A 57,671-nucleotide genomic window follows, 5' to 3' on the forward strand; every position below is an offset into this window, starting at 1 on the left:
AGCTAGTGGAGTAGGCTCAGATTCTATACCAAAGCGATAAGTGAGCTGGAGACCTATAGTCTGCGCGTCCATATCAACTGTGTTCCATGCAGTTTCATTCACATCTGAAAATCTACGGTATTTAGCTGAGATAGCTAATGCATCAGTGATGTTATAACCAAGACCAATACCGAAGTATGCAGCAGTATCTGTTGCACTAACGTATTTCCCCTGACCCATTTCATGGGCTAAATGATACTGATAAGCACCAATTTCACCTGTAGCAAACCACTTATCATCTAAAGGAAGCGTACCGACTAAGCCTAAAGTGAATCCATCAACATCAATTGCTTCACTACCATCAGTGTTACCACCCCATAGATGAGTATCGTCATCGGTACCTAGATCTTGCCAGCCAGCCTCAATCGCAAAATATTTGTTTAGCTGATAACCAACCAAGGCATTCCATGCAAGGTCGCTGTCGTCTTGCAGATGACTTGTAGCATCTACAGACTGATAGTTGTTTTGACCGAGACCAGCACCTAGGTACCAAGAATTGTCTACATCTGCAGCGCTAGCACCGAAAGAGAAAGCTGCAATAACGAGTGTACCGATCAAAGTTTTATTAAAATTTTGCATTAAAAATCATACTCCATATATTTTTTATCGTATTTAAATCGTATGCGTTACTCGGTTGTAATAGTTAATAAATGACATTAACGATTAACGACAATCCCAAGTAATCCAGCACCGATTTATGAGCGGTATTGTAGAGTAGATGCCGAACCACAGCAAAAGCGCAACCAATTGATATAAAAGGGCTTTATGTTTATTCATAAAGATTTATAATTTTATATATGACAGTTGAAGTGCGAGGTACGGTAAAAAGGGAGAAACCAAGGGAACGAGGAAGCTAGGAAGCCAGGCCAAGGGGTCATGCAACGAGTAGGCTTGGAGTTTTAGCCGAACACTCTTGGATAAAAACTCTTGTCTTTGCACTACAGAAGAATATCGAAGAGTGACCACCTTCAGAAAGGAGTCTTGCTAACTTTAGGGGTTATGCCTAGGAGAGAGTTAATCTTGAAAGGGAGGGCAAGAGTGAGCGTTTTCTGCACGCATGATAAGTTCAATATTATCGAAAAGTTGAGATATCCACTGAAAGAAAGGAAATTTAATAAAAAGGAAGTCAATTTCGACCGCCGAATACTTATCTCTCAATTTATAATATTCTGGTATCCAAAATTCAACATTGTTAAGTACTTCACATGTCCAAATCTCAATGTCTGAATAAAGTTCAAAATAATCATTGATCATCTTCACTTGTAATAGATCTTGCTCACTAATATTCATGTTACGCACCTAGAATTAGGTTAGGACAAATTAGGCAGATGCTTGAGATTTTAAGTGATGGCATTACTGGAGTAATGACTCTGCTTGCTAATTAACAGGAACTTGTTCTGTAACAAACACGAGGCTAATTATGTGTTACAGATAACCTCAAGCATCTGCCTTTAATATAACAGTGACTTAGTCGGTTAATGTTTCGAGCCTGTTTCAGGCATCTTATTCTACAACAAACATTTATGCTTAGGCTTTAGATAGGGATACTAGTTTTTCTTGATCAAGCCAATCACAAACAATAGTAGAGCAGCTCCTACAGTCGCCGCAACAATAGAACCTAATATTCCTCCCATGGATATACCGAGGAGACCAAATATAAATCCACCAAGTATGCCACCTATCACTCCGAGTATGATATTAACGACTAAGCCGAAGCCCTTACCTTTCATTAGCGTTCCGGCTAACCATCCCGCTACGGCACCTACGACTAAATAGAGAAGTAATCCCTCTATACTCATACATTCTCCTACATTTGTTTGAATTTTAAATTCCAGGTCGATAATTTCAGATCAATAATTTTAGCGAATGCTTAGGGAAGGAACATAACTTCCATTTCATGTTTACATACTAACCCACTGAATGAGCAATAATCTTCCTGTTTAACTATGTATGAAGGACCTAATTTCATTCATAGCCTCCCTAAGCACTCAAACACATTATTCATCAAGTCACTGAAGTTCATGTTTCACAAAGTTTTCAATTTCGCTTCTAAAGCATGCAGATAACTCGATATACCTCACAGATAAAACCTTGTGGATACAATATACCGAAATTCTGAATGCACTATTCCTTCGTAACGACTTTGTTAAAACCTTATTAACGTCATATATCAAAACTCCAATAATCTAACAAACAATAAGAAGGGATTAGATGAACAAACTAAATCGGATAAAGGTCAGTTATTTATCAGGATTGATAGCGCTCAACCTGGGAATATCCGTGAATGTTAATGCCGTAGAAAATTCACAGGCAGAAGCCAATGCTGACATAGAAGTGATTGCTGTTACCGGGATCAGAGGGAGTCTGATCAAGTCCAAAGATATCAAGAAAGAGTCAGACACTGTTGTCGACGCGATCACCTCAGAAGATATCGGTAAGTTCCCCGATCAAAATGTCGCCGAGTCTCTGCAGAGGATCACCGGCGTATCCATCGACAGATCCGGTGGCGAAGGCCAGTCGATCACGGTCAGAGGGCTCGGGCCAGAGTTTAATACCACCTTGATAAACAAGAGAACCATGGCCACAACCAGTGGTGGACGTTCTTTTAGTTTCGATATCTTAGCCTCTGAACTCATCAGCGGCGCCGAAGTATATAAGACTCAGTCGGCTAACCTACAGGAAGGGGCTATCGGTGCAACGGTCAATATCACCACCTTCAAACCCTTAGCCATTCCCGGTTTTCAAGCCACGGGCAGTATTAAGGCCGTGTATGACAAGATGAGCGGCACCACCAGCCCACAATTCTCAGGGCTCATCAGTAATACTTTCGATGATGAGAAGTTCGGTGTACTGTTATCCTTGGCTCATAGCCAAAGAGACAGCCGCTACGATGAAGCCAATACCGCCTATTATGAACGAACAGATCTAACGCTAAACGATGGACGCACGTTCGATGATGTCTATATGCCACAAAATTATGATCAGATAGCGCAAACTGAGTCCCGTGAGCGCACAGGAGGTAATCTGGTATTTCAATACGTGCCTCTGGACAATCTGACCTTCACGCTCGATGCCCTCTATTCAAAGTATGAGGTCGACTACAGGCAAGATATTCTCGCCCATTGGTTCGAAGAGAATAAGCTCACCGATGTCACTTTGGATAACAACCGCACAGTGGTACAACTGTCCATGGGCAATGGCAGTCACAGTGATTTCATGGTGCGTCAATCGCAAACAGAGAACCAATTGACCGCCTTTGGTTTTAATGCGGACTGGGACTTAAATGACACTGTCAGCTTAGCCGCCGATATTTCGTACTCCCAGGCCTCTTCAGATCCATTAGGCGGCATGACAGATACCGTCGCCGCGCGCCCTGGGGATTACAGCTATGACAGAAGCTCTGGTGCCCTACTGCCGACGATGACCTTCAATGCCAACAACTCATCCAATGGCTTAACCGCAGGTTGGGGAGGTAGAGACGGTACAAAAATAGATGATGAAGTTTTAGAGGTTAAATTAGATGGTGAATGGATCGTCGATAACGGTGCATTAGCAACCATTAACTTCGGCGTGCTCTACTCAGACAGAACCTTCGGCAGCACAGACTATAGTACAAAGTCGCCAGTACCTGTCATATGGGGTGATAACAGCTCTCCTATTTATTTAGATCCAAACCTGTTCAGTAATTTCGATGCCGATGGTTTCTTATCCGGTAGCGACGGCGCTTCCGCTCAAAACTGGCTCACATTTAACTCTGAGGCCTGGTTCGACTACGTCACATCCGATAAAGTGATGGCACAGCTCGACGACCCGGCTGCAAGCCGTGCTTTACTGGCCCAATATGGTACACAGATGCATGCTTCACCGACAGCCTATGAAGTCAATGAGACGCTCGACGCTTTATACGCTGATTTCCATTTCGATGGCGACCTCTATGACATGCCATGGAAAGTCGTCGCCGGCTTACGTTACGTAGAAACAACCAGTAAATCTAAGGGAAATCAGATCGCCTTACTGGATCTGGTGCCAGCACCTAATGAGGACGGAGTCGTACGTGTCGTAGAATCTGAAGATTACTTACCGATAGAAGCCAGCAATAATTATGATAACTGGCTACCTAGCTTAAATGCCAATATTGAAGTTATCGAAGATGTTATCGCACGCGTGGCGTATTCCAAAAGCATCACCCGCCCAGAACTCGATGAGATGTCACCCCTGTCTAGCTATAGCGGTGGACATCAGAATAGCTTAAAGGGCGAAGGGGCTAACCCCATGTTAATGCCATTCACCAGTAATAACTTTGATCTGTCTCTGGAATGGTATTATCAGGAAGGAAGCTACGCTTCTGTAGCCGCCTTTAGAAAAGATATTTCCGGCTATTTGGAAACCGAAGAAGTACAGGAAATAGTGAGTGTTCCCAGTGGTGATTACGACTATAAAGTGACGCGCCCAGTAAACCAGAATGATGCTCAGATAACGGGTTACGAGTTTGCCATACAGCACATGTTTACCAGCCTGCCAGAGCCGCTCGATGGATTAGGTGTTATTGCTAACATGACTATAGTCGATAGCGATTCGAGTTCTTCGACCTCAGGAGGTCTACTGCCTTTGGTTGGCCTTGGTGACTCACAGAACTTGATCTTATTCTATGAGAAAGACGCAGCCCAGTTCCGTATCGCCTACAATAATCGCTCGAGATTTATGCAGTCTAAGCCTTTGTCATGGCGCGGTGCTCATTATGTAGAAGATTATGCCCAGGTTGATATCAGCGGTAGCTATGATTTCAACGAAAACTTAACCCTGTTTATAGAAGGGATCAATATTACCAATGAGTTAACCGTGAAGACGGCTGAATACTCGAATCAGGTGTTAGAAGTCACAGAAACCGGCCCTAGATATTCATTAGGCATTAGAGGAGTATTCTAGCGCCTAGTAGGCTATACACTTAGTGAGTGGCTTATTGATCCTGATGACTAAAAAGAGTCAATAAGGAAATGCAACAGGAAGCTTAGGCTTCTGTTGCATTTTCATCTATTTATCTTCCTCCCCCATATTAAGCCCCTTTGATCCTTCTTATGCTTTATACAAGCGCTTATGCATCTCTTATTCAGAACACAGACTTCAAAATCTTCGGCTAAACTCTTTACGACCTAAATCCTCAATAGCTAAACCAGCTGAAACTACGTTAGTTTTTTAAAGAGAAATTCATCGTACAAAGGAATGTACAGAGATGATTGCAGGCGTTTTGACCGGTAGTGTTGATTAGGTAACGATGAAATCTGCTGAATACGCAAGATAAATATTAGAGAACAGCCACGACTCGGAATCTAGTCGCTAGAGATAGGAGGGCTAGCTGTTTAGCTGCTAGTAAATAAAGAGGCTAAGCCTCCTTATTTCATGACGACCTTCTTATTTTTTAACTGTCCAAGCAACTGCTTGAAAAGGATGATAGTCTCTTTTTCCAGCTGATTGATTGTCGCTATGGGATCGTAAAAGTCAGGATGGGTTAAATACCAAAACTCGCCAATCTGGGAAAAAACGTAACGACCAGGCTCGAAACTCAGGACACAGGTATTCACACAATATTGTTCATTGATAAGAAAGCAATATTGGCAATGTTTCATAGTATTATCACTCATAATCATGACTTAACAGAGAAATAATTTCTCTCTCTTCGAGATCTAATGCTGAGCTCAATGCACGCAGCTCCATTCGTACCTCTATATTATGACGAATAGCACGTAGCTTTATATCAGCTTTACCTTTTGGCTTTGGCTTGGTTTTTTCTTTAGCTCCTGATTCGATAGAACCAGCATGCTCTTTACTAAAATTAAGCGGGATTACCCTAGAACTCACACTTGTCATGCATCCGCCTCTGCTGACTCACTGAAAACTTTTGCTTCATCTAAACTCTTAAAATGCTCAAGAATCTTTTTACGCCCCTTAGATTGGATGATCTTGCTCTCACATACCTCGAGCATCCATAACCAACGATTGACACTAGACTGAGTGCACTTATGGTCTATTGGATGAGAGTTAGCAAATAAAAATGGCATAATTGGCTCTTTAATTATTGGAAAATGATAAAAAATGTGTAAAAAAAAGCTCTTAACAATATTGAAAAGAGCGACAGTTTTACAAGCATCTTGAAAAGTCCATAAAGACTCGGACAGATTATCGCCGATAAGCTCAATTACTTTGTTTCATTAAGGTTACACACCTCCCTTTGCCTCATTCCTCTCTTCAGCACAATTCACTTAATCGCTTCACTTGGCATACTTAGAAAAAGCGGTGGAAACCTTCCACTAATACCTACATGGCAATGACCTACCTATATAATTTTCAATGGACTAATATCAATACCGAGAAGGTTTAAAGTTATAGCATAGGAATTCACGTTTTGATTAAAAGTCTCTTTCGCATCACTTTATGCTTGTTAAACAGTTTTATATTAATGGCAGGCTTAAATAGTATGGCTACCAGTGAGTTACAATGAACTTGGTTTAATACAAGAGGAGATGCAAAACTTTAACAAGAGTGATATCGAGTTTTTACGCAGCCACTCATTCGTCCCCTCTTTTCCTCTTGCAACAATTGGGATCAGAAACTACGCCTCTTTTGAACTTGAAGGCGATGGTGTCACTCAAGCCAGCTTCGAACTGGAGCAGCTCTATCTATCTGCAGGCTTACCTATATTAATGGACGAAAAAGACGCAATCGCTATAGATGGATATGTATCTCATAATAATTTTTCCTCGAAAGATGCTAAATACTCATCCTTTCATGTTAACTCTGTGGGAATACCGCTAGCCTGGCTGAGACAAGTAAACCCAAGCTGGCAAGCAGCAGCTTTTGTTATGCCTATGGCCAATAAAAGCTCACTAGATAATTCAAATTGGAGCTGGCAAACTCTCGGCGGCGTATTTGGTCGATATGTTCAAAGCGAAACCTTGTGGTGGGCATTTGGCTTTTACATCGATGTGGGTGGCAGTGAAAACACCTACTTACCCTACGTTGGTGCCTCATGGGAAATCAATGAACATTGGAGCATCAATGCCATGTTACCTTGGCCCTCCATCCTCTATGCCCCTGACGATAATTGGTTATTCACCTTGGGCTCCTCACCCTAAGGAACCTCTTGGGAAGTTGATAACCAATCAGGCGAAGCTAAAATCAATTTTGATGCATGGGATTTTGGTCTGACACTTGAGCGTAGAATAATCAGTAATCTGTGGATATCACTCAACGGCGGTCTGGGAGGGATACGAGGCCTCAGAGTAACAGGAAGTCAAATACACGGCATAGGCACTCAGGTATCATCCAGTGGATACATAGGCTTAAATTTGAATTTTAGACCAACACTTTAAGTCAGCGCTATAGATGCTGACTAATATACTGCCGATTATACCTTCGACGTTTTTTGAAAGCTGTCTTACCTAGTGAATACACGACGACTGTGCCACCAAATCAACCTCCATCCCTTCAAGCATAAGTGATACTCGCTTAAATCCAAGGTAGCTCTTATATAAGAGCACTATTTCCTTAGCCGGATATTTTTTCTTCAGCAGAAAGTAATCCGGTACCCAGAGTTGTATCATTCTCAACTCTTCGAGCGACAAATAACTTAGCTCGATAAAAGGTAAAAAGACTTCATTTACCAGCCTGATTTTTACAAAATCAACATGCTCGATACTCAAGGAACACCTCTATAAGATTAAACTAATCAGGCTAATAATCAGGCTAATAATCAGGCTAATCTTTAGCCGTCAGATTTACATTGTGAACCCACACCATGTGTATCCTTAACGTATCAAGCGAGCAGTCAGGCGCTATCGAGACAAGTGGGAAAACTCCATATGCTCAATTATCGATTTCTTCCAAGTAGCCTCAAGTTCATGGTTCCCAAAAGATAATTACCACATAAATTAATATAATACTTATAAATTCTCGACTTTTATTCCACTTAAGCATTTGTATCTTAAGTGTTTCACGCTGACCTTTTTCCAACGATAAAATTCACATCTATTTACTGTATTCACACCAATTTCTCATCCAAGATAACTCCAGTAGCAAGAACACAATCACTTAAGGAGTAAACATTATGAAAGCAAAATCGATACTAATAGTTGAAGATGACTTGTTTACCTCACGCCTTATTAGCAGCTTCTTTGAGCGTAAAGGTTTCATCACCTATCAAGCCTACGACTCTGGCGCCGCATTCATGTATGCGGCAGATAAAAATCTGGATATGATCATTTTAGATGTAACTCTACCCACAGATTCTGGTGTCTCTATTGTCCAAAAACTCAAGAGCATTAGTCCATGCCCTGTCATTTTTTATTCATCGGTTACCACCGAAGAGATGGAAATTAAAGCGCTAGAGACGGGAGGAGATGACTATATCAATAAGCAGCGTGGTCTGAATGTACTTTATGCTCGAATTAATCGCCTGTTATCCAAAGTTGCTATAGAAAATGAAATCACGAGCACAAGCACAACGGTATCAATCAATAACATCTTACTCAATGCAGAGCTCAGCCAATGTAATATTGCTGGAAAAACAATCGAGCTGCAGAAGAAAGAAAGTAAAGTGCTTAACTTTCTAATGCTACATAAGAACAGTCTAGTCAATAGAGATGAAATCTCATACCTCCTCAATGGATACGCTTATGACGGTTGGAGTAGAAGTATTGATTTAATCATCTGTCGGCTTCGCAAAAAGCTAAAAGCGGCAAACATCCCAGAAGGCGCAATCAAGAGCTTACGTGGCAAAGGCTATAGCCTCATAGAACATGAGTTTATTGCGGCCTAGTGTTTTGTTATTTGAATTTGAAGGAGCACTCCAGTGAGTGCCCCTCATGACTTTACAAGCTACTGTCACATAGTTAATATTATGAGTTACTCATACAGCCCTTTTTTGATAACAAAGAAATTGCTCATATCTATCCGCCATGTATTACCGTCACCATCATCAGGTGTTTTCACTCGACCCGACGTAGCCACTAATTCAAATAGTTTGGTATATGAACCATCCTCATTCTGCTGCACTTCTACGAATATAGGACGACTCTCACTGGTATATGGATCTACATTTGGATCCAAGGGACCTGTACCAGAATCAAGCTCTGTAGGTATACCATTACCATCAACCATAGCACCACCTGAGTTGATTAGCATGTTTCCGTTTATAGGGTCTTTAAAAACGTTACCGACGTATGACGAGTAGAAAATACCACCGAGTTCTTTACCCCACTCAGCCTCTTTTTTAATGGTCATTTTCGATAAGTCGATAGTGTACTCTACGTAACGCCCCCAATTATCAGCGGCTACTAGCTGTAAATCAGGATCGTATGAACGATAATTACCATCATCAAACATGGCGACTTTAACAATACCTTTCACACTACTTGGTAGAGGAGTAACTCCATGTTGACCCCAAGTCCAAAACTCTTTATCCGCCTTATCAATATCAGCAGCATCTTCTAGATTATAAAGAGCCTTACCATCTGAATCTACAGGAGTTAACAAGTATTGCTCTAACTCTGCAGACCACTCATGATGAGAGCCCGCTATAAAACTAATAGCCGCATCAGCATTGTCTTGTGGAGTAATACCAACAAAAACATTTTGATTACGTAACGAAGCGATGATAAGGTCCTGAGTAGCATCATTATAGGCTGCATTTAAATGAGCCCAGTCATTACGATTATCACCATCACCATTAATAATGGTAGGCGCACGATTAATATCCAATAGTTTTGAAAAGTCATAATAGTTAACTTCAGTACCAGTAGCTCGGTCTATAATGGAAACACCATCTTCACGAGTTAATTCAGCACCATCATTATAGTCTGACTTCTCAGATGGCAGTAATAGTTGCGAACTATCTCCATCAACGAGAATGGTCGTATGGTGTGCTTCATATTGCATATTAGTTACACTATAAACGCGACCCATGATATCCCACTCGTAGATTGTTTTGTTAGTAGCTGGACTACTAACTGTAACATTATCAACAACGGTTGAACCATTGGATACATAACGACCATCGCCAACTAGGTTAAAATTAAATGATGGGATGACGTCATTGGTTAATGCCCAACGCACATCTCCATTATTATCTAGACCGTAGTGCCCACGACCATAATAGCTCGTCATGTATATGCCATCACTACGCTTGCTGAAGTCTGGATCAGAATGTTTAACATCAAAGATCGGCGTACCAGAAATCACATACTCACCATCAACCATTTCGGCGTCAGTTGGTGGTAACGGCTCTGTTTTCAGATCAAAAGTAAAAGTTTGCGTTGTATCTGCATCTGTCACTCCTACGATAATAGTATTTAATGTATCTGGTTCAAGACCTGAAACTGGTACTAGATTAGCACCATCAACAGTAGTATAAATATAACTTAACGTAATTGGAGCTCCTAAATTTTTAGAAGTTACTGATATTTCGATAGAATTGATTAACCCATCATTCCAAAATCCATAGTATGCGCTTAACGGTGCTGTGCCATATGGATTTAATGTGGTAATTGCTGTTTGACCTGGTTGGTTAATTCGAGCTAACTCACCTAGTAACCCATTATATATTTCAGTATGCGATGTAACAACGGCGTTGTTATCATCTATGCCTTGATCAGGTAAAACACGCGGTTCACCGTTATAAGCTAATGTCACTGTTGTTGATAACGTTGTGACTGTAAATATAGCGGCCATGCTTATTGATTTTAATATACTCATTTATACATCCTTAATGATAAGAATAAACAAAAACAAATTTTATGGACAAACCCCCTTCTCTCAACATACCTAATAGAAATCATTAAATACTTTAATGAAACACATTGTTTTACAGCATTAAACCAGAACCTGAAATAACCAGAGTGTTTCAGCAATGTATCCTTACAGTGTGAAATCACAGTACAAAACAATGCAGCCGATAACATCTACTACTTTAAAGAAACAATGGAGAGTAACTAAAAGGTTAAAAAGTGTTTCATTTAACAAGAATAAGTTATTAGCAACAACAAGGCAGTAGTATTTATGAGGTCTAATTTAATTATAAAAACATTATTTTTATATTTACTTTTCGTAACAAACTCTCAAGCCGTTGAGCTTAAATATACATTCGGCTCTATAAAAACGGGTTATGCCAACTGGGATATTGGCGCTGTAGATACGGACCGTGGTGACTTATGGAAACTAGTTGGTGATTTCGGTGCAGTGTTTGATAAAGGAGAGTTATATTCATTCTATGAATATAACAAGTTCGATCATGACGTAGACAACCGAAATGTATCATTTATGGCGAGTGGTCATTATCGTTTAAATGATTCTGATTTCACCATATTTGGCAAAGCATACGCCAATTTAGACAATAAATGGGGAGATGAACTAAATACCATGATAGGAATGGGGTATTTAGGCTTTCAAAGCAAACAATTCTTCTTCAAACCTTTCATTAGCATACATGAATTATCATCTGATTATCAATCGACGGTAACCGGAAGTTCAGCGAATGGTTTCAATGGTTATGTACTTGGTTGGACCTCTGCATTCTTCTTTAAAGTATCGGAATACAACTTCACCCTTTCGAATTGGAATGAATTTGAAATAGACCGCAATGAAGCTTATTCGGAACAACAGTACGGAAATATTGGAATCAATGGTGGCTTAACCCTTAACTGGAAAATGAATAAGTCGATGAGCCTAGGACTTACCTATCGTTACTTCCAAAACAAGCTCAGTTATGAAGGTTACGGCGACCAAATGATTTTCCTATTTGGCTATCACTTCTAAACTCGATAAAAAAGAGAGAAAAATGAAATTTAAAAAATCATTAATTACAACTTTAATCGGTATGTCACTACTTGGGGGAAATATAGCCCTTGCTGAGGAGCAGACAAACGAAGATCAACCCAACTTAGTTATCTTTTATGTAGATGATTTAGGCTATGGTGACTTAGGCAGTTATGGGCACCCAATATTAAAAACGCCAAATATCGATAAATTAGCTGAAGCAGGGATTAAATATACTCAATATTACTCACCGGCTCCTCTGTGCTCGCCTTCCAGGGCGGGCATGCTCACAGGCCGAACCCCATACAGAACAGGAATTCGATCTTGGATCCCCCATGGCAAAAACATACACCTTGGTGAAAATGAAATCACTATCGCAAATATATTGCAAGATAAGGGGTACGACACTGCGATCATGGGAAAGGTGCACCTCAATGGTGGCATAGAAATGAAAGATCACCCTCAAGTCGATGATATGGGCTTTGAGTATAGTTTTATCATTCCTGGTGCCTTCGCCGATAATCAAAAAGTAAAAAATGCTAAGCCCCAAAATGGTTTCAGAAACGGTAAATTGTATCCCGATAACTTTTGGCGTAATGGTAAAGCTGTAGGTGCAACATCTAAGTTCAGTGCCGAACTTGTCACCGATGAGGTAGTTAATTACTTGGATGAACAGAATGGGGAACAGCCCTTCTTCCTGTACATTCCCTATTCTGAAGTACATACCCCAATAGCCTCTCCGGACAGAATTTTGAATATGTATTCAGACTATCGTTCTGATTTTGCACAGAAGAATCCAGACGCTTTCTATTTTGATTGGAAAAATCTCCCCTATCGAGGACAAGGTGAATATTATGCCAATGTCACTTTTATGGATGAGCAGTTAGGCAGGGTTGTCGATAAAATTAAGCAGATGGGTGAGGAAGATAACACCATCATTATTTTTACCAGTGATAATGGCCCAGTAACCCGAGAGGCTAGAAAGCCTTGGGAACTCAATATGGCTGGAGAGACAGGAGGATTCCGCGGCCGAAAAGATAACCTGCTTGAGGGTGGGATACGTGTACCTGCTATATTCAAATACAAATCCATAAAGTCTGGTCAGGTGTCCGATGAGCCAGTATATGGATTAGATATTCTACCTACACTTGCTCAATTAATGCATTTTGATCTTCCCTCTGATAGAACACTCGATGGCCAGTCTATTGTCCCTACATTCTCAGGTAAAACGATAGAAAGAACGAAGCCAATGATTTGGACTATTGACATGCCTTTTCAAGATGATGCAGTTAATGAATGGGCTATACGCGTCGGCGATTGGAAATTGATCTTAGACCGAGACGAGCAACCAAAATATTTATTTAACCTAAAAGTTGATAAATACGAAGTGTGGAACCAAATCGGTAAACAAGATGAAATACAGAAATCATTGATGGAAAAGTTCAAGCTATATAAGAAAGATATCGAAACAGACTCCATAATGAAAAAAAGACAAGGTTAAAAATAAAAACACCTCCTAATTATTTAGGCGGTGTTTTTATTTGAGATATTAATATGAATGATTTCCTGCCAATAAGTTGTCATGTAATGGCAAAACCATCAGGATCAATCTGCAACCTGGATTGTACCTATTGTTTTTATTTGGAAAAAGAACATCTATACCCAAATAGAAAGCTGAATTGGAAGATGAACTTAGCCACTGTTGAAGCGTTCATTAAGCAGCAGATCGACGCTCAACATGGAGCAGAGGTTGTGATCGCTTGGCAAGGCGGTGAGCCCACGCTACTAGGATTAGACTTTTTTAAAGCGGCGATGCTGTTTGTAGATAAACATGCCAGAGAAAAGACTGTAAGCCATACCATGCAAACTAACGGAATACTCTTAGACAATGCCTGGTGTTCATTCTTCAAAAAAAATGACTTTCTGATCGGAATATCTATAGATGGGCCCGAAGAGATGCATGATAAATACCGTCTCACTCGTTCAGGAAAACCGACTCATGCAAGAGTGCTAGAAGCCATATTATTATTGCAAGAACACCAAGTTGAATTTAACACCTTAACGGTTGTGAGTGATTTCAACGTTAAATCCCCATTGAAGCTTTACCATTACTTAAAATCGATTGGCAGCAATAATATTCAATTTATCCCCCTGGTCGAACGCATATCAAATCAAGCAGATGAAAATGGTTTGTACCTTATCAGCCCCCAGTCTAACCTAGCATCGACAGTGACGTCTTGGTCTGTCAAACCACAGGAGTTTGGCAAATTTCTCGCGGAGATATTCACCGAATGGATCAAGCATGATATCGGTACTGTCTATATACAAACTTTTGAACAAGCGTTCGCTGCATGGGCAAAAATGCCTGCTATCATTTGTGTTTTTGCACCGCGCTGTGGAAGTAATTTTGCGTTAGAAGCAAATGGCGATCTCTACGCTTGCGATCACTATGTCTACCCTGAATACAAATTAGGTAATATTCATGAGACTAGCATTAAAGCAATGAATGAATCTTCCTCTAACCTTGCATTTGGCAAGAGTAAATCCTCATCACTGACTAAAAAATGCCAGCAATGTGAATTTAAATTTGCCTGCTATGGAGGTTGTCCTAAGCATAGATTTACCATCAATGAAAATGGCGAGCCTGGCCATAATTATCTATGCGGTGCATACGAAATGTTCTTCAAATCCAGTAACAAAAACCTGAAGCTAATGTCGAACCTATGGGAAAGAGGCCACTCACCTATGTTAATAAAAGAAATACTAAAATAGTAGAGTCCTAAACAGGGAAAATAGAGCTGAATAAACGATTCATCAAGCTAAGATGATCAAAGATTAACTTTTATAGCTCGCGCATAAACTTTATTTTGGTCAAACATATAACTTCGACCTTTGAAGGCCCAATCATGAAGGCTAAAAAATGAAACAAGTCCTGATCCCGATATTTATTGCACTTGCAGTAAGTGGCTGTGACGCCAATAAATTAGATTTAAGTAACCTCAATCCAGAACAGCAGGAACAATTAGGGCAAATAGCCAGCGACTACCTAGTCCAGCACCCTGAGTTTCTACTAAAAGCCTCTGAGAAGCTAAACCAACAAAAACAAGCAGCAATAGATAAACAGTCTGTTGAAGCCGCTAAAGTGATGGCGAAACAATTGACTCAAGATGTTAAAACCCCCTTTATTGGTCCTAAAGATGCACAAGTCAGTGTGATTGAATTCTTTGATTATCAATGTGTATTTTGCTCAAAGATTGCCCCCGAAGTGAAACAACTTGTTGAAGACAATGCCGATGTGAAATTTGTTTTTAAAGAAACCCCTATATTTTCCAGGCGCTGGGAGTCATCGGGGTATGCTGCACAAATGGGGCAATGGATCTTTGAGCAAAAAGGAAGTAAAGCCTACGCCATCTTCCATGACAATCTTTTTGCTACCGGAAAAAATGAAGGCAAGTTAACCCAGAAGGATATTAACACTCAAGCTGAAAAGGCTGGGGTGGTGGTTGCTGACTTTAGGCTAAACGAGCAAGGCACTGACAGTATCAAGGCTAACTTCCAACTGTTTTCGCGCCTTGGCTTTCAAGGAACGCCAGCCCTGATTGTGATGCCATCGGTCAATCCAACGATAGAAAATATCAAGATCATCAAAGGCTTTGACCCTGAAGGGCTAAAAGCGGCCATTGAAGAGGTAAAAAACAAGATTTCTTAATCCTTGCTAAGCCTGCTAGTGGTCACTAGCAGGCTATAATTCTTTGTATATGTATTCACTCAAAGCATAAAAATCACCATTGAAGTCTGGCTGGTAAGTAACATCCTATTTATACACTTTTGGGTATCCAGCCCAATATTCCCCACACCGATAAACACCAGTAATCATGTACCAACTTATTTCCTATTGTGCTGTTATCATAGATTTATTTAGACACTGCCGACGTCAATCCTTCTCAAATAAACACATCATTAGCTCTTTAAAAATACAGAAAAACATTCACTTCCTCTAATAAATAAAAACTGTTACCTTTAAATAATTAACACCTGAAAAACAACAAACTAACAAGATGAATTTTACAGGTTGTTTTTCGTTCTTATATAGACAGTTAACCTGATACAAGATGTCGATAGTAAAATTAAATTTATCGTTCAAAAAACAACATGGAATCAATGACGTTAGGTAAGCGACGTCGAGTAGATGACAGGGAACCTCATGAGTATTCAAACACACTCCAAGCACATCAATAGGCAACAACTCGGTCATATCATGCTATTCACTTCAATAGCTTGTTCTTCCTTAGCTCACGCCGAAGAGGGTGGCAGCGGCCACTATATGCCAGGGTCGATGGCCTCTTCTATTGATGGAGTACCGGCAACCGAGACGGTTATTGCTCGTATCAACTACCTCACCTATTCTGGCAGCTTCGATAAAGATGTTGTAGTGCCTATTGCAGGGCTTGCCGCTACCGAAGTGGACGTAGAGTCTCAGGCTCTTGGCCTTACCTTACTCTGGCGCCCACCGGTGGAGTTTGCCAAAGGTTGGAGCTACGCCATGAGTACCACCATCCCCTATGTAACCATAGATGTGACTGCCAGTGTCAGTGACGTAAGCAAGAGCATTGGCGCTAGAAAGTCTAGTAGCGTCTCCGGCATTGGCGATATCATACTGATGCCACTCATGCTCAACTACACCATAACCCCAGAGCTAAACACTAACTTTCGCATCAGCGCCTACGCACCTACAGGGAATTACGAAGTCGGCAGGCTGGCCAATACAGGTAAAAACTTCTGGAGTTTTGAGCCCACGGCATCACTGATTTATTTAAGCCCGAAGACAGGCAGAGAATTTTCTACTTACGGCGGTATCACTTTTAACCAGACCAACAGCGCCACAGATTATAAGTCTGGCAATCAGGCACATATCGAGTCCACCTTCATTCAACATTTGCCCATGTTTGGCGGTGTGGCAGGATTCGGCGCAACTGCCTTTTGGTATCAACAGATCTCAGGTGATAGTGGTAGCGGGGCTAAGTATGGTGACTTTAAGGCCCGTAGCATAGGTGGTGGCCCGACTCTTTTCTATTCGGCAAAAACGGGCAATACCGATATTGTCGCCGAACTCAAATGGCTACACGAGTTCGACACCAACAGACGCGCCAAGGGCGATACCATTTTCTTCAAGATCTTAGCTAAGTTCTGATTAAGATTAAGTTGGTTTAGCCTCACTTAACCCATTTTGTTAAGCCGAATAAGCTAGATAATGGGCAGGAATTGTGAATATGGATATTAAGAAATATGCGGGTAAGGCCATATCCGCCCTTTGTACTCTGATGGTGCTTGCACAGGCACCAGCTCAGGCCGAGCAATCCTTAGAGCAGGCGGCAGACGATCCCACCGCCAGCTTGATGTCGCTGCAGCTATCCGACTGGTATACACAGAGTTACCATAATATAGATAATGAAAGCGCCAACAACTTTGTGCTGCGCTCTGCCATGCCTTTTAAAATAGGCGAACAATCCCACATCATGCGCATTACCGCCCCTATCATCACCTCAAGTCCATTTCAAGACTCTGGCTTGTCGGACATCACCTTGTTCGATCTGGCCACTTTCGATAAAGACTGGGGACGCTGGGCGGTAGGTGCCGTCGCCCTACTGCCTACTGGCGGAGAGCATAGAGGTGCAGAAAAATGGGGCATCGGCCCGGCCATAGGTTTTGTGGTTCACGAGAGTCATCTCTTATGGGGACTATTCAATCAAAATATCTTCACTATCGCAGGAGAAGATAACCGCGAAGATATTAACGTCAGTATCCTGCAACCTCTGCTCAGCCTGTCTATAGGTAAAGGCTGGTCTATGGGGGTATCCGAGATGACAGCCACTTATGACTGGGAACAAGGCGAGTGGAGCAACTTACCACTGGGATTCAAAGTCGCCAAGCTGCATAAGTTCGGCAAGCTGCCGGTGCAGTTTAGTGCTCAATACGAGTATAATTTTGCCGACAGTGCCTTGAGCACCCCTGAGGCTACTGTCCGCTTGACGGCCAAACTGATATTTCCATCAATCTTGTAATTGTCGCTTCGCCGACAGTGATTTGCCAAAAAATGGAGCAGTCTTGAACGATTTATTAAATAAGACTTGAACCTATAAGTGCAAAGTTTGAACCATTTAAAAGTAACACCAGTTAACGGAATACATAATTAACAGGGAGAGATACATGAAGATGCAAGCTAGAATATTGCTGCCCATGATGGCGCTAACCTGCTTCTCGATACCGACTATGGTGTCGGCAGAAGCCGTATCGGCACTGAGCGACGCCAAGAAATTTAAGCAAAACATGGAGGCCGCAGTACCTCGCCCCGAGCAGCAGAAACAAGCCGACGAGAAACTTGCCGCCCTGAAGCTGAAAACCGGCAAGCGACCCAATGTATTAATCCTAATGGTGGATGATTTAGGCTATGGCGATGTCGGCGCCTTCGGTGGCGGAGTGGCCATAGGCGCCGCGACACCCAATATCGATGCGCTGGCTCAAGGAGGACTCAAGCTCACCTCCACCTATTCGCAAACCACTTGTACCCCGACACGCTCGGCGATGATCACCGGACGACTCCCGGTCAGAACTGGCCTCTATCGCCCTATTTTAGCTGGAGATAAGCTCACCGCTAACCCTTGGGACGATGAAGTCACCTCGGCCAAGCTGATGAGTGATGCAGGTTATGAAACCATATTGACCGGTAAATGGCATGTGGGGGAAGCTGTGGGCATGCGCCCGCAAGATGTAGGTTTCGATGAGTTCTATGGCTATTACCGGGCCCAGAAGGAATACGTTCAGGCCTACGACAAACGTCGCTACCCGGATCTGGTGCTGGATAAAGCGAAATTTGCTAAGTATCAATCCATTGAGCAGAGTCAGGGCCTGGTCCATGGCTTCAAGAATGGAAAAACCGAAGATCTGACTCCCATCAGGAGCATAGACGATATGGCCAACGCCGACCGTCTGCTCAAGGAGTTCACCGTCAATAAGATTAAAGCCCTGGCGAAGGGAGATAAACCTTTCTATCTGCAGCACTCCTTTATGAAGACCCACGCGGACAATCATCCCCCTAAGGCGTTCGAAGGTGCCAGCGCCAGCAAGTATGCCTTCAAGGATGCCGTGGTGGAGGTCGATGCCTATGTGGGTGAAATCGTCGAGGCCCTGCGTGAATCGGGTCAACTTGAGAACACCTTAATCTTCTTCACCTCGGATAATGGACCACAGAGCGATAGCTGGCCCGATGCGGGTTACACTCCGTTTCGCGGCGGCAAGGGCACGGGGTGGGAAGGCGCGGTGCGTATTCCCGGCATTGCCTACTGGAAGGACATGATCACACCCGGCCAAGTCAGCGATGGCCTGTTCGACCTGATGGATATCTTCAACACTTCGGTCGCCCTGGCCGGTGTTTCGGATAAAATCCCCAGCGACAAATATATCGATGGCATAGATCAGACCGCATTCTTATTAGCCAATAACGGTAAATCAATGCGTGACAAGGTGTTTATCTGGAGCCAGAAAGACTTTCTCGCCATGCGCATGAACGAGTACAAGATCCACTTCAAGGTGATCACCACAGACTCCCAGTTCCTCAATATCGATATGGCGACCATCAAGGATATCGGTCTCGCTCCCTGGTTATTTAACCTGTATATCGACCCCAAGGAGCAATACCCAGTAGGACACAGACGCAATGCCTGGCTGGGCTCCATGGGCGCCGAGTCTAAGGCTCACGCCGCAACCTTTAAGAAGTACCCACCGAAGGACGTTGGCTTATAACTTGATGGCTTTTAACTCGTGAAACGATAATTTGAGGATCGAATATGAAATACCTAACACTTATCTTAATATCACTTTCTTTGCTACTCACTGGCTGCGCCAGCACTGAAGAGTCGCAAACTAAGGCAGCTCAATATGTGTTCCCGGATCTCGAAGAGGTTAACTCCATAGATAACTTCAGGATGGATGGCTGGAGCAGCGTGGATAACCGCTCTGTGATTGTCGACAATAGGCCCAGAGAGTCATATCTACTTATCTTAGATGGACCCAATAATGATTTAAAGTTTGCCCAGGCACTCTTGATCACTTCAACTATGGGTAAGGTCGAGGCTGGATTCGATTCAGTGTCTACCGCAGCTGAGCCTAGAATCAAGTTTCGCATCAAGCATATCTACCGCCTGAAAGATAAAGCCCAGAAAGAAGAGATAAAACTGCGGATCAGTAACTTTAAACATTAATTTCTATTTGTCTAAAAACTAAAGGAATAGCCAGATGAACAAGTCTATTTTAATGCCGACACTCTTGGGCATGACTATCGCCGCGACCTTGAGTGCCTGCTCGCCTCAGAAGAGTGAAGAAACACAGAGCGCCGCCGCGCAATCAACCCAGACCGTTAGCACTACGGCTGTTAATCAAGAGTCCAAACAAGAGACAAGCGGCGCAGATCAGTCTGTGGCCGTCAATCCCACTAAGGATGTGTATTTCGGTGAGACCCATATGCACACAGCTTTCTCACTGGATGCCTATCTCGGTGGCACACGCTTAACCCATGAAGACGCCTACCGCTATGCTCAGGGCGAAACTGTTAACCTGATGGGCCGAGACCTTAAACGTCATCGCCCGCTGGACTTCATCGCAGTGACCGATCACGCCGAATATATCGGTGAAATGTATACTAACCTGACTGAGGGCGCCGAAGGCCACGATCAAGAGCTACTCAAAGAGCTACGCGGCATGACAGATATCAAGGACCGTGAAGCCTGGTTTATGAAATATGTGATCTCCAGTAACCGCGGTGCGAACCCCGCTCACCCGCCATTCTTCACCGGTCCAGAATCGGTAAAGAGTGCCTGGAAAATCATGCAGGAGACGGCGGACAGATATAACAAACCCGGTAAATTTACCGCCCTTAAAGCCTTCGAGTGGAGCGGCGCGCCTCAAGGAGGCAACCTGCACAGAAACGTGATATTCCGTGGTGCTCAGGTACCCGACGCTCCCATCAGCTATATCGATACTAACCGCGAAGATGGATTATGGCAGTGGATGGCCCAGCAAGAAGCCAAGGGCATGCAGCTGCTGGCCATTCCTCATAACTCAAACGCCAGTAAGGGCATGATGTTCCCCAGTGTCGATGCCGAGGGCAAACCTATCGATCTCGAATATGCCCAGACCCGCCAGCACTTCGAACCTTTGATGGAGATGATGCAGGTTAAAGGTAACTCAGAGGTTCACAGACAGTTCTGGCCAGAGGATGAATTTGCCGACTTTGAGAATGCCGATTCGATTCAGAAATCCAGTGGCCGAACCTTTCATAAGAAGGACTTCGTCCGCGAAGGCTTAAAAATGGGACTCGCCTATGAACAATCTCTCGGTGTTAACCCGTTTAAATACGGCACCATAGGCGGCACTGATAACCATAATGGTCTGCCCTCCGCCGTGGCTGAAGACAGCTTTATCGGTGCCCATGGCGCCGATGATGGCAGCGTAGAATCGCGCCGAACTGGCGCAGTGGTCGGTTGGATCGATGGCAAAGATCTCAGTATAGGCACCTTAGCTGGCGTCTGGGCTACCCAAAATACCCGCAGCGGCTTATGGGATGCCATGAAGAGTCGTGAAACATATTCCACTACTGGGCCACGCATCAAGGTACGTTTCTTCGGCGGCGTAGAACTTCCAGCAAAACCTAAGAATGGTCAAGAGCTGGTCCAGCAAGGCTATGATTTAGGCGTCCCTATGGGCAGTGACTTGCCTTCGATTGGCGCAGCCCCGACCTTTACCGTCCATGCGATGAAAGATCCCGACGGCGCGAACCTTGACCGAGTGCAGATAATTAAAGGTTGGGTCGATGTTAAGGGGAAAACCCATGAGAAAATTATCGATGTGGTCTGGTCCGATAAACGTAAAAAGGGTGAAGATGGCAAGCTTGCGCCAGTTGGCAATACCGTCGATCTGACAACAGCCAAGTACACCAATACCATAGGAGCCACGGCCCTTATCGGCAGTTGGACCGACACTGAGTTTGACCCAGAGCAGCATGCTTTTTATTACACTCGGGTCTTAGAAATACCAACGCCACGTTGGACCACCTATGATGCGGTGAGAAGTAAGCAGCCTCTGCTAGACGACGTGCAAGCCAGCATTCAGGAACGCGCCTGGACATCGCCCATCTGGTACAAGCCAGCGGGATAAGTTAACCCTCTAGCAGTTGAATATGGGCCTGACGCTGGTTAAATTAGCTTAGGCGCTAGGCCCATAAACCATTTCATGTTAAATCTTGCCCCGACACTAGGTTTTAAAGGTGTACTATGCCACTCGTATTTAGACAATTTATTCGCGACCCCTTCGCTCATTTCATCTTGATTGGCGCCGCACTATTCGGCCTCTACGCCTTAGTTAATGATGAGGAGCTAGCGCCCAACCGCATCATCATCTCAGAAGCGGATATACAACGCACCGCCAACCAATGGCAGCAAAAATGGCATCGCCCCCCTTCCGAGTCTGAGTTACTCAAGGTCATTGAGCGACAAATTCGCGAGGAGATCTATTACCGTGAGGCACTGGCCTTAGGTCTCGGCCAGGAAGACCCTATCATACGCAGGCGTTTGGCCGAGAAGATGGAGTTTATCGCCAACGATCTTCTGGTGCCCTCGGATCCATCGGATGAAGAGCTCGCCGCTTATCTCGCCGCGAACCCGGACAAGTTTGTATCTCCAGTTCGCCTGAGCTTCTCCCACATTTTTTACAGTGCAGATAATGTAAACAGTGCGAGTCAATCAAACCAAGAGACGCTACTCACCCACCTCAATCAGTCAGCTGAGCCAAAAGCATACTCAGGATTAGGCGACAGTTTCAATGGCAAGCAGCACTATGAGCAGATTGCAGATTATCAAATAGCCAGAATCTTCGGTCGTCGCTTCGAGGAGCAGCTTATCGCCTTGCCTGTTGGCCAATGGCTGGGCCCCATAGAGTCAGGCTATGGCCAACACTTAGTCAGAATCGATGACCGTATCGATGCCAAGCTTCCCCCACTAACGGACATTCACGACAAGGTCTTACCCTATTGGCTAGCCCAGCAGCAGGAAAGAAGTAATGACTCACTCTATGCCAAGCTAAAAGAAAATTACCAGATAGTGATTATGATGAAACCGTCTCAAATACTTGAGGCAAGTCTCACCAGCGAGTCTCAAGGTTTAGATGGATCACCAGAGACGGTGCAATAGGAATGAGTATGAAGAATATTAACTTATTGATCCTATTGCTTAGAGCGAGTCGATTAAATAGATTAAGTCACTGGACCAAGCCGTGCTTGATGACTCTGCTTTTAGTATTTCCTCTGCTCATGCAACACTCATTAGTTCGCGCCGACGAGATAAGGCCTGCCTACCTGGAGTTGACCGAGCTGGATAATACCTCCTTCAAGATCACCTGGAAGCTGCCCAGAAAAGAGACGCAAGTGCTTAAGCTAAGCCCTGAATTTCCTAATAATTGTACTAAGCTAGCGCCCATACACAGGGTTCAAACGCCGTCGGCCGACATCAGACACTGGTCGATACAATGCAGTGGTGGCCTCGCGGGTCAAACCGTCTCGGTTGCCGAACTGGCCAACACCACCACAGATATCCTAATCCGGGTACAACACTTAAATGGCTCGACCCAGATGGCCAGACTGACTCCGACTAAAACCAGCTTCGTCATAGAATCTGCCCTGGAATCATCAGATACTGAGGTCATCAAGGTCTATACCTTACTCGGCATCGAGCATATTCTGCTTGGCTTCGATCACTTGTTGTTCGTATTCGCCCTGTTGCTTATCATCAAAGACAGGCGCAGGCTGATAGGCGCGATCACCGCCTTCACCTTGGCCCACAGCATCACTTTAGCATTAGCCTCATTAGGCATAGCCAGCATCGCCTTACCGCCGGTCGAAGCCGTTATTGCATTGAGTATCTTGTTTTTAGCCGTGGAGATCATTCATGGTCTGAAGGGAAAAATAGGCATAGCCGAGCGTGCTCCCTGGATGGTGGCATTTATCTTCGGCTTGCTACATGGTTTTGGCTTCGCCGGCGCATTGGCAGAAATAGGCCTGCCGCAAAATGCCATCCCCCTCGCCCTGCTGTTTTTCAATGTCGGGGTCGAATTGGGACAATTGGCCTTCGTAGCAGCGGTACTGATTGCCGGCAGGATATGCCTTGTGTGGGTAAACAAGGGATGGGTTAGCGCTCACTCTCGCTCCCAAGCCTTGACCTTGATGGCCTATAGCATCGGCGGCCTGTCAGCTTTCTGGGTCATAGAGAGAACGGTCAGCTTCTGGGCCTAATGCTTAGTTTTCAGTGACGCCTATTCGCTAACTTGGTCGTATTGATTGCCTGAGTTTGTCGTCTATTTTTGTCACCTTTTATTGTAAATAAAGGGCTCAATATGAGCCCTTTATTCATCTCCAAGCATCAAGCACAGCTTGTACCTGAGGCTGGGCGCCATGCTTGCTTATCCAGTCGCTCAGATATGCCTTAGCATCTTGCCGCTTATTGAGTTTATCTAAACCTAACGCGTAGGTACTGGCATAGCGCCCATTAGTGGGGTCCAGTTCACAGGCTGTTAATAACCCATTCAGCGCCGCGGCATAATTCCCATCACGCACATACCAGAGCCCCATAGCGTAGTTGGTTGCCGCCGAGTCGGGTAGCCATGTTAATGTCTGCTTTAACATGGCCAGGCTCTGTTGCTCCTGGCCAAGCAGACGATACAGATCGGCAAGATTAAGCCTGGCGCTCTCTAGCCTGGGCGATATCTTAAGTGCTTGTCGATATGCCTGCTCGGCAAGCACATAATCTTGTCGCTCAAAATAGAACAAGCCGAGTAATACCTGACTCTCAGGAGCACTGGCATTAAATTTCGCCGACTCGATAAACTCATCAAACATGGCTAACAGGACTTTAGCCTTGGCCTTAGGCAGTTGCTCTAGTGGCAGACTCGCCAGTTGACGGGCTATCTCTACCCGCACCGACTTACTGCTTTGTTCGAGATGATTTAATAACAACCGAGCTTTAAGACCGATAGGCAGGGCGTCCATAGAGCGCACCGCTCCTAAACGCACCAAGGGATCTGAGTCCAGTAACAGAGATTGGGTAGCTTGCAAGCTTTGGGAGTTATGAAACTGACCATGGCGCAGTATCGCGCTTCCCCTCACTATCCCTGTTTGCCCTGAATCTAAGGCTATTTTTAACAGCTCAGTAGAGGCATTGATGTCTCCACTGTCTGCATCGAAAAATGCCTCGGCAAAATCATGTACACTCGGCTGCTTACCTCTGGCCTTATTCCAGTTATCAATGGTTTGTTGAGCCCACGAATTAGACTTGTCATCGTGGCACTGATTGCAGGCATTAGGCGCGCCGATCCGCTCAGCCAATGCAGGACGGGGGAGCCTAAAACTGTGATCTTGCCTGCCATCGACGCCCATATAGGTAGTAGTCGGCATATGACAATTGACACATTTCGCCCCCTCACCTTCATGGTGATGGTGCTCAACTTGATCGAATACACTGGGATTATGGCACTGAGTGCAGAGTGCATTACCTTGAATGTTCAGGCTTAGACTATGGGGATTATGACAATTGCTACAGGTCACCCCAGCGGCTTGCATCTTACTCTGCAAAAAAGAGCCCCAGACGAAGACCTCTTCGCGCATCTGGCCATCGGCGTAATAAAGTGGGCTTTCTAATAGAGAGAGCAAGTGGTCATCATTATAATCATGGCCGGGGGTAGACGCTTGCAGCGGTGTGCGTCTCGAGTGACAAGCGGCGCAGGTCTCTTTCTGCCTTTGAGCGACAGGGCCACTACTGGAAAAGGTCTGATACGTATCACTGTTAGCCGATTTAGCATCTGGTATATGCCCCCATTTAGCGTGATTATTAATCGACTGTGGAAAGCCTTTATTCGGCCCTGTCTTTGGTTTCTCCTGGGAGTTCGCCGCCCATTGCAGGTGTTGCTCTCCAGCGCCATGACAGGCTTCACAGCCGACATTAATCTCAAACCATTGTGTATTGAAGCTGTTATTTTCAGGTTCATAATTAACCTCTAGCCCGGTAGAGTGACAGCTAGCGCAGCGACTGTTCCAGTTGAACATGCTGCCAGTCCAGTGCAAAGGATCAGTATGATCTATGGCTGCGCCCTGCATCTTAGTCTCATCCATACCGTGAAGCTGCTCCGGGTACAGATGATACCAACGCTGGCCGCCCTCCTCCTTGCTACGCGTGTCCCAGATTATGCTCAACACTTGCTTAGCCCCGTTCGGGAAATCGATCAGATATTGCTGTAAAGGATAAACACCGAAGGTATAGCCGATATGAAACTCTTGTAACTTACCCTCGGCATTGTCAGTAGTGACATAAAACTTACCATCACGACGGTAAAAGCGTGAGGTCACGCCATTATAGGTAAATTGGCTGTTGTCAAAATCACCTAACACACTGATTTGTGTGGCAACAGACATAGCGGAAAAGTGATGACTGGTCTGCCACTCTCGATATTGCTCGCGATGACAAGTCTGACAACTAGCACTACCCACTAGGCTTGGCGAGCCATCCTCAGCCATCACGAACGGACATACGAATGTAGACAGTAGCAAGAGTCCAAGTAAAGCGATGCGCATATGTAATACCAATATCAAAATAAGCCAAATATTCAACTGCTTATTTTATAACACAGTCAGGGCTGAGAACGTATTTTAGGCCCATAAAAAAGCCGCCATTATCTCGCAATAACGGCGGCTTAATATCAAAATATACGCTAAGGAAGAAAGGTTACTCTTCGCTTGGTGGCACTTTCTTAACGAAGCAAGTTAAAATAACGATACGAGTACCGCTAACGCGCCCTTCGATGTGCTCAGGATTGTTTGTCAGTGAGATACCACGAACCGTAGTACCGCGCTTAGCGGTAAAGGTGGTGCCTTTCACGTTAAGATCTTTAATGATCACCACGTTATCACCAGCTTCGAGAATAGCGCCATTACTGTCTCTATGAGGGATAAAATCTTCATCAACCTCTTCGATGCCAGCGTCGCCCCATGCCTGCATGTCATCATCGAGATAGAGCATATCCAGTAGATCACGTGCCCATGCTTCTTCGCTAATTTGCTTAAGCATACGGTAAGCCATCACCTGAACGGCAGGAACTTGGCTCCACATGCTGTCATTGAGACAACGCCAGTGATTCATGTCTATGGTGCTGCGATCTTGAATTTGACCAGTACAAGTGTCACAGATCATGATACGCGCATCACCATATCCTTTTGAGTCTGGAAGCTCATAGGACGCTAACTTTGACTCGCTACCACACAGTTCACACTTGCTATCGCAGCGCTTTAATAGTTCTCTAGTCATCTCGATCTCTTCAATCAAACATCTACACAATAATGGGCGGCACTATAGCACACACAGTGGTTTCTAAACAGATGACCGAACCTCAGCTTTGACTGGACTGCCGCTCTCTACAACTTGCTGAAATAGCCTAATGTGCTCTGTATTGTGAAACACTCTTAATCTAGTGGTATATCTAAATATGAAAGACAAAAAAACGCAGCCAATCGCTGCGTTTTATAAGGATTAATCATACAAGAAAAAGGCTCACACGCCGATTATCTCTCCCTTGAGTGAATAGGCAATCATCAAGAGTTCCTGTTTTTCCTGCTCCCCGACCTCGTTTTTATTTAGTGCAACCATGATGTCATCGATTACGGCTAAGTATTCCGCCTCGTTGATGTTCATGCATCGATGAGCTTCTGGCATAGATTTTCCCGTGTAGTCCTGTGGCCCACCGGTACCGGCACACAAAAACTCGGTCACCATCTTGATCACCTGCTCTCTGTCACTGTCCTTATAACGACTAGCCACGGTAGGGTTTGTCGCATGGGTATCGAATATATCTGCCGCAATCCGTGCGATTTTTTGCTCCCCTCCAAGACGCTCATAAAGACTCATAACACACCTCGTATCCATTAAACTTAAAGACCCATTAAGTCTAGTAGAAAGTAATGTGAGTGGATAAATACTCATGGTGTTTTATGGGGAAAGACATTGACAGCCCAATGTTAGACGGGAGTTTAACCATCATAAACAAGCCGATTCAAAATAACTGATTTAGCGAGATTTATTCCGCAAAGTTAATTCAACGGAACTAATCTAACGAAACGGGTCTAGTTTATCCAAAACGAGGAAGAAAACTTAAGGTCTAGTTCAATCCCCTAACTCCAAGATCTCACTGCGATAGATATCAACCGATCCGTCGGCAACGATGCCAATGCGGTTATCTGAATAGATATTGATCTCAATATCTTGGAGTTTCTGGCCGTTTTCATCATAGACATTGGTGATCGTGATCGATGAATTAGGCTTTCTGGTAAGAATAAGCATAAAACCTCCTTGTCTGGATATAGCTCCCTGAGCAATATACTCACTAGGTTTAGCAATGAAGTTAGCTTTTAGCAAATTGAGCACTGCCATGCTGGAGCATAGTTGGGATTTATTTCAATCAGATGAACCCGGGCGATGGCGGCATACTCAACTGCATGGGACAGGCCATCAACTGGCAAAACTTCATGGCTTATTCTGATCAATATGCCAACTTTACCCAAGATCAGGTTGACCGCATGATCAATGGCCTAAGCAGTTCTTCACGTGTCACGCTTTGGTCGGCATCTAACTTAGCCGCCACGGGTATCGCCAATTAACTAAAAGATAGTGATAGAAATACAGAGATGACTAGCCGTGCTTGTATTGCGGCTAGTCATCTAAGGTTCAGGTTAAACAAAACAGCCGTGAAACCCCAATGGCAGTATCCTCGCCATCTTAGCCTCAGCAATGGGACCCTTGGCGATATCCGCCGAGTCGAACAAGGATAATCCGCTCTGTTTACTTTCATAATCGAGCCAGGTCATCAAGATGTAGCCCTCACCAACCTCTTTAGCTGGAATATACAGCGGCTCCTCTATTATCTTGTTGTCGCCAAAGTAATAAGATTGATTACCCGTCGTTGTTACACAATGAAGGGTATCGCTCAGACCTGTGGCATTATTTATACGTGCACCGACCCCAAATACCGATGACATAGAATCACTTATGCGGGTATCGAACTGAGGAAACTCCATCTCAATATTACTGCGGATCAACTTAGCGACTTTCGAAGCCAATACTAGCTGATTAGTTAACTGTTTGGCTAAGCGCTCATGGGATTCCAACTCTACCGAGATAGTCACAAATTCAGCATTTGTGCTAGCGTCACGCTCCTTGCCAGTCAGCAGTTGAGTCATACCATCGAGCAATATGCCCGCATCCGGGTAGAGGCTAATTTGCACCTCAAGCTGATTATCATGTTCAACCGCTTGGCCAAAATGAAAGGCGAAGCCGGCGGGAAGGTCGACCCACTGCTGTAACTTGAAATCCGCCTTATCGATAATGAGCAACTTAGCTCCCAGCTCGGGTCGCCATTTAAAGGCATCGATATAAGTTTGTCCCTCTTCATAGACACAAGAGGAAATGTAGAAGATAAGCTTGTTTCGGCTCTGTGCGAACGCATGCATATAACTTGCCTGAGGCAAGGTTATTACTTCGATGCGGGAGATCTCATCCTCTTTAGAGACTTGATACATCAAGAGTGAGCTGTCCCCTCCCACAAACCAGCTGCCGAAATTCCACATGCCGCCTTGCCCATCGGGCAAAGGATGAGCCGAGAAAGGCAGCTGCTTGAACTTGTCCCCAAAGCTTTTCACCCCGAGCGTATCTAGGCTATTTGGGTCAATTCTATAAGGAGAGCCTGCCTCCCAGAGTGCTAACAGTTCGCCGCGCCATGGAATGACACTGGTATTGGCCACATTCATATCATCATTATTGCGAATGGGCAGCGCATCTGGAATGATAGTCCCTGCAGTCCGGTACCTGAACTTGCCGGCCTTCTCTTCTGCCTTAAACTTCTTGGTCTGAATAAACTTGCCTTTATGGCTCACTTTTCCATGAGCTATGTCAAACTGCTGCACCATGCCATCACCATCGAACCAGTGCTGGTAACGCATGCCTGCCCGGTTCATCTTCGACGGTCCATTGCGGTAGAGAAAACCGGTTAAGTCACTTGGCCAAAAACCACTAGTTTCCATCTGCAGAGGGGCAAAGTCACTCATCGCACCCTCGAACGCCATGGCCCACTTCTGTTTTGTCAGATGATTATCATGAGCTAAAGAAAGCACTGAATCTGCCGAGGCTCCCCAAACCGACGCTGTAACAGAGCTCGCCATAAGAGCGAGTGAGGAGCCGATAAACGTTCTTCTACTTAACATGGCTAGCCACTCCTATCTTAGGTGAATCGTTAGCTGTGCATCACCATCGACAGTGAACTTGGCATCGTCATAGCTAGCAGGTCCGAAGCTGCCGCCATTGTTGCTAAAACCATATCCCTCGCTGGGAATACCCAAGAAGTTGGTGTCTAAGGTGCCATTATCATTTTCATCATGCATCACCTTAATGGCGTACTCGCCAGGGGCTAAGTCGGTAAAGACCAGGGTGTGAGACTCAGATGTCACCGCCTTTTTAGTTGATGCCACCACGCCTTTATTAGTGCTATAACTCTCCTCTCCTTGATAAACTGCCACCATCAAACTGCCCTGATGCGCTTGAATGTTATCTAAGTTAACCGTCAGAGTATCTGCATTGGCCAGAGGCTGAAGTAACAGAGATACTAAGGCGGCGATACTGCTAGCGGTTAACGTGCTTTTATTTATGATGTTTTTCATTGGACTTTCCTTGTGTCATCATTGAAGTTGTTAATCTGAGTTCAGTTTATAAAAAGCAGCATCATTAAACAGGTGCCAAAAGTAACGAGTTATGTTTATTTCCCATGACTCCAGGCAAACCTCCGACTCAGATAACCGAGAGCCTGATAATTAATACTCTTATCGTGAACAGAGTGGGAAAACGCTAAAGTGCATGGACTTAAATTTACCAAAGAGAGCATGATGCTCCAGTTAGCAGGCGTCGGAACTTGGGCCTTAGTGACCTGGTTGGCCTTGAGTCAATCGTTAACTCAGTTTGAACTCTTGCTATCAGGGATGGGACACCTGACCTTCTTGATCTTATTTCTACTGATCTCGACTCACTTTTTATCCCGTTTTAATCCTAAGGTGATCACTGGCGTTGTATATTCCCAGGCCCTAATCACCTTAATTCTCATCGTGTTTGACTCCAACATGATCACCCCTATCTTATTGGTGATCTGGGCATCACAACTTCCGGGCCAAGTGAGTAAACGCCTGGCAATTATCAGCCTGATCTTAATCAATCTGGCTTTCTATCTTATCCATAGCCTAAGTCACGAGAGTGCCAGTGCAGGATTTACCGTCCTCATCTACATGGGCTTTCAGTTATTCGCCTACAGCAGCAGTCAGGCAAGATTGAATGAAGTCGAAGCCAGAATGCAGCAAGAGCAACTCAATCAGCAACTTATCGCCACCCGCTCCTTACTGAGCCAGTCCAGCCAACATCAGGAAAGAGTCAGAATAGCCAGAGATTTGCACGATATCTTGGGCCACCAGCTCACCGCACTCTCATTACAGTTAGAGGTCCTCAGCCATAAGGTGCCAGATGAGGTCAAGCCAGATGTCGAGTTGAGTAAACAAGTGTCTAAGGAGCTGCTTGCGAGTATTCGAGCCGTAGTAAAGAAACAGCGAGATATCGTTGGGCTGGATCTGACGGCCCCTATCAATGCATTGATGACACGTCTTCCAGGGGTCAAACTTAAGATGGATGGTTTGCTTCCCTTAACATCAACCGAACTGGCTCAGGAGCTGGTACTCGTTCTGCAAGAAGGGATAAGCAATGCGGTTCGCCACGGTAAAGCCAAGACTCTGTGGTTATCCATGAGCCAGAAGGAACAAACTCTGCGACTCGTTCTCAGGGACAATGGCAAAGGGAGAAGCGGCGCACCTATCCCGGGATCGGGCCTTAAAGGAATGAATGAGCGGCTCGCCCCCTTCGATGGCAAGGTGGAGCTGAAAATGAACAAGCTCAATGAGCGGGGTCGTTCAAGCTCTGACACAGAGCTTCATATCAGCTGTGACATCGATACCCAAGTCACTGTCTGACATTAGGATTTCAGTTAGCTGCAAGGCATATAAGCAAACATTTACATTAGATTTAAAACGTAAGAGATGGATGAAATTAAGATGGAAGATAAGGTGAAAATGCCAGCAAAACTCGATAAAAAAGTCCCCATTACCTTAGCCCTGATCGATGACCAACAGCTGGTAAGGCACGGCATCGCCAGCCTATTATCTCTTTCAGACAAGGTACAAGTACTCTGGCAGGCGAAAAACGGGCTAGAAGCCATAGACAAACTAGCCCAGCAGCCTGTCGACCTGATACTGAGCGACATTCGCATGCCTGAGCTAGACGGCATAGGCATGCTCAAACAAATAAGAGCCTCTGGCAGCCGAGTACGGATCATCATGCTTACTACATTCGACGATAATGAGCTCTTGATGGCCAGCATCACCCAAGGTGCCAATGGCTTTCTGCTCAAAGATGTCTCACTAGAAAAGCTAATTTCCGCCATCACTCGAGTTGCCAGCGGCGGTTACCTGATAGAGGCCGATGTGCTGCAAGAGCTCAGCAGCAACCAAGAGCAGTTAAGCATAGATAGCCTAAGCGAGATCAAGATAAGCAGCCGCGAGTCAGAGATCCTCACCCTGATGGCGGGAGGTTTATCCAACAAGGAGATCGCCGCAGCAGTCTTCCTCGCCCAAGGCACTGTCAAGAATCATATCTCCAACATCTTACTCAAACTCGAAAGCAGAGACCGCACTCAGGCCGTGCTAAAAGCACTGCAATTAGGGCTGATTTAGTTAGCAATCTAATAGACTTAACAATCAGTGCAGCTAATACGTGTTAGTTAAATGCTAAGTATGTCTATACCCGAACCTGTGCTAACTTAATTCATAGTGCATGTACTCTTTTTCACAGAGACATCGCCCTCTCACAAGGACAAGTTATGCTAGAGGAAAGAAAAAAAATCTTAGTGCTATTCGCACATCCATCTCAAGAACGTTCCGAGGTCAACAAGCTGCTGTACAAAGCCAGTTTGGAGCACAGTGATGTCACCGCCATCGATCTTTATCGTGAGTACCCGACTTTTCACATCAATATCGACAAAGAACAGCAACGTTTACTCGAGCACCAGGTGATCATTTTCCTATTTCCTCTGCATTGGTATTCGACGCCCGCCATCCTCAAACAGTGGCAAGATCTGGTGCTCGAGTATGGCTTCGCCTATGGCACAGATGGCACGGCGTTAAAGGGCAAGACCTTCTTCTGTGCCACCACTGCAGGCGGTAGTGAGAAGGCCTATCAGGGGGATGGCTACAATCATTTCACCATTCGAGAACTGTTATACCCTATAGAACAGACCGCCAACTTAAGCGGTATGCGCTACTTAGCTCCCTTCGTGCTGTTTAGCAGCCGTAATGCCAGCGAAGAGGGAAGAATTCCCGGCCACATTGACGCATTTAATACCCTGCTAACCTCATTAGCCGCAAACACTCTGGACTTGTCTCAGGCCGCCTCGCTGCCCGTGCTCAATCAGGCACATATGCAGCAGACGGCTCAAGCATCTCAAACACGCTAACTTAAGGACAAGGTAACTTTTTATGACAGCGTATTTTATTCAAGCCTTTATCTACCTGTGCGCCGCCGTGATTGCCGTGCCCCTGGCCAAACGCTTAGGGCTTGGCTCTGTGTTGGGTTACCTCATTGCCGGTGTGGTAATTGGTCCTATCGTTGGCCTGGTCGGCAGTGAAACCAACACACTACAACATTTCGCCGAATTTGGCGTAGTGATGATGCTTTTCTTAGTTGGCCTGGAACTCGAACCACGCATGCTATGGGATATGCGAAATAAATTGATGGGGCTTGGCGGGCTACAAATCGGCTTAACCACAGCGATTATCATGGCAGCAGGAGTCTACTTTGGCCTGGGCTGGAGCGTCGCCTTCACTGTTGGTCTCATCTTCGCCCTGTCATCCACCGCTATTGTATTACAAACGTTCAGCGAGAAAAATCTCTCCAAGACGGAGGGCGGTAAGAATGCCTTCTCGGTGCTGCTATTTCAGGATATTGCCGTGATCCCCATGCTGGCTCTTATCCCTTTGCTTGCGCTGCCAGAACTGGTGGAAAAAGCGCAGGCACTCGTTGGCCAAGCCGCCGAGCACCATGAGGAGTTATCACTGGTCGCCGGGCTCCCCGGCTGGGCCTACGGTATCACAGTATTACTCGCCATTGCGGCAGTTGTCGTTGGCGGACATTACCTGAGTCGCCCATTGTTTCGCTATGTGGCCAGCTCAGGACTGAGAGAGATATTCACCGCCACCGCGCTCATGTTAGTCATAGGCATAGCAGCGCTGATGAGCTTAGTCGGCCTTTCTCCGGCTCTGGGCACCTTTCTTGCTGGTGTCGTGCTGGCAAACAGTGAGTTCCGCCACGAGCTAGAGTCCAATATCGAACCCTTCAAGGGACTGTTATTAGGGCTATTTTTTATCACGGTTGGCGCCGGAATAGACTTTGGTGTGCTGGCCAGTAACATTGGCCCGGTTCTCGGTATCACTGCCGGCGTCATGTTGGTCAAGGCTGCAGTATTGTTCTTGCTTGCCATGGTATTTAGGATAAAGAATAGCGACCGTTGGCTGTTCGCTTTGAGTCTGGCTCAAGCCGGTGAGTTTGGCTTCGTGCTCCTAAGCTACACGGTACAAAACCATGTTATTCCAACCGATCTGGCCCAGATGCTCTCCCTCGTCGTCGCCCTGTCAATGTTCCTCACCCCTGGCTTGTTCATCTTGTTCGACAAGGTGATCTTACCCAGATACGAGGTGAATGAAAACAAACCCGAGGCCGATGAAATCACCGAAAAAGGCACAGTGATCATCGCTGGCGTGGGCCGCTTCGGTCAAATGGTCAACCGCTTTCTTGTCGCCAATAAAATCAAGACTGTGGTGCTGGATCAATCTGTCGATCAGGTGGCCAACCTAAGAAAAATCAATGTTAAAAGCTTCTATGGGGACGCCACACAGCCAGATCTGCTCCACACTGCAGGCATAGAAGATGCCAGCATGTTGGTTATTGCCATAGACAACAATGAGCGCGCCGTGGAGCTGACCAAGTACATCAAGCATACCTATCCTAAGGTGATGATTTTCGCCCGTGCATTCGATAGAGGACATCACTTCGAACTGAAACACGCCGGTGCGGATTTTATCGTCAGCGAAACCTATCACTCAGCACTGGAACTAGGCAAAGAAGCACTGATAGCCCTTGGGGTTCATCCCTTCAAGGCCGAACAGAAGAAGGCCACCCTGCGTGAACTCGAACTTTGTTATAAAGATTCACTCTATGAGATGTGGAAGAAGAACAGTGAAGACAGTAAATACAGCACGCACTTTAGGGAGCTGTTTATTGAGTTGGAAACTGCCATAGCAAAAGCCATGAAGAGTGAACATCTGGATGAACAAGCCCGAGTTGAGCGTGGCTGGACGCCGCCCCCCAAAGATTACGAAAAACGTATGAATGATAACGAGTAGTCCATAGCAGTTCATTAGCCAATGATTAAACTCAGCTGGACAAACATCCCATCAAAGATTACGAAAAACGAATGAATAAGAACGAAGAATTAGGTCCTAGGTTCTAGGATCTAAAACCTTTTTATCACTCCCGCACAATCAAGGTGGCCGATTAACCGGCCACCTTGAGCCGTTCCGCCAGAAAGTCCACGAATACCTTGACCCGATTCACCGCCTTACTCTCCTTACTGTAAACCGCGAAGATACCGTTATCGAACGTGGTGGAGGTCACCTCAAAATCCGGCAGAAGCTGTATCAGGGAACCAGACTCTATCTCAGATTTTATGCCCCATACAGGCTGAATGATGATCCCCGCGCCATCGAGGGCACACTGTCTCAGAATATCGGCATTATTGCTGGTCAGCACGCTGTCTTTCAGTGGAATACGATAAGATCTGCCCTGCTTTCTCAGGGTCCAGCTGTGATAGGGAGTGGAGAAGTTGAACGACAACATGGCATGCTCCCGCAGATCTTCGGGCTTAGTCACCCTTGCATGTCTGGCCAGATACTCAGGAGATGCCGCCATGGCAAAACTGTGAGGACCCAAACGCCTGGCAATAAGGTTCGAGTCTTTGAGACGACTCAGGCGCACCGCCACATCAAACCCCTCCTCCACCAGCTTAGTCATGCCGTCATCGCACTGCATCACCACCCTGAGATCCGGATACATGGCGAGAAACTCAGGTAACAGAGGAGCCAAATGCAGCTGACTGAACCACCAGGGCACTGATACCTTCAATGTTCCATGGGGACTGACATTATCGGCACTGAGCTCGGCCGCCAGGTTTTCCATCTCCATGATCAAACCGCTGGCGCGTCCATAGAGTATCTCCCCCGCGGGTGAAAGTTGTACATGCCTAGTCGTGCGGGTAAACAGGGACACGTTCAACTGACTCTCTAGCTGGGCTATCTGGCGCGACACAGATGAGTTCGCCATGTTGAGCTTTCTAGCCGCCTTAGCGAAGCTGTTGGCCTCGGCAACTGCCATAAAGCTTCTGAGATTTGGGAGTTTATCCAGCATATTATTTCGTTTATTCGAATAGTCATTTCGAAGTTTAGTTATTTTTTAGCATCAATAGAAGCCTTATATTAGCCGAAGAACAGAGTAATCAAGGCTAACTTATGAAATATCCCGCATTATTTGACACAACAACGCTAGGCTCACTGACCTTAGAAAATCGCATCGTGCTACCACCACTGACCCGCTCCCGCAGTAGTCAGCCCGGTAACATCGCCAACGAACTGATGGCTCAATACTACAGCCAAAGAGCCTCTGCAGGCTTTATGATCACCGAAGGCACTCAGATAGAGCCCAGGGGTCAGGGCTACGCCTGGACCCCTGGTATTCATTCCCCCGAGCAAGTCGAGGGCTGGCGTAAGGTTACCCAAGCAATACATGAGCAGGGTAAGGTTATTTTCGCCCAGCTCTGGCATGTAGGCCGGGTATCTCACACCAGTTTACAACCAGGTAATTCCGCGCCAGTAGCCCCCTCTGCGGGTAAGGCTGAGACGGTCAGCGTATTTATTGAGACCGGACCGGGAGAAGGTGCATTAGCTGAGCCTTCCCATGCCCGCGCACTCTCCACTCTGGAGGTTAAGGAGCTGGTTCAGCTCTACAAACAGGCCGCAGTCAACGCCAAAGAGGCGGGATTCGATGGCATAGAGATACACAGTGCCAATGGTTATCTGGTGAACCAGTTTATCTCAGACAAGAGTAACTTCAGGGAAGATGAATACGGCGGCTCATTAGAGAACCGACTGCGTTTCCTCAAGGAGATTGTCGAGGCCGTGACCCAGGTTTTCAGCCCGGAAAGAGTCGGAGTACGCTTCGCGCCTATGTTCGAGACCACACAAGAAGATCGTATCTATCTAGGCCTGTTAGAAGATGATCCTCACACCACCTATGTGACAGCAATCAAAATGCTGGAGCAGGCTAAATTAGGTTATCTGTCTCTTGCCGAAGCCGATTGGGACAATGCACCTGAACTGCCCGACAGTTTCAGACTGGCGGTGAGAGACAGTTTTTCCGGACTCATCATCTACGCCGGACGTTACACCCCCGAACGTGGCCAAAGAGTATTGGAGAAGAACTGGGGTGACTTGATTGCCTTCGGTCGTCCCTTCATAGCCAACCCAGACCTGCCTGAACGAATCCGCCATGATCTTCCCCTCAATGCAGTAGATCCTACCACCATGTATGGTGGTACTGAGCAGGGTTACACGGATTACCCGGTTCATGATGTAAATATTGCTTAAACATATTCTAGCCCTAATAAGCTAGGTTCTTTCTCATATGCAACTAGCAAATACCTTAAGTGAGAGTTGCAGCCATTCGGCTGTGAATGCTATCTATCGCGTTACACTCACTTCACTTCTAGCATGGAAGTCTCAGCTTCGCCGTCCATGAGGAGAAACTCCCTATCGGCCTGATTTAAATATTTTTGCATCAGGCCTTCGGCCCTCATGGTTTTTAGCACCTCAGCGATTAATCCCGCCAGCTTATGATGACGCATGTGCAGATAACCAAAATTATCAAAAGTCTCCAATCTGCCAACCATATGAATCTTGGCATCATTAAACTCATTGCGCTTTAACAGGGGGATAATTCTAAACTCGGCACCGATATAGATATCGATTCTATCGTGCATAAGCCGCTTCAACCCATGTAGCGGGTAAGTGGCGATGGTCAATTTATCCGAGGGGACCAGCGCCACCAAACGTTTCTCTGTGATGAAGATCCCGCGGCGATACTCGACTCTATAGGACGTATCTTGAAGATCGGCCCAGCGAGTCAGTTTGATGTCGGCGCGATGGGAAAAAGCACTGAAATGTGTCGAGACAATCGGCTCTTCGATACGAACAAGATTATTAAACTTTTCAGCATAATCGGCGACCCTTGCCGCCTCACCATCTACCCTACCAGAATTGGCCATCATGCTGGCCCGCGACGGTGGATAGACATTATAACGAAAAGGTATATTCAGTCGCCTGAATACCTCGATATAGACAAGTTCAACCCACCTGAAGTTAACGTCAGACTTGGGATCACCGATAAAAGCCAAGGTGATGCCTGCAGTATCTCCTTCACCATCGATTTCAGCATATCCTCCAACATCAGCCTCGATGTATCTTCTAAGATCTAAGCCTGTTTCTGTCCGAGGAGCTTCTACCACATTAGCCATAACTTTTGTCATAGCAGGCGCAACACTGCCAAAGAGTATGACACCCAAAAAAAGTAATCTTGCGATTGTCGACATCACCACACCCATTGCAGTACAGTCACTGATCCATGGATTAACTATAGCCGCTGGTGTTTAAGCGTATTAAAATAATGACCAGTACCAGATGATCAGATTTAAGTTTCCTGTTAAACACTAGATAGTTTTTAGCCAAAACTAACAACAAAAAAGCCACCCTAAGGTGGCTTCTCTATAAACTTCTATGCCTACAAGACTGTAGCGTTAAACCGACTTCATCTCTTGTATTATCTTCATAAGCAAGCTCACGAGCAATTTCTGCAACATTGTTGCTCACTGCCTTGCTCTAAATTTCGTCCTTAAACCAGTTTCATCTCTTGGACTATTTCATGAGCTATTTCTGGCGTCGTGCTCACTGGCTTCTCATGTTTATCTGCTTTTAGCTGACCCTTACGGTGCTTGAGCGCTGCCTCGAGCTTCTTCTTGGCAATCGCAATAGCCGGATACATGACATCGTTTGTCCCCGATGCAGAGATTCGACTACCTTCATAATTAGTGCGCAACTCAACCTGATACTCGCCATGCTCTTTAGAGATGGTGACATCTAACGAAATAAGTGTCGGGAAATGAGTGGCTATCTTGGAAAACTTTTCGTTCAAATGTTCTTTGATTGAATCTTTAACATCTACGTGGTGACCTGAAAGATTTATTTTCATAGGTTTTCCTTTTAAGAATTACTTCTAATAATAGAACTGGGGTCTGAGCTTGAAAATCTCAAGGGCTAACATAAAATTAATTTAAATTTTTATGCTAGCAAGTCATTACTAACTCGGTTAATAGAGTATTTTCATACTCATACAGACCTAATAGACCTCTATCCATCCTAACTATTACCATTGCAGAAAGTGAACGTTTAAAGATGAAAGTGCCAATGGGCGGATATGACCACGCACCTTTGATGCATATTTGTCACACGTAATTAATCACCAAAACAGTTCCAAACCAGCTGTCTTAATATTTACTCCTGATGCGAAACAAATGCAAGCCTCGGTTATATTCAATGTCTAAAATAAAGACAAAACTAAGATAAGCGTCATAAAAGCAGACAATATGTTGATATTTTCACCACCAAAAAGACTGATAATTAACCAACTAAAATTAAGCATAAACCATACTCGCTCTGTATGATGATTAATTTTCATTCACACCGAATCATTTCGGTCATTTACCGCAAAAATGAGAAGCAGTTCTCACTATGTAAATTTACATGTAAATGAGAATGAAAACAGTTACCAGATTTACACTCCTGATGTAAAATCGATCCCACCATTTTGATCTACCTGTTTCGTAGCAGGTTAAAACGGACAGAAAACAGTGATCCACTCTCACGTTACCAAATTAACTTTCATAGAAAAGGTGAGTTTATATCGCCCCAAACATGGCGCGCTGATGACCAGAATTCTGGCTGCGATATTTGGCGGTTATCTGGTTGCGGCCAATGTATGTGGATTTATTGCAGCCTTGCTGCCACTTCCTGCTGTCGATGCGACCTTAGTGGCGACCATGCTTTCATTCGCTATCTACGCCGTCAGTGCTATTCGAACTTTTAGCCTACCGTCGGCAATGAGAGCCTGGTTAGAGCCTTTGCTTATAAGTGCTTGCCTATACGCCGCGACTCAAATGATGACCTAACACCTGTAACAGGTTTATTTCCGTTTTTAGGTAACCTAATGAAAGATTCTTTTTTTCGCTCTATGACCTGGCTCCATACTTGGGTCGGCCTGCTCGTCTGCTGGATACTTCTTGTCGTCTTTTTTGCAGGCAGCATGAGTTATTTCCGTCACGAGATATCATTGTGGACCAAACCTGAATTGCATTCAGGTACATTCCAACATTATCACGCTAATGAGCTTGGTAAACAGTTAGCGTCGGGACAGAAATTCTTAAACGAACGAACCGATAATGCGAGGGACTGGCGTATCTACCTGCCCACTGAGCGCAGACCTTATCTTAGCTATGGCTGGCAAAATCAACCGGAAGCAGGCCAACGTCGCGGTGAATTTCATGAATTGATCGTTAAACCCGATAGTGAAGAGATGATCAGTGAAGTACGTGAGTCTAAGGGCGGTAATTTTTTCTACCGATTACACTTTGACCTTCATTATATACCGGCTAAGTTTGCCCGTTGGATAGTGGGCTTGTGCACCATGTTTATGCTGGTCGCCTTAATCAGCGGGATTGTCATCCATAAACGAATATTTAAAGACTTCTTCAGTTTCAGACGTAATAAGCGCAGCCGTTCCTGGCTTGATGCCCACAATGTCAGCTCAGTGATAGCACTGCCCTACCACTTGATGATCACCTATACGGGTCTCATCACCTTGATGTTTATGTATATGCCTTGGGCAATTGTCACTAATTATGACGGTGATAACCAAGCCTTTCGCGCAGAGTTAAATCCATCTAGGGTACAAACAAAGCCTAGTGGTCAAGATGCTAATCTTATTTCTGCAGCTAGCTTATTGCCACAAGTAAAGCGTTACTGGGGAGAGGCGCCGATTAAACAAGTGATCATCTCTGCGCCACATAACAGCAATAGCCGTATCAGCTTCTATCGTAACAATGAACAACTGGTCACCGACAAACGTACTCAAATCGTATTTAACGGAGTGACAGGTGAGCTAATTACCATGTCACCGATGGAAGAGTCTGCGACTCATGCAACCTACGACACCTTAATGTCATTGCATACGGCGAGATTTTCAGACTTCATTCTACGGCTATTTTTCTTTTTCTGTGGCTTATTAGGCTGCGCCATGATCGCAACAGGCGCACTACTTTGGGCGGTAAAAATCCGCCAGAAGCAGCAGAAACAGATAAACAAAGGCGAGCCGGCGAGTTTTGGTCTGCGATTGGTCGAAGGGCTGAACCTGACGTTTATTGCAGGGTTACCCTTAGCGACATCGGTTTTCTTCTACGCCAACCGTATACTGCCACTCGAGATACAAGATAGGGCGCAATGGGAAGCCGATAGCTTCTTTATCGCCCTTGGCTTAGTGGGATTATTAGCCTGTTTTAATCGCAGCCTGAGCAGTTGGCGACTCGTTTTGAGCATTGGGGGCCTTGGCTTAATTTCTCTGCCTCTACTCAACGCCTTAACCTCTCCGAGCAATATTATCGACAATATTGTCAGCGGACAGTGGGCCTTAGTGGGTTTTGACCTCTTATCTTGCTTATTAGGCTTAGGGTTACTTTTCGCTATCAAAAAACTCAACACTTCGAGTAAACCTAAATCAGCAGCCATCAAGAAAAATACGGCAGCAGAGTCTCAGCGACAAAACTTAGCGAGTGAAAATCCCCTTACAGCTAAAGTGAAGGAAGAAGCCCTATGATGATCTCGAATCTAATGGTATTGAGTATCTTGTGGATCAGCTATATCGCATTTGGCTGTTTAGCATTGGCCATGTTTTCTAATTTCAGGAGCACCTTCAAAAAGGCCCCGACTCCATTGCAAAGTAGAGGCTTATATTGGTCTGGTTGGTCGATGTTTGTCTTAAGCTATTATTTGAGTGTGGCTAAACAGGGTATGGTTTATGGCAGTATATTCTTTACTGGTATGCTTGCTGTCGCAGGATTATTAGTGATTCTCACCCTAAGTTACCGTGCTAAGTCTCTGCCAGTTTTTATGGCCACAGGACTATTGGCAAGCGCTGGTTATCTCTTAACTTAATCCCAATAAAACTGATTAATGGCGAGCATGTTCTTCAATAATGATGGTGTTCAGCTATCATTCAGCTTAATTATTATACAATGCGTACCTATTCACAAAATAGTGAGACAGGTATGCAAGTTAACTCAACGAATCAATATGCCACCAACGCATCTGTAGCGATTCAACCAGCCTCGAATCAAGCACCAACAACTGCATTTCAGGCCGAAGTTGTTGCAGCTAAACCTCTGCCAAATATCACCGATTCAGTCACTCTTTCGGCGCAGGCGATGGCCTTATCCAAGCAGCCAAAAATGCCCATAAGTGAAGTTATGCCTTTAACCCCTACTCGACCTGATCTCCCTGGCACTGGTGAGAATCAAGGTAATAATCAAGGTGAAAAAGTCGACCAATATATCGAGTATCGTAAGACTGTGGCTCAATATCAGATATATTCAGATATGGCAGGCGTAGCCACAGGAAACGGCAATGGCTTGTCGCCTGTAAGCGCTTATTACCTGTCGAATAACGATGGCGCACGTGAAGCCGTAGTCGGCTCTATGGCTCAGCAGCAAGAAGTATCCGTCATGCAAACCTATGTTGAGACGACTCAGAGCATAAATGAGCAAGCTTAGCGTCTCTGACTCCGCCCCTTACTGCTGAAGGACTCTAATAAGGTAATTAAGAGCCTCTTCAGACTGGTACCTTTGCCTTTTCCTTCATGCCCTCCTCGCTTTCCCCTTATGTTTCTCTTCATTTCCTCCAAGCCTCTCCCCTGCCAAGACACTCTCTAATACCAATCGGTATAGAGATGTAATCGTGCTAACCTGCTGGCAATACAACTCATAAAATATGCGTAGGAATTAATATGGCTTTCACCTTGGAAGTGAGCTGGGAAACTGATAATCGACCGATAGTCGAAGGGGAATTCTGTCGAGATCACACGATACACTTTGGTAGCGGTCAACTAATTCAAGCATCATCGGCTCCTGAATACAAAGGCAGTAATACTAAGGTTAACCCTGAAGAGCAATTGCTAGGTGCTTTAAGCTCCTGTCATATGCTGACTTTTCTCACTATCGCCCACCTCAAACGATTAAAGGTATTGAGCTATAAAGATGTCGCGACGGCAGAGCTCGGTAAAAATGAGGCGGGAAAAATATCCATATTAAAAATAACATTGAAGCCAGTCGTTATCTTCGATACAGATCAGGAAGTGAGTGAAGCTGTGTTAGATAAAATTCATGACAAGGCCCATGCGAACTGCTTTATAGCGAACAGCTTATCTGCCGAAATTGAAGTTATTTACTAGCCCCCTATGAAAAGGGGGGCCTAACAATGTGCATGATGACATGGCTTACCACCCAAAATCTTCATATAAATTGGCCTGCAATAGCGTCCATGTAGGCCAAGGCACAAGGGATTAAAAGCACTGGTGAAATTATCCGCCTAAGAATTTTTTTCCCATACAGATTACTTAACCTCTGTATCGACAGTGTCATCTTGACTCACATTGCTTGGCTCATTGTCTATCCAGGCAATAAACAATTTATAGCCCAAGCCCATCACTACCGCGCCTACAAATAAGCCCACAATTCCCGACATCATCATGCCACCAATGGCACCGAGTAAAATGATAAGCATAGGGATATCGACGCCACGGCCCATCAACATAGGCTTAAGAAAGGCATCACTAGCACTGACTAAGATGGCCCAAACCATAAACATGATAGCAACCGATGAGCTCTCAACTGAAAAAACATAGGCTATGATCGGAGCCAGAACTAAGATGGGTGGAAGTTGCACTATGGCTAGAATTAGCACGGCCAACATCCAGATCCCAGTTGCCGGTACACCGACTAATCCCATGCCTATGCCTGATAGAATAGACTGTATAAATGCAACCCCTATCACACCTTGAACCACACTACGGACAGTGGCAACCGACAAGGCTGAAAACTCAGCACCATAAGAACCTGCTAGCCTGACTGCTATCTTGTGGCAAACGTCGCTTGCCCCTTTAGTATTGGTAATAAAGACACCACCAATGATAATTGAGATAACAAACTGCAGTACAGTCATGCCGAAACCACCTAGGACAGCGGCACCTTTAGTTGCTAAATTTTTAATCTCTTCACGATGGGTTTTAATGACATTATCTAAGTTCGTCGATGATTTATCCCAGAAGCTATACAACTTATCACCAATTAAAGGCAGATCGGCAACGGATTCTTTAGGGGGGGGAATGACGAAAGTGCCCTCTTGAATCTCGCCAATAAAGTCTTGAGTACCGCTCACTAGGGCGCCAGAAAACATAAATGCAGGGACAAGCAGCAAGGCTAATGAAAGCACTGTCACCAGGGCACTGGAACGCCCTAAACTAAGTCCGCTTTTCTTCGAGAGTTTAGCGACTAAAGGAAACAAGGTTATCGCAATTATCCCCCCCCAGACGATTGGCATGATAAAAGGTTTTATAATTTCGAAACACCAGATCACTACCATAAAAATAACGGCAATTTTGATGGCTGCATCTACGGCGTGTTTAGTAAACCAGTGGGGGCTATCGCTATTTTGAGCACTCATTTTAGCTCCAACAATTCTATTTAGGCTAGATTGTTAATAAAAAGTAACGTTGAGTTTAAAGCTATCTTAAAGATCACTTACTATCAATAATCTAGATGAAAAAAAGTTATCCCTCTTTCTCAATAAAGTCATCGGTAAAATCTGTCTTCCAGTACTTATAAGCTTGAACCGTGGCTTGGGCGGCAGCACCCATCAAGTTTACCTGATAGGTTTTCACCCCTTCGACATCCACCGACTGGTTGGCTGAGGCTTGATCGGCACTGGCCTCCGCCTGAGCCTGACCTTCAAACCCCGCCTCCTTAAAACGATTCAGCGCATCACGATTCATAAACACCTGTACAAAACCCACTTGTTTCCAGCCAATCCCAGCACCGACACCGCCCGTGGCAAAACGGTAATAAGAGATGGTCCCTTTTTCATTCAGTACGCAGACCCCACCACCAGTTGAAAGTGCAAACAGATAACTGTTACTGCCAGTACAAGTCACATAGGCTACAGAGTTGGCTACGGCCGACTTAGCCCCGGCATGCTCCTTATATATTTCCTGCAACGCCTCATTAGTTTCTGCGCGCACATTGTTTTTTTAGATTCTAGTGTATTGCCTGTAGCACAACCAACTAATATCAGCGGAGTCACGATAGCAGCAGCTTTAACTAAACGAGTAAGATTAAATGTCATAACGCACCTTTTACTTATGAAGAACACATGCCAAAGTAAACCGCACCTTGCACATAATTTATAAAACCTTGAATTTAAGCGTACACCTAATACCAATTGGCATAGCAGATAAATCACACCTTTAAATTGATAGAAAGACGTTTAATATTCCAACGCTTTTATAATGACTACCGGGTATTCTGGACGCGATATTGTAAATACTAGTATAAATAGTGTCGAACTAGTTTCCATTTCGTGCCATTGACTAAAAAGTTAGCCATCATCAGGTGTACCACGCACATGCTAGTGCTATAACACTAAGTCTTGGTAGCGTCTAATTATGCTTTTTACACTTTTCCACCAGCCAAAAAACACAACTATCAGAGAAGTGATAAGCACCACCTCCCCCGCTATCACTCCTGTAATGAAAGCCGTTAACGTGCCTGCAATGATCCAGAGGCTAGAGAATATAAAGATAATAATGGCCAGTCCCATAACACCTCCAGCAGATAAGATAGGACAAGTATAAATTGATGCCGTCTGACTTAGTTACCATTTTGTGCCAAGTGGTGACGTTTTATACTTATTTTAGGAGGGAGAGGGGCTTGCTTATTTGCTACAACTCAAGGCTTTTACGATAAGCACGTGGTGACAGGCCTGTCATTCGTTTAAATGCCCTAGAGAAATGGGCGACATCAGAATAGCCTAGTGTCGATGAGATGCGGGTAACGGGTATCGTTTTATCTAACATCAAGTCAACCGCTTGTGACTGTATTATCTCTTCAATAACCGCTGAATAGCTCACCTTTTCAGCGGCTAATCGACGTTGCAGCGTTCTTACACTCATATTGAGTATGATCGCCGCTTGAGTAATAGGCAAACGTCCCATGATGATATAGGGGGTGATGGCTCCTCTAAAAGTCGCTAAAAAAGCCGAGGGGGCAATAGTAGGAACTTGATATTTTTTTTGCCCCCAGTCAAGCTTATGTTTCACCTTCTGCTCAAGTTCCGCATCGGTTAAGCAAATAGCACAAACAGAACGCTCAGTGTAGAACTGGACTCTTTTGAGTAAGAGTGCGTCTTTGAGCACTTGGGAATTATTATATCGCATCACCACATCCGTAGGGGCCCAATCACTGCGGGTAAGACCACGGATCAACTCCACCATAAAGATCAATGCAAACTGTTCAGCAAGATGATGGCTGTGATCTAGGCTCTGCCTTCTGTCGCGAATAAACCAGTTTTTTCCTGCTAAGTGGCGAAGTTGAATATGAGTGTGAGTTGTTTCGGTATGCATTAAGTCAATGAATGTGCGAAGTGCGTCTTTTAATGTAACATCTTGCTTTATTCGAGCTATAAATCTTGGAATAAATATATTGCGGCAGGCATACCAGATCAACTCTGCATACTTCTTTTGCCCCGCTTTCTCAAAAATGAGTTCAAGCAGATTAATCACCGGGGCTTCGGGGACAAAGTCATACTCTGTCTCTAATATGTTCTCAGGAAGCCCAGCCATGGAGATAAGCAGATAGATATCTCTATCTAACGTTCTTAATAGGTTAACAAGCGTAACAGTATATTCAGCGTTAAAAAGAGGCACAATCTGAGCAGGACTTGAAGGCGGCATTTAGCTCTCCAGTAGACTCCGAGGACAGGAGAGTTTATCCCAGCAGTAAGTCTTAAACTTAAGTTTGATAAATTAAAACTCGTAAGAGAGTGTCAGCATGGGTCCATGAAAGCCATAATGAATGCTGGTAGTGGTATGATCACCCTCGATATCTACGGTCACTTTGTAGTATTTATAAGATAAATCTGCTGCAAATTTACCTTCAAAGTTATATTCAATCCCACCGCTGAGATCGATCAACTCCCCCTTTATATTGTCTATTTTTATATAAAAATACTGAGCATGACCTGTAATACTCCAGCTATCGGCAAACTGATAATGAGCCAGTAGACCGAGATCCGGCAACGGAGCCGTCACATCGGTAAACACCACAGTATCGGGAGCGATATCTATGATGCCACAGTTATCATCCAGACAAGCACCAATCTCACCCTCGAAGCCTAGCTCTAACCACATAACATGCAAACCGGCGGTAAAAATGAGGTCCCATGCATCATCCTTATAAAAATCATAGCCATAACCTATGCGAGCGATATCCACATTAAAGGTTGTGGTTATTTCGGCACCAAGCTGCACCGAGTAAGTCTCATCAATATCCGGATCGGGATGGTCAAACTCATAAGGAACAGTGATATTAGTATTGGTTGCATCACGATGAAGTCGTTGCCAATCAAAATAGATTCCATGCTGGGCATTGAACCAATATGCAATTTCAAAAAAAGGCAAAAACTCACTCTCTACCAGCTCTAAATCAGTTTCAAAATCAAGCTCAAAAGTTTTGTCTGTTAATGGACTAGTGACATCCATTCCTGTGTCAGAATTAGAGTAAAAACCACCTATAGCGATCTTGAAACGGCTCTCATCGGCTACAACTGCGGGTGATAAAACAAGGATAGCGATAACCAACAAAGACATCTTTGTCTGATTCAATTTCGTGTTGAGCTGCATATTCTTACCTCTCAATTTTCCTTAAAAATGCCCAATTTCTGCTTTCCAGAAAAAAAGAAGCAAAAACCATGTAGAGACCAACCATCATCAGCTGAAGAATTCGCATATAGAAATTTTCAGCCACTCCCTTGTCAGTCGAAGATGCCGTAGAGCCCACAACGACAATTAAGGCCGAGACAATACCGGCATACACAGGGGGCCTTTGTCGGGTCTTCATATATTTTTTTCGCAAAAAGTATTACAGCTAAACTCGCTAAAATGACATAGAAAGACAGCTCAGGAACAGTCACTAATAAATTATAGAAAACAATCGCTAGTAAGCCACAAATACCATTAGTTATTAATAAAAACAGGCTGACTTATAGATAACGAGTGAGGAAAGAAAAACGGAAGCTACCAGCCTGGGAACTGCTTGGCTGATAACCTCCTAAAAATGTCGGCCTTGGTGAGAGAACCGAACCAGACATAAGGCATGCCTGTCACAAACAAAACTCTTGGACAAGCATTAATATGCATTACCCATATTATCTTTAACTAATTAATTTTATTTAATAAATCCTTCTTTGTTTTAACGCTTAGTTACTTAGTTATTTACTGTTTATGTCGTCAGCCATAGATTGCCCTGCAAGCGGCAACGCCTCGAGTGGCTTTATCGGCTTCTGTACCAGCTCATCTTTAAGGTATGAAATAGCTTTTTCAAGCTGAGCGTCACCACCTGTAAAGGTGGCATAAGGCAAGTTATCCACCTCGATATCCGGACTCACTCCCCGGCCTTCGAGGATCCAGCGACCGTCCATGGCATATTGAGGATATTCGGCGACGCGCGCCATGCCTTTGTCTGTCAGGGAATTACGCCCCGACAGCCAGACACCGGCCCCAGCTGTCTGTTTACCGATAAGTGGCGCTATGCCCAAGGCCTTAATGCCGGCAGCGAAGGTCTCACCATCTGAATAGGTGAGTTCATCGGTCAACACAACCAAATGCCCGCGGAAGGTCTGCTGCATATTAGCATTTGGGGTGCCACGAGTCGGTTGCCAGAATGCCCAGGTACGGCGCAGTAATTTTTCGATGATCCAGCTGTCTATATTACCGCCTCGATTACGACGCACATCTATGATCAGCCCATCTTTCTCATAGTTAGCGTAAAACTCTCGGGCGAAGCTGGCAATGTCGCCGCTGCCCATGGCATAGAGATGTAAGTAACCAATTTTACCTTCACTAGTGTCACTCACCTTAGTGCCGTTATGGTTAACCCAGTCTAAGTATCTGAGCTTGGCATCACTGCGGATCGTCACTGGCTTCACTATGGTTTTATGTTGTTTATTACCACGTTTAAGCTGGAGCAATACCTGCTTCTTCGCCTGATTTCTCAGGAAACGGGTCACATCGGCAACATTGGTCACCTTCTTACCGTTAATAGCGACGATGATATCCCCCACCTCGGCATCGACGCTCACCTTAGCCAGTGGCGCGGCTTGAGCGGGTAGCTCGGGGTCATTCTGGTAGATGTGAGTGATCTTAACGCCAGTTTTCGTCTGCTCGAGACGCGCACCTAAACTGGCGGCTTTGGCCATCTGCTTATCTTTGTCCAGATCGCCACCGCGAACCTGAGAGTGGAGCGAATCCAGCTCTCCCATCATCTGCTTAAACAGATCGTTAAGCTCGTGTCTGTCCGTGAGTCTGTCTACCAAAGGCTGGTATTTAGCCTTAGTCGCCTGCCAATCCAGGCCGCGCATCTTCTTATCGTAGAAAGAATCTCTGTGCATTAACCAGGCATCTTCAAACATCTGTTGCCACTCAAGCCTTGGCTCTATGGCGAGCTGCCATTGCTGGATCTGAACCTTGGCATTGGTTAGTTCTTTTGGCAATTTATCACCGGCATCGACAATAAGCATATCTTTGCCGCCATGATTAGACTTACGAATAAACAACTTCTCACCGTCTGCCGATAAGCTGTAACTGGCGACACCTTTAGCAAATGTCTCCACTTTTGGGCTTAGAGGATCGAACTTCACCAGCTTCAAGCTAGGCTTACTGCCACGAGCGGCAGCGCGATCGAGAAAGTAGAGGCCATCCTTGTTCGCCGTCAAGGCGGAATAGTTACCAGAAGCCACCGGAACTTGCCACAGTCTCTGACTCAAACCATCCCAGTCGACGCTCACCTTAGTCGATGATGTCTCATCTTTGTCATCGGCTTCTGGCTTAAATAACTCATTGGGTTTCTGAAAGGCAAACCTGGCATCTTTATCTAATGCCAGGGCAAAAATTTGGGTACGTTTGTCAAACATTGGTCCTAAGTTACGGTCGCCCCAGGGCGAGGTAGGCGTCGACTTAAACTGCCTGTCGGAGAGGAAATAGAGCCAGTGACCATCGATGCTAAACGCGGGGGAATAGGATTCATACTTGTCACTGGTCAGGGTCTCAGCACGCTGTTTAGCTAATGAATAAAGCACAATTTGAGGTCTGGGTTTGCCAATCTCTGATTTAGTGACAGCGATAAACTGACTGTCACCCGACCAAACGATATCGGCATAGGGCCCCAGACCTTCGCCTTGGGTGATGATCTTCTTGTGCCTATTCTTCTTAAGGTCCAGTAACCACAAGTTACCGTCATAATCATCACTGGCAATGTATCTTCCATCCGGCGAAACACTGAGCGACATACGTAAGGTGTGACCATTATCGGTTAACTGTTTAGCGCCATTACCGCCATCGGCTGCGAAGCGCCAGATCTCTTGCTCACCAGAGGCATCGCTGATCCCGTAGACCCATTTTCCATCTGGACTCATCTCTGCATTACGAATACGACTGTTGCCTGCAAGGGCTATTTCCACCAGACGAGAACCATCTGTGGCCGCGACGGCCACATGACTTCTTGCCGTTATCACGACCTTGTTTGCAGAAGGTGACAGACGAGTAGACGTGGCGTACTTCATAGGATCGTTAACCCAATGCTCACGACGCTGTGGAAAATCAGACACTAAGTTAATATCTAATACACGGGTGCTATTGGCTGCGATATCGTAGAGCTTGATATCGGCACCCAGCTGAAACACGATGCGGCCATTATCGATGCGTGCACCACGTACCTGCCAATCGGTAAATTGGGTATGCTGCTTAAACGCTTTGCCATCTAATGTCATGGACCAGATGTTATCGTTACCATCACTGTCGCTAACGAAATAGAGGCGGTCATCCCAGAGCATGGGTTGACGCACTGAACCTATGTGGCCCGATGTTAAGCGCTCGGCCTCAGCCTTTGAGCCCAATTTGAAACGCCACAGCTCGCCTTTGGCGCCACCGCGATACACCTTGGCGTTGTCGCCGGTAGTCTGTAAACCAAAACGTGTGAAATACAGATACTCACCTTGATCATCGATAGTCCCTTCGATGGCATCGGCAAGAGGCAAGTCCTGAGTCTCTAAGGTGTCAGGATTAACACTTCTGAGCACCCAATAGTTGGCAGGACCGAAGGCATTATCTGTGGCATACAAGACCTGGCCATCGGCTGTCCAGCCCTGTACTCGCACCCGGCTATTTTCGAAACTTATCCTCTTCGCCTGACCACCTTTGATAGGAATAACATACACTTCGCTGCTACCTTCGTAGTTAGCCACATAGGCTACCCACTCGCCATCTTTCGATACTGTTGCCCCTAACTCTTCCGCCGGCAAACTGGTCAGCCTCTGAGCCTGGCTCTGATCCAGACTCTTGGTCCAGAGGTCGCCCTCAGCGGTGAACACTAAGGTATTGTCACTCAGTGCTGGGGCGCGAAAGTAACCTGGATAAATAGCATCTGCAGAAAAAGCGGCCGAAGAACTTAGGCTGCCGAGCGCTAACAAGGTACAGGCAACTGAAAGGCGAAGTTTCATGATTAGCTCAATATTTATTATTAATATAATTTTTCAAGGTCAACAAAGTAGCAAACTTTTATTAAACCAACAGTAAAAATTAGTACATAAATCATTAGCAAATGTGTACAAGCGAATAGCCTGACTATACTCAATAGATTCATTGATTAAAAGGTGAGCGTTCAGATGGGGGCTGAGGGTGATGATAACGTCAATTCTGCTTCAATATCCCAAGATATTGAAGCAGTTAACCACGGCCTCTCTACCCCTATAAGACAAGATCCTGTGATTGAGAAGTTACCAAAGACCTTAGCCAGTAGCTACTCAGATGAACAACTTCAGGGAATGCGTGTTGCACTCGGTGACCGAATCTGGGGCAAGCACTTTATCGACAATCGGGGAAACTTTGCCTTTCCATTCATCCTTTGGCGATTTTATTATGTCTTCTTACTGGGTCAAAACCACCGTTCCTACACCCGCCGAGAGAAACATGCCTCGATGCTGATGTTATCGGTCTTATTTTGAGCTTTATCATCATCAGTGTTTTATTTGGTCTACTTACCCTCTACATTCTCAAGTCCGCCATGGGAATAGATCTGTTAGAAGGCACCTCTTTGGGTATTTGAGACTGGTTTAAAGATGTTATTTAATGATTGAAGAAAAACCAATAGACAGCTAATGGATAACTGTCTATTGGTTATTAAATCACTTTTTCATATTCGCCATAGGAACATAAACCAGAACCTAAACTAGTGTTTTGCTATTTTAGACTGCAACTCACTCCACCTTTGATGCTGAGGGTGCTCTGACTCTTCGAGGTTTGGATACTGCTTGGCAATATTCTTAGCTAGCTTCTCTGCCTCATCCCACTGCTTAGAATCGATCAAGTTTTGCAGATGGTTCAATGCCTGCTTGGCGCTCACCACTGCCTCACGTTGTGGCACACTCTTGTTCGGTAACGCATGACTCGATAAAGACTTGGTCGACGGCATCTGGTTACTCGGCGCCTCGGCCCCTAACTTAGCTCTGTCATCAGGTCCATGGACTTCACCCATCTGTTTCATTTTCGGCTCGGCTGCCCCACCAAGTTGCTGATCCGATGCAGGCATCACACTCTGCGTCCTGGATGCTTGTCTGGACTCACTCTTCACATCGGAACTGTTATCTTCAAACTTAGCACCTTCAACAACATCAGCTTGTAACGACTCACGCTGCATAGCGGTACTTTTTGCTTCGAAACTAGCCCCTTCGACAACATCAGCCTGTAACGATTCAAGCTGTTCATCGAGCGGCTGGCTCATTTGCATCATCATGGGCATGGCATCATCGGATAGAATCTCTTGAGGGCTTTGAGGATTTAACATGATCACAGTCACCACCAGCATTACGGAGGCGGCCGACGATAATGCCCATCTATTCTTTCGCCAAAAACTATTCTCGACCCGCACCACATTGTCAGTGATCTTGTCGCCAGCTAATGGGGCTTCATGCTGACTGCTATCAACCGAAGCTTGATTGCTCACGGCGCTCGCCTCAGTAGCCATCTTGATGATGGCATCATCGAGTTCACAGCTAGGTTGCTCTTGGGCCTGCAACTTATACCAAGCCTGCAGTTCACTATCGAATTCCTGAGCCTGCTCAGTAGCAGGCTTATTGTTTTGATCATCTTTCATTTTGAACCTCCTGCCACTTATTCATCACACAGGTTTTCAGACCTTGGTTGGCATAGCGAATTCGACTCTTGGTCGCTTCGAGTGTCACGCCGACAATATCTGCGATGGCGCCGGCGGTAAAGCCCGCCTCCATATTCAGTAACAAGGCTTCTTTCTGCACCGTTGGCAATAATGCTATGCAACGCTTAAGCAGGCTAGCCTTGAAACTATCCTCCATCGCCCTGTCCGGTGACATTTCATCACTGGGCAGAAACGCTTCGCCGTCTTGCTCTTCGGTAAAGGTCTCGCTAAACAGGTCGACAGGTTTCACTGCCCTGACATGGTCGATAAGCAAGTTATGGGCAATCCGATAGAGCCAAGTCGTAAATTTAGCATCGGCCTGGTAACTGGCAGCAGACTTGATGATCCGCCCCCATGTCTCCTGATAGAGGTCTTCCGCTAGCTGCTTATCCCCTATCTGGCGGACAAAATAACGATACAAGCCACCCTTATGTTTTAGATAGAGAGTTTCAAATGCCGAGGTGTCTCCACTGGCATAGTTCAGCATTAAGCGCTGATCTATCTCCGCCTCTGTCGATTTATCTTGCCCTAACGCTTGTGCCACACACCTCTCCTGCTGAAACGCCTCTCCCTTAGGCCGTAAACCTATCGAGGGAGAGACTATAGATAGACTAGTCATGGAAAGTTTGCACGCCCTGAACCCCTTTGTCTATCTCAAGCTGGTATTCGGGAGAGTTCATATCAGTTCCATTAAGTAAGTGATCATTCAGCGGGAGTTAAAAACGCTGTAGGCAAGTAAGGGGATTGAAGCTAATAGTTATTCTATATCGAAAACCACTTGCGCTGCATAAAGTGTTTTTAAACCCGCACTACGTGAGCTTCTCAGGACTTCTACTTCTGTGTTGCATTGCCTCAAAAGGGAATAACCATTTCCTCAACAATGCGCCGTGAATTCAAAGCCCTGAGAGAGCTCTGAATTAATCATAAACTTAATGGAATTGGTATTATATGTGGCGCTATGTATTTAGGTTGAACTTCGACCTTAGATTTAGGCATAGGTTTTATGGGGTGAATGATACTCGACATGTTTTCTCCCTCAACAACAGCCTCTTGCCCTGCCAACAGGCGAGCTGTCTTAGCTAGCTGCACAAACTCATGACGATAGCCGAACGCGTCTTGGCCCATTGCAGAATTAGCTAAGTCGATCACCTTGGAATAGCTCAAGTCGTGGGTATAGAGATTCTGATTAATCAATTGCCCCAGTCCGGCAACTGCGGCGGAAAATCTATAGTCATCGCTCGCCTGGGCTAAGCTCTTAACCCCTGAGTCTCGGCGAATCGCATATGAGATCAAGCGGCTGCTATCTTCCCCTATGGGTTTATATCGCAACTTCAGAAAGGCTATCTCATCCCGGCTATATTTCTCCGTGCCAGTGGCATCATCATAACCATATCTGAGTTTGTCGTTGGCCTGGTTGGGACTATCGACATAGCTTATCTCATAGAGTGCGGTGACCCTGTGACCAGCCCCAATCTCGCCGGCATCCACCTTGTCATTATTAAAATCTTCACGATTAAGGGCTCGGTTCTCATAGCCTATCAAACGATATTCGGCGACGATTGCCGGATTAAACTCCACTTGAATCTTCACATCTTTGGCTATGGTCAACAGGGTCGAACTCAGCTCATCCACCAGCACCTTACGCGCCTCATTGAGCGTATCTATGTAGGCATAATGACCATTACCCTTATCGGCAAGTTGTTCCATCAAATGATCGTTATAATTTCCTTGGCCGAAACCTAAGGTCGTTAGGGCTATGCCTTTGTCACGTTTGGCTGCTATCAGGTCCATCAAGGCCTGATGATCTGTGGTGCCGACATTAAAATCTCCGTCGGTAGCCAAGATCACCCGATTGACGCCACCTTGGATGAAATGTTTCTGCGCAAGTCGATAGGCCTGCTGGATCCCGGCGCCGCCATTAGTTGAGCCCCCTGCCTTGAGGCTATTCAATGCCTGATTAATCGCCTGAGTGTCATTGCCTTTTACCCCATCGAGTACCACACCCGATGCGCCAGCATAGACAACGATGGAGACATGGTCTTGCTCACTCAGTTGCTGGGATAACATCTTCAATGATGTCTTTAACAAAGGTAATTTATCTTGCGAGTTCATCGAGCCAGAGACATCGAGCAGAAAGACTAAATTGCTCGCCCCTAGCTGGGACTTATCGACCTCATATCCCTTGAGGCCAATCCTGAGCAACATCTTATGCTCATTGTAAGGAGACGGTGCCAGCTCGGTATTAACACTGAATGGCTGCTCGACTGTTGAAGGAGTAGAATATTGATAATTAAAATAATTGATCATCTCCTCGACTCTAACCGTGCCCTTCTCTGGCAGGCGTCCCTGATTGATCCAGCGCCTCAGTGTCGTATAACTACCAGTATCGGTATCGATTGAGAAGGTGGATACCGGGATCTCCCCCGCCACCATGATGCCATTGGCAGTGTGCCTCGAAAAATTATCCCTGTTGCTAGCTTCTCTAAACGGCGGCAAACCCGGAGCACTCATCTGCCCCATGATATGATTGCGACTTAAGGATTTCATCTTAATCATACGCTCACTGGCCTGTTTGCCTGCCCCGTAGATACCACTCGATATAGAGATAGACATATCGGCAGATTTATCATCATCTGTGCTGACTTGCTCGGCCAGTGCTCGATGGCCAATCATGGCATCATTGGCTTGTACTCTTATAGGCTGGCTCTGAGGATTAATTCCTTCAGGCGTATTCTGGTCAGCTTGGGCTATCTCTTGCTTAGGCACAGCGAGTTGCTGCTCCTTTACCTCTTCTTGCAGCTGATGCTCCGTCGCTGCTGCGCTGTCTTTTTCTGCATCACTCTGCTGACCGCCACAGGCAGTCAAGGCCAATAGTAGGGAAACCGAAATGAGTGATAATTGAAACCCTTTCACTCTTTTCATTTTAGTGAGTTGCTGAACTGCAGAATGAGAGGTTGAATCTGCTTTCAAATGAGTCATGACCCTGTCCTTTTGTCTGTTGATAAACTTATAAACGAAGACAAAAGCAAAAAGGGTTATTTTAGAAATGATATTAGAGGGGACCGATTTATAAACATAAAAAAACGCCACTCAGCCTTGAGGCTCAGCGGCGTTTCGTCAAACTATACAGACAAGCGCTTAGCGCTTTCTGAAAAGCTTATAAATTAGCGAGTTTCTCTTGCAGCTTAGCATCTTTAGCTTCAACAACAGCGGCAGATCTGGCACGTTCCTCTTTTACTGCTACAGCCAAAGCATCATCAGCCACGGCTAAGATTTGCGCGGCTAAGTAACCCGCATTCTTAGCACCTGCACTGCCGATAGCCACAGTGGCTACTGGTACGCCGCCAGGCATCATCACAGTAGAAAGCAGAGCATCATGACCTTGAAGTGGACCACAGTCCACTGGGACTCCAATCACAGGACGAGTGGTGATACCAGCAACTGCACCGGCTAAGTGAGCAGCCAGACCGGCGGCACAGATGAAGACCTTACAACCACGTTCTTCTGCATCATGCACATAGGCGTGAGTCGCAGCGGGAGTACGGTGAGCCGATGTCACCTTAGCTTCGAATCGAATACCAAAGCCCTTAAGCACATCTAGGGTGGCTTGCATGGTTGGTAAATCAGAATCAGATCCCATCAAGACTGCAACAAATGGTTTGCTCATTTTTAATCCTTATGTAGGGTATAGCTTAGAATTACTTATAATTTATGGCGCATTATAATGGAATAACGCCCCGATTGCTTGATTCCAGCAACGGCTCCCCCAAGCCAAGGGCTAATTATCACCTAGCTTGATCCACACTGCAAATAACTAATCCCTACAGACTAATAACAAAAACACCGTTTTGTGTAGC

General features: G+C 45.3%; 51 protein-coding genes (1 of these 51 running past the window's edge). 26 read left to right on the forward strand and 25 right to left on the reverse strand.

Features of this window, described 5'->3' with window-relative positions; genetic code table 11:
• From FS373_RS07790 to FS373_RS07800, 3 genes are all read right to left on the reverse strand, one after another.
• Positions 1–618 carry the 5' portion of an outer membrane beta-barrel protein gene (locus FS373_RS07790; protein ID WP_144045562.1) on the reverse strand. It extends 429 nt beyond the left edge of the window, so the window shows 618 of its 1,047 coding nt (coding positions 1–618); the start codon lies at positions 616–618; its stop codon lies beyond the left edge, outside the window.
• Positions 619–1,053: 435 nt separating this feature from the next.
• A complete protein-coding gene (locus FS373_RS07795) occupies positions 1,054–1,329 on the reverse strand; it encodes a hypothetical protein (RefSeq protein ID WP_144045561.1) in 276 nt (91 codons plus the stop codon).
• A 257-nt stretch (positions 1,330–1,586) separates the two neighbouring features.
• Positions 1,587–1,838 carry a GlsB/YeaQ/YmgE family stress response membrane protein gene (locus FS373_RS07800; protein WP_144045560.1) on the reverse strand — a complete coding sequence of 84 codons (252 nt, stop codon included), beginning with the start codon at positions 1,836–1,838 and terminating at the stop codon, positions 1,587–1,589.
• A 412-nt stretch (positions 1,839–2,250) separates the two neighbouring features.
• On the opposite strand from FS373_RS07800, the gene FS373_RS07805 reads away from it, so the two are divergent.
• Positions 2,251–4,965, forward strand: coding sequence for a TonB-dependent receptor (locus FS373_RS07805; RefSeq protein WP_152829216.1), 2,715 nt, complete (start codon positions 2,251–2,253; stop codon positions 4,963–4,965).
• A 464-nt stretch (positions 4,966–5,429) separates the two neighbouring features.
• Here FS373_RS07805 and FS373_RS07810 read toward each other — a convergent pair whose 3' ends face one another.
• From FS373_RS07810 to FS373_RS07820, 3 genes are read right to left on the reverse strand one after another with little or no spacing between them, the layout of a single operon-like run.
• Positions 5,430–5,678 (reverse strand): hypothetical protein, encoded by a 249-nt coding sequence (locus tag FS373_RS07810; protein WP_144045558.1) that lies wholly within the window; start codon positions 5,676–5,678, stop codon positions 5,430–5,432.
• Positions 5,671–5,904: a hypothetical protein gene (locus tag FS373_RS07815; RefSeq protein WP_144045557.1), complete on the reverse strand. Its 234-nt coding sequence runs from the start codon at positions 5,902–5,904 to the stop codon at positions 5,671–5,673. Before FS373_RS07815 ends, FS373_RS07810 begins: the two co-directional genes overlap by 8 nt.
• Positions 5,901–6,095 (reverse strand): hypothetical protein, encoded by a 195-nt coding sequence (locus FS373_RS07820; RefSeq protein WP_144045556.1) that lies wholly within the window; start codon positions 6,093–6,095, stop codon positions 5,901–5,903. Before FS373_RS07820 ends, FS373_RS07815 begins: the two co-directional genes overlap by 4 nt.
• Positions 6,096–6,557: 462 nt before the next feature.
• Between FS373_RS07820 and FS373_RS07825 the strand changes: the two genes are divergently transcribed.
• Both FS373_RS07825 and FS373_RS07830 read left to right on the forward strand, forming a co-directional pair.
• Complete coding sequence (locus FS373_RS07825; protein WP_152829217.1) at positions 6,558–7,169, forward strand: hypothetical protein; 612 nt, start codon at positions 6,558–6,560, stop codon at positions 7,167–7,169.
• A gap of 971 nt (positions 7,170–8,140) precedes the next feature.
• On the forward strand, positions 8,141–8,851 hold the full coding sequence (locus tag FS373_RS07830) for a response regulator transcription factor (RefSeq protein WP_144045553.1): 711 nt from the start codon (positions 8,141–8,143) through the stop codon (positions 8,849–8,851).
• A gap of 86 nt (positions 8,852–8,937) precedes the next feature.
• Here FS373_RS07830 and FS373_RS07835 read toward each other — a convergent pair whose 3' ends face one another.
• A complete protein-coding gene (locus FS373_RS07835; RefSeq protein WP_152829218.1) occupies positions 8,938–10,785 on the reverse strand; it encodes an aryl-sulfate sulfotransferase in 1,848 nt (615 codons plus the stop codon).
• 303 nt (positions 10,786–11,088) lie between these two features.
• Here FS373_RS07835 and FS373_RS07840 point away from each other — a divergent pair, with 303 nt between their 5' ends.
• The 11 genes from FS373_RS07840 (at position 11,089) to FS373_RS07890 (ending at position 24,181) form a co-directional block, all read left to right on the forward strand.
• Positions 11,089–11,844: an outer membrane protein OmpK gene (locus FS373_RS07840; RefSeq protein WP_152829219.1), complete on the forward strand. Its 756-nt coding sequence runs from the start codon at positions 11,089–11,091 to the stop codon at positions 11,842–11,844.
• Positions 11,845–11,866: 22 nt separating this feature from the next.
• Positions 11,867–13,345 carry a sulfatase gene (locus FS373_RS07845; protein WP_152829220.1) on the forward strand — a complete coding sequence of 493 codons (1,479 nt, stop codon included), beginning with the start codon at positions 11,867–11,869 and terminating at the stop codon, positions 13,343–13,345.
• Positions 13,346–13,431: 86 nt separating this feature from the next.
• The gene (locus tag FS373_RS07850; RefSeq protein ID WP_227992599.1) at positions 13,432–14,616 is read left to right on the forward strand and encodes an anaerobic sulfatase maturase; all 1,185 of its coding nucleotides are present in this window, start codon (positions 13,432–13,434) and stop codon (positions 14,614–14,616) included.
• Between the two features lie 148 nt (positions 14,617–14,764).
• Positions 14,765–15,553, forward strand: a complete 789-nt coding sequence (locus FS373_RS07855) for a thioredoxin domain-containing protein (protein WP_152829222.1) — start codon at positions 14,765–14,767, stop codon at positions 15,551–15,553.
• Positions 15,554–16,048: 495 nt separating this feature from the next.
• Positions 16,049–17,035 carry a SphA family protein gene (locus FS373_RS07860; protein WP_227992601.1) on the forward strand — a complete coding sequence of 329 codons (987 nt, stop codon included), beginning with the start codon at positions 16,049–16,051 and terminating at the stop codon, positions 17,033–17,035.
• A gap of 79 nt (positions 17,036–17,114) precedes the next feature.
• On the forward strand, positions 17,115–17,906 hold the full coding sequence (locus FS373_RS07865; protein WP_144045549.1) for a hypothetical protein: 792 nt from the start codon (positions 17,115–17,117) through the stop codon (positions 17,904–17,906).
• Between the two features lie 145 nt (positions 17,907–18,051).
• Positions 18,052–19,644, forward strand: a complete 1,593-nt coding sequence (locus FS373_RS07870; RefSeq protein ID WP_227992602.1) for an arylsulfatase — start codon at positions 18,052–18,054, stop codon at positions 19,642–19,644.
• Between the two features lie 44 nt (positions 19,645–19,688).
• Positions 19,689–20,102 (forward strand): DUF6491 family protein, encoded by a 414-nt coding sequence (locus tag FS373_RS07875; RefSeq protein WP_152829223.1) that lies wholly within the window; start codon positions 19,689–19,691, stop codon positions 20,100–20,102.
• 34 nt (positions 20,103–20,136) lie between these two features.
• Entirely contained in the window at positions 20,137–22,053 is a 1,917-nt protein-coding gene (locus FS373_RS07880) for a DUF3604 domain-containing protein (protein ID WP_227992607.1), read from the forward strand.
• 116 nt (positions 22,054–22,169) lie between these two features.
• Positions 22,170–23,084 carry a peptidyl-prolyl cis-trans isomerase gene (locus FS373_RS07885; RefSeq protein WP_144045547.1) on the forward strand — a complete coding sequence of 305 codons (915 nt, stop codon included), beginning with the start codon at positions 22,170–22,172 and terminating at the stop codon, positions 23,082–23,084.
• Positions 23,085–23,092: 8 nt separating this feature from the next.
• The gene (locus tag FS373_RS07890) at positions 23,093–24,181 is read left to right on the forward strand and encodes a HupE/UreJ family protein (protein WP_221937480.1); all 1,089 of its coding nucleotides are present in this window, start codon (positions 23,093–23,095) and stop codon (positions 24,179–24,181) included.
• 114 nt (positions 24,182–24,295) lie between these two features.
• On the opposite strand, the gene FS373_RS07895 is transcribed toward FS373_RS07890, so the two are convergent.
• The 4 genes from FS373_RS07895 to FS373_RS07910 all read right to left on the reverse strand — a co-directional run bounded on the left by FS373_RS07895 (position 24,296) and on the right by FS373_RS07910 (position 28,271).
• The gene (locus FS373_RS07895) at positions 24,296–26,512 is read right to left on the reverse strand and encodes an ammonia-forming cytochrome c nitrite reductase subunit c552 (protein ID WP_152829224.1); all 2,217 of its coding nucleotides are present in this window, start codon (positions 26,510–26,512) and stop codon (positions 24,296–24,298) included.
• 151 nt (positions 26,513–26,663) lie between these two features.
• Positions 26,664–27,242, reverse strand: a complete 579-nt coding sequence (locus tag FS373_RS07900) for a PhnA domain-containing protein (RefSeq protein ID WP_144045545.1) — start codon at positions 27,240–27,242, stop codon at positions 26,664–26,666.
• 243 nt (positions 27,243–27,485) lie between these two features.
• Positions 27,486–27,839 (reverse strand): group I truncated hemoglobin, encoded by a 354-nt coding sequence (locus tag FS373_RS07905; protein ID WP_144045544.1) that lies wholly within the window; start codon positions 27,837–27,839, stop codon positions 27,486–27,488.
• Between the two features lie 255 nt (positions 27,840–28,094).
• Positions 28,095–28,271 carry a carbon storage regulator gene (locus FS373_RS07910; RefSeq protein WP_144045543.1) on the reverse strand — a complete coding sequence of 59 codons (177 nt, stop codon included), beginning with the start codon at positions 28,269–28,271 and terminating at the stop codon, positions 28,095–28,097.
• Between the two features lie 122 nt (positions 28,272–28,393).
• Here FS373_RS07910 and FS373_RS07915 point away from each other — a divergent pair, with 122 nt between their 5' ends.
• Positions 28,394–28,588: a M43 family zinc metalloprotease gene (locus tag FS373_RS07915; RefSeq protein WP_227992609.1), complete on the forward strand. Its 195-nt coding sequence runs from the start codon at positions 28,394–28,396 to the stop codon at positions 28,586–28,588.
• 72 nt (positions 28,589–28,660) lie between these two features.
• On the opposite strand, the gene FS373_RS07920 is transcribed toward FS373_RS07915, so the two are convergent.
• Together FS373_RS07920 and FS373_RS07925 are read right to left on the reverse strand one after the other, a co-directional pair.
• The gene (locus tag FS373_RS07920) at positions 28,661–30,187 is read right to left on the reverse strand and encodes a carotenoid oxygenase family protein (protein ID WP_144045542.1); all 1,527 of its coding nucleotides are present in this window, start codon (positions 30,185–30,187) and stop codon (positions 28,661–28,663) included.
• Positions 30,188–30,199: 12 nt separating this feature from the next.
• Positions 30,200–30,640, reverse strand: a complete 441-nt coding sequence (locus FS373_RS07925) for a DUF2141 domain-containing protein (protein ID WP_144045541.1) — start codon at positions 30,638–30,640, stop codon at positions 30,200–30,202.
• Positions 30,641–30,829: 189 nt separating this feature from the next.
• Between FS373_RS07925 and FS373_RS07930 the strand changes: the two genes are divergently transcribed.
• The 4 genes from FS373_RS07930 (at position 30,830) to FS373_RS07945 (ending at position 35,470) form a co-directional block, all read left to right on the forward strand.
• Positions 30,830–31,987, forward strand: a complete 1,158-nt coding sequence (locus FS373_RS07930) for a sensor histidine kinase (RefSeq protein ID WP_322619465.1) — start codon at positions 30,830–30,832, stop codon at positions 31,985–31,987.
• A gap of 99 nt (positions 31,988–32,086) precedes the next feature.
• Positions 32,087–32,746: a response regulator gene (locus FS373_RS07935; protein WP_152829323.1), complete on the forward strand. Its 660-nt coding sequence runs from the start codon at positions 32,087–32,089 to the stop codon at positions 32,744–32,746.
• A gap of 146 nt (positions 32,747–32,892) precedes the next feature.
• On the forward strand, positions 32,893–33,525 hold the full coding sequence (locus FS373_RS07940) for an NAD(P)H-dependent oxidoreductase (RefSeq protein ID WP_152829225.1): 633 nt from the start codon (positions 32,893–32,895) through the stop codon (positions 33,523–33,525).
• A gap of 22 nt (positions 33,526–33,547) precedes the next feature.
• A complete protein-coding gene (locus tag FS373_RS07945; RefSeq protein WP_144045539.1) occupies positions 33,548–35,470 on the forward strand; it encodes a monovalent cation:proton antiporter-2 (CPA2) family protein in 1,923 nt (640 codons plus the stop codon).
• Positions 35,471–35,621: 151 nt separating this feature from the next.
• Here the strand turns inward: FS373_RS07945 and FS373_RS07950 are convergent, their stop codons facing one another.
• The gene (locus FS373_RS07950; RefSeq protein WP_152829226.1) at positions 35,622–36,530 is read right to left on the reverse strand and encodes a LysR family transcriptional regulator; all 909 of its coding nucleotides are present in this window, start codon (positions 36,528–36,530) and stop codon (positions 35,622–35,624) included.
• A gap of 101 nt (positions 36,531–36,631) precedes the next feature.
• Between FS373_RS07950 and FS373_RS07955 the strand changes: the two genes are divergently transcribed.
• On the forward strand, positions 36,632–37,765 hold the full coding sequence (locus FS373_RS07955; protein WP_152829227.1) for an alkene reductase: 1,134 nt from the start codon (positions 36,632–36,634) through the stop codon (positions 37,763–37,765).
• A gap of 107 nt (positions 37,766–37,872) precedes the next feature.
• On the opposite strand, the gene FS373_RS07960 is transcribed toward FS373_RS07955, so the two are convergent.
• Together FS373_RS07960 and hpf are read right to left on the reverse strand one after the other, a co-directional pair.
• The gene (locus FS373_RS07960) at positions 37,873–38,766 is read right to left on the reverse strand and encodes a hypothetical protein (RefSeq protein WP_144045536.1); all 894 of its coding nucleotides are present in this window, start codon (positions 38,764–38,766) and stop codon (positions 37,873–37,875) included.
• 299 nt (positions 38,767–39,065) lie between these two features.
• A complete protein-coding gene (hpf, locus tag FS373_RS07965; protein WP_112353526.1) occupies positions 39,066–39,422 on the reverse strand; it encodes a ribosome hibernation-promoting factor, HPF/YfiA family in 357 nt (118 codons plus the stop codon).
• Positions 39,423–40,155: 733 nt separating this feature from the next.
• Between hpf and FS373_RS07970 the strand changes: the two genes are divergently transcribed.
• The 5 genes from FS373_RS07970 to FS373_RS07990 all read left to right on the forward strand — a co-directional run bounded on the left by FS373_RS07970 (position 40,156) and on the right by FS373_RS07990 (position 43,727).
• Positions 40,156–40,398 carry a hypothetical protein gene (locus FS373_RS07970; RefSeq protein ID WP_152829228.1) on the forward strand — a complete coding sequence of 81 codons (243 nt, stop codon included), beginning with the start codon at positions 40,156–40,158 and terminating at the stop codon, positions 40,396–40,398.
• A 38-nt stretch (positions 40,399–40,436) separates the two neighbouring features.
• Entirely contained in the window at positions 40,437–42,098 is a 1,662-nt protein-coding gene (locus FS373_RS07975; RefSeq protein ID WP_152829229.1) for a PepSY-associated TM helix domain-containing protein, read from the forward strand.
• Positions 42,095–42,436, forward strand: a complete 342-nt coding sequence (locus FS373_RS07980; protein WP_152829230.1) for a DUF3325 domain-containing protein — start codon at positions 42,095–42,097, stop codon at positions 42,434–42,436. The genes FS373_RS07975 and FS373_RS07980 overlap by 4 nt, the downstream gene beginning before the upstream one ends.
• A 113-nt stretch (positions 42,437–42,549) precedes the next feature.
• Positions 42,550–43,050, forward strand: a complete 501-nt coding sequence (locus tag FS373_RS07985; RefSeq protein ID WP_152829231.1) for a hypothetical protein — start codon at positions 42,550–42,552, stop codon at positions 43,048–43,050.
• Positions 43,051–43,283: 233 nt separating this feature from the next.
• On the forward strand, positions 43,284–43,727 hold the full coding sequence (locus FS373_RS07990) for an OsmC family protein (RefSeq protein ID WP_144045531.1): 444 nt from the start codon (positions 43,284–43,286) through the stop codon (positions 43,725–43,727).
• 161 nt (positions 43,728–43,888) lie between these two features.
• Here FS373_RS07990 and FS373_RS07995 read toward each other — a convergent pair whose 3' ends face one another.
• The 5 genes from FS373_RS07995 to FS373_RS08015 form a co-directional block, all read right to left on the reverse strand.
• The gene (locus tag FS373_RS07995) at positions 43,889–44,998 is read right to left on the reverse strand and encodes an AI-2E family transporter (protein WP_152829232.1); all 1,110 of its coding nucleotides are present in this window, start codon (positions 44,996–44,998) and stop codon (positions 43,889–43,891) included.
• Positions 44,999–45,104: 106 nt separating this feature from the next.
• A complete protein-coding gene (locus FS373_RS08000; protein ID WP_322619466.1) occupies positions 45,105–45,572 on the reverse strand; it encodes a hypothetical protein in 468 nt (155 codons plus the stop codon).
• Between the two features lie 699 nt (positions 45,573–46,271).
• Entirely contained in the window at positions 46,272–47,282 is a 1,011-nt protein-coding gene (locus tag FS373_RS08005) for a helix-turn-helix domain-containing protein (RefSeq protein ID WP_152829233.1), read from the reverse strand.
• A 72-nt stretch (positions 47,283–47,354) separates the two neighbouring features.
• Entirely contained in the window at positions 47,355–48,230 is an 876-nt protein-coding gene (locus tag FS373_RS08010) for a hypothetical protein (RefSeq protein WP_144045527.1), read from the reverse strand.
• A 587-nt stretch (positions 48,231–48,817) separates the two neighbouring features.
• On the reverse strand, positions 48,818–52,102 hold the full coding sequence (locus tag FS373_RS08015; protein WP_144045526.1) for a S41 family peptidase: 3,285 nt from the start codon (positions 52,100–52,102) through the stop codon (positions 48,818–48,820).
• A gap of 153 nt (positions 52,103–52,255) precedes the next feature.
• Between FS373_RS08015 and FS373_RS08020 the strand changes: the two genes are divergently transcribed.
• Positions 52,256–52,606, forward strand: coding sequence for a hypothetical protein (locus FS373_RS08020; protein ID WP_227992611.1), 351 nt, complete (start codon positions 52,256–52,258; stop codon positions 52,604–52,606).
• A gap of 224 nt (positions 52,607–52,830) precedes the next feature.
• Here the strand turns inward: FS373_RS08020 and FS373_RS08025 are convergent, their stop codons facing one another.
• The 4 genes from FS373_RS08025 to purE all read right to left on the reverse strand — a co-directional run bounded on the left by FS373_RS08025 (position 52,831) and on the right by purE (position 57,481).
• Entirely contained in the window at positions 52,831–53,754 is a 924-nt protein-coding gene (locus tag FS373_RS08025) for a hypothetical protein (RefSeq protein WP_144045525.1), read from the reverse strand.
• Entirely contained in the window at positions 53,744–54,301 is a 558-nt protein-coding gene (locus FS373_RS08030; protein ID WP_152829324.1) for a sigma-70 family RNA polymerase sigma factor, read from the reverse strand. The genes FS373_RS08025 and FS373_RS08030 overlap by 11 nt, the downstream gene beginning before the upstream one ends.
• A 434-nt stretch (positions 54,302–54,735) precedes the next feature.
• Entirely contained in the window at positions 54,736–56,793 is a 2,058-nt protein-coding gene (locus tag FS373_RS08035) for a vWA domain-containing protein (protein ID WP_152829234.1), read from the reverse strand.
• A gap of 178 nt (positions 56,794–56,971) precedes the next feature.
• Positions 56,972–57,481, reverse strand: a complete 510-nt coding sequence (purE, locus tag FS373_RS08040) for a 5-(carboxyamino)imidazole ribonucleotide mutase (protein WP_144045523.1) — start codon at positions 57,479–57,481, stop codon at positions 56,972–56,974.
• Positions 57,482–57,671: the final 190 nt, after the last annotated feature.

The organism is Shewanella sp. YLB-07 (assembly GCF_009377275.1).

What these genes read in the sequence shown, in the direction of transcription:
- FS373_RS07815 (WP_144045557.1), bottom strand. Translation starts at nt 5,904, where the DNA reads ATGACAAGTGTGAGTTCTAGGGTAATCCCGCTTAATTTTAGTAAAGAG.
- FS373_RS07910 (WP_144045543.1), bottom strand. Translation starts at nt 28,271, where the DNA reads ATGCTTATTCTTACCAGAAAGCCTAATTCATCGATCACGATCACCAAT.
- FS373_RS07995 (WP_152829232.1), bottom strand. Translation starts at nt 44,998, where the DNA reads ATGAGTGCTCAAAATAGCGATAGCCCCCACTGGTTTACTAAACACGCC.
- FS373_RS08015 (WP_144045526.1), bottom strand. Translation starts at nt 52,102, where the DNA reads ATGAAACTTCGCCTTTCAGTTGCCTGTACCTTGTTAGCGCTCGGCAGC.
- FS373_RS08025 (WP_144045525.1), bottom strand. Translation starts at nt 53,754, where the DNA reads ATGAAAGATGATCAAAACAATAAGCCTGCTACTGAGCAGGCTCAGGAA.
- FS373_RS07900 (WP_144045545.1), bottom strand. Translation starts at nt 27,242, where the DNA reads ATGACTAGAGAACTATTAAAGCGCTGCGATAGCAAGTGTGAACTGTGT.
- FS373_RS07875 (WP_152829223.1), top strand. Translation starts at nt 19,689, where the DNA reads ATGAAATACCTAACACTTATCTTAATATCACTTTCTTTGCTACTCACT.
- FS373_RS07955 (WP_152829227.1), top strand. Translation starts at nt 36,632, where the DNA reads ATGAAATATCCCGCATTATTTGACACAACAACGCTAGGCTCACTGACC.
- FS373_RS07975 (WP_152829229.1), top strand. Translation starts at nt 40,437, where the DNA reads ATGAAAGATTCTTTTTTTCGCTCTATGACCTGGCTCCATACTTGGGTC.
- FS373_RS07840 (WP_152829219.1), top strand. Translation starts at nt 11,089, where the DNA reads ATGAGGTCTAATTTAATTATAAAAACATTATTTTTATATTTACTTTTC.
- FS373_RS07960 (WP_144045536.1), bottom strand. Translation starts at nt 38,766, where the DNA reads ATGTCGACAATCGCAAGATTACTTTTTTTGGGTGTCATACTCTTTGGC.
- FS373_RS07925 (WP_144045541.1), bottom strand. Translation starts at nt 30,640, where the DNA reads ATGAAAAACATCATAAATAAAAGCACGTTAACCGCTAGCAGTATCGCC.
- FS373_RS07825 (WP_152829217.1), top strand. Translation starts at nt 6,558, where the DNA reads ATGCAAAACTTTAACAAGAGTGATATCGAGTTTTTACGCAGCCACTCA.
- FS373_RS07800 (WP_144045560.1), bottom strand. Translation starts at nt 1,838, where the DNA reads ATGAGTATAGAGGGATTACTTCTCTATTTAGTCGTAGGTGCCGTAGCG.
- FS373_RS07810 (WP_144045558.1), bottom strand. Translation starts at nt 5,678, where the DNA reads ATGAGTGATAATACTATGAAACATTGCCAATATTGCTTTCTTATCAAT.
- FS373_RS07850 (WP_227992599.1), top strand. Translation starts at nt 13,432, where the DNA reads ATGGCAAAACCATCAGGATCAATCTGCAACCTGGATTGTACCTATTGT.
- FS373_RS07865 (WP_144045549.1), top strand. Translation starts at nt 17,115, where the DNA reads ATGGATATTAAGAAATATGCGGGTAAGGCCATATCCGCCCTTTGTACT.
- FS373_RS07855 (WP_152829222.1), top strand. Translation starts at nt 14,765, where the DNA reads ATGAAACAAGTCCTGATCCCGATATTTATTGCACTTGCAGTAAGTGGC.
- FS373_RS07945 (WP_144045539.1), top strand. Translation starts at nt 33,548, where the DNA reads ATGACAGCGTATTTTATTCAAGCCTTTATCTACCTGTGCGCCGCCGTG.
- FS373_RS07795 (WP_144045561.1), bottom strand. Translation starts at nt 1,329, where the DNA reads ATGAATATTAGTGAGCAAGATCTATTACAAGTGAAGATGATCAATGAT.
- FS373_RS07915 (WP_227992609.1), top strand. Translation starts at nt 28,394, where the DNA reads ATGAACCCGGGCGATGGCGGCATACTCAACTGCATGGGACAGGCCATC.
- FS373_RS07805 (WP_152829216.1), top strand. Translation starts at nt 2,251, where the DNA reads ATGAACAAACTAAATCGGATAAAGGTCAGTTATTTATCAGGATTGATA.
- FS373_RS07940 (WP_152829225.1), top strand. Translation starts at nt 32,893, where the DNA reads ATGCTAGAGGAAAGAAAAAAAATCTTAGTGCTATTCGCACATCCATCT.
- FS373_RS08035 (WP_152829234.1), bottom strand. Translation starts at nt 56,793, where the DNA reads ATGACTCATTTGAAAGCAGATTCAACCTCTCATTCTGCAGTTCAGCAA.
- FS373_RS07980 (WP_152829230.1), top strand. Translation starts at nt 42,095, where the DNA reads ATGATGATCTCGAATCTAATGGTATTGAGTATCTTGTGGATCAGCTAT.
- FS373_RS08030 (WP_152829324.1), bottom strand. Translation starts at nt 54,301, where the DNA reads ATGCTGAACTATGCCAGTGGAGACACCTCGGCATTTGAAACTCTCTAT.
- FS373_RS08005 (WP_152829233.1), bottom strand. Translation starts at nt 47,282, where the DNA reads ATGCCGCCTTCAAGTCCTGCTCAGATTGTGCCTCTTTTTAACGCTGAA.
- FS373_RS07830 (WP_144045553.1), top strand. Translation starts at nt 8,141, where the DNA reads ATGAAAGCAAAATCGATACTAATAGTTGAAGATGACTTGTTTACCTCA.
- FS373_RS07935 (WP_152829323.1), top strand. Translation starts at nt 32,087, where the DNA reads ATGCCAGCAAAACTCGATAAAAAAGTCCCCATTACCTTAGCCCTGATC.
- FS373_RS07870 (WP_227992602.1), top strand. Translation starts at nt 18,052, where the DNA reads ATGAAGATGCAAGCTAGAATATTGCTGCCCATGATGGCGCTAACCTGC.
- FS373_RS07845 (WP_152829220.1), top strand. Translation starts at nt 11,867, where the DNA reads ATGAAATTTAAAAAATCATTAATTACAACTTTAATCGGTATGTCACTA.
- FS373_RS08010 (WP_144045527.1), bottom strand. Translation starts at nt 48,230, where the DNA reads ATGCAGCTCAACACGAAATTGAATCAGACAAAGATGTCTTTGTTGGTT.
- FS373_RS07990 (WP_144045531.1), top strand. Translation starts at nt 43,284, where the DNA reads ATGGCTTTCACCTTGGAAGTGAGCTGGGAAACTGATAATCGACCGATA.
- FS373_RS07885 (WP_144045547.1), top strand. Translation starts at nt 22,170, where the DNA reads ATGCCACTCGTATTTAGACAATTTATTCGCGACCCCTTCGCTCATTTC.
- FS373_RS07920 (WP_144045542.1), bottom strand. Translation starts at nt 30,187, where the DNA reads ATGTTAAGTAGAAGAACGTTTATCGGCTCCTCACTCGCTCTTATGGCG.
- FS373_RS07970 (WP_152829228.1), top strand. Translation starts at nt 40,156, where the DNA reads ATGACCAGAATTCTGGCTGCGATATTTGGCGGTTATCTGGTTGCGGCC.
- FS373_RS07985 (WP_152829231.1), top strand. Translation starts at nt 42,550, where the DNA reads ATGCAAGTTAACTCAACGAATCAATATGCCACCAACGCATCTGTAGCG.
- FS373_RS07950 (WP_152829226.1), bottom strand. Translation starts at nt 36,530, where the DNA reads ATGCTGGATAAACTCCCAAATCTCAGAAGCTTTATGGCAGTTGCCGAG.
- purE (WP_144045523.1), bottom strand. Translation starts at nt 57,481, where the DNA reads ATGAGCAAACCATTTGTTGCAGTCTTGATGGGATCTGATTCTGATTTA.
- FS373_RS07890 (WP_221937480.1), top strand. Translation starts at nt 23,093, where the DNA reads ATGAAGAATATTAACTTATTGATCCTATTGCTTAGAGCGAGTCGATTA.
- hpf (WP_112353526.1), bottom strand. Translation starts at nt 39,422, where the DNA reads ATGAAAATAAATCTTTCAGGTCACCACGTAGATGTTAAAGATTCAATC.
- FS373_RS07820 (WP_144045556.1), bottom strand. Translation starts at nt 6,095, where the DNA reads ATGCCATTTTTATTTGCTAACTCTCATCCAATAGACCATAAGTGCACT.
- FS373_RS07905 (WP_144045544.1), bottom strand. Translation starts at nt 27,839, where the DNA reads ATGAGTCTTTATGAGCGTCTTGGAGGGGAGCAAAAAATCGCACGGATT.
- FS373_RS07835 (WP_152829218.1), bottom strand. Translation starts at nt 10,785, where the DNA reads ATGAGTATATTAAAATCAATAAGCATGGCCGCTATATTTACAGTCACA.
- FS373_RS07860 (WP_227992601.1), top strand. Translation starts at nt 16,049, where the DNA reads ATGAGTATTCAAACACACTCCAAGCACATCAATAGGCAACAACTCGGT.
- FS373_RS07880 (WP_227992607.1), top strand. Translation starts at nt 20,137, where the DNA reads ATGAACAAGTCTATTTTAATGCCGACACTCTTGGGCATGACTATCGCC.
- FS373_RS07895 (WP_152829224.1), bottom strand. Translation starts at nt 26,512, where the DNA reads ATGCGCATCGCTTTACTTGGACTCTTGCTACTGTCTACATTCGTATGT.